The sequence below is a fragment of the Streptomyces radicis genome (assembly GCF_003626575.1).
Classification (GTDB): Bacteria; Actinomycetota; Actinomycetes; order Streptomycetales; family Streptomycetaceae; genus Streptomyces; species Streptomyces radicis.
Genome location: NZ_RBDY01000040.1, coordinates 1 through 56,860, shown reverse-complemented (window position 1 = coordinate 56,860; position 56,860 = coordinate 1). Strand labels below are relative to the sequence as shown.

At 73.7% G+C, this 56,860-nt stretch carries 52 protein-coding genes, 2 rRNA genes and 1 pseudogene (1 of these 55 cut by a window edge); 14 read left to right on the top strand and 41 right to left on the bottom strand.

Annotation, left to right across the window (positions count from 1 at the left end):
- Positions 1-175: the beginning of a phytanoyl-CoA dioxygenase family protein gene (locus tag D7318_RS29775; RefSeq protein WP_120700353.1), read on the bottom strand. It extends 632 nt beyond the left edge of the window; only the first 175 of its 807 coding nucleotides appear in the window; the start codon lies at positions 173-175; its stop codon lies off the left edge, out of view.
- A gap of 67 nt (positions 176-242) precedes the next feature.
- Here D7318_RS29775 and D7318_RS29770 point away from each other — a divergent pair, with 67 nt between their 5' ends.
- Complete coding sequence (locus D7318_RS29770; RefSeq protein WP_120700352.1) at positions 243-1,139, top strand: helix-turn-helix domain-containing protein; 897 nt, start codon at positions 243-245, stop codon at positions 1,137-1,139.
- A 19-nt stretch (positions 1,140-1,158) separates the two neighbouring features.
- Here D7318_RS29770 and D7318_RS29765 read toward each other — a convergent pair whose 3' ends face one another.
- From D7318_RS29765 to D7318_RS29740, 6 genes are read right to left on the bottom strand one after another with little or no spacing between them, the layout of a single operon-like run.
- Positions 1,159-1,878: an urease accessory protein UreD gene (locus D7318_RS29765; protein ID WP_329604655.1), complete on the bottom strand. Its 720-nt coding sequence runs from the start codon at positions 1,876-1,878 to the stop codon at positions 1,159-1,161.
- Positions 1,879-1,927: 49 nt separating this feature from the next.
- Positions 1,928-2,608 (bottom strand): urease accessory protein UreG, encoded by a 681-nt coding sequence (gene ureG / locus D7318_RS29760; RefSeq protein WP_120700350.1) that lies wholly within the window; start codon positions 2,606-2,608, stop codon positions 1,928-1,930.
- A gap of 12 nt (positions 2,609-2,620) precedes the next feature.
- A complete protein-coding gene (locus tag D7318_RS29755) occupies positions 2,621-3,298 on the bottom strand; it encodes an urease accessory protein UreF (RefSeq protein ID WP_120700349.1) in 678 nt (225 codons plus the stop codon).
- A 25-nt stretch (positions 3,299-3,323) separates the two neighbouring features.
- A complete protein-coding gene (locus D7318_RS29750) occupies positions 3,324-5,096 on the bottom strand; it encodes an urease subunit alpha (protein WP_120700348.1) in 1,773 nt (590 codons plus the stop codon).
- Complete coding sequence (locus tag D7318_RS29745; RefSeq protein ID WP_120700347.1) at positions 5,089-5,400, bottom strand: urease subunit beta; 312 nt, start codon at positions 5,398-5,400, stop codon at positions 5,089-5,091. Before D7318_RS29745 ends, D7318_RS29750 begins: the two co-directional genes overlap by 8 nt.
- A gap of 13 nt (positions 5,401-5,413) precedes the next feature.
- Positions 5,414-5,716 (bottom strand): urease subunit gamma, encoded by a 303-nt coding sequence (locus D7318_RS29740; protein ID WP_181727661.1) that lies wholly within the window; start codon positions 5,714-5,716, stop codon positions 5,414-5,416.
- Between the two features lie 205 nt (positions 5,717-5,921).
- Here D7318_RS29740 and D7318_RS29735 point away from each other — a divergent pair, with 205 nt between their 5' ends.
- Entirely contained in the window at positions 5,922-6,944 is a 1,023-nt protein-coding gene (locus D7318_RS29735) for an aspartate-semialdehyde dehydrogenase (RefSeq protein ID WP_120700345.1), read from the top strand.
- Positions 6,945-7,088: 144 nt separating this feature from the next.
- On the opposite strand, the gene D7318_RS29730 is transcribed toward D7318_RS29735, so the two are convergent.
- Positions 7,089-8,159, bottom strand: coding sequence for a S1 family peptidase (locus D7318_RS29730; protein ID WP_120700344.1), 1,071 nt, complete (start codon positions 8,157-8,159; stop codon positions 7,089-7,091).
- Between the two features lie 414 nt (positions 8,160-8,573).
- Positions 8,574-9,491, bottom strand: coding sequence for a S1 family peptidase (locus D7318_RS29725; protein WP_408055558.1), 918 nt, complete (start codon positions 9,489-9,491; stop codon positions 8,574-8,576).
- A 370-nt stretch (positions 9,492-9,861) separates the two neighbouring features.
- Here D7318_RS29725 and D7318_RS29720 point away from each other — a divergent pair, with 370 nt between their 5' ends.
- Entirely contained in the window at positions 9,862-10,302 is a 441-nt protein-coding gene (locus tag D7318_RS29720) for a cell division protein SepF (RefSeq protein WP_120700342.1), read from the top strand.
- A 25-nt stretch (positions 10,303-10,327) separates the two neighbouring features.
- Here D7318_RS29720 and D7318_RS29715 read toward each other — a convergent pair whose 3' ends face one another.
- The 3 genes from D7318_RS29715 to D7318_RS29705 form a co-directional block, all read right to left on the bottom strand.
- Positions 10,328-11,515: a hypothetical protein gene (locus D7318_RS29715; RefSeq protein ID WP_408055557.1), complete on the bottom strand. Its 1,188-nt coding sequence runs from the start codon at positions 11,513-11,515 to the stop codon at positions 10,328-10,330.
- 66 nt (positions 11,516-11,581) lie between these two features.
- A complete protein-coding gene (locus D7318_RS29710; protein WP_120700341.1) occupies positions 11,582-12,790 on the bottom strand; it encodes an acyl-CoA dehydrogenase family protein in 1,209 nt (402 codons plus the stop codon).
- A gap of 9 nt (positions 12,791-12,799) precedes the next feature.
- Positions 12,800-14,380: an MFS transporter gene (locus D7318_RS29705; protein WP_120700340.1), complete on the bottom strand. Its 1,581-nt coding sequence runs from the start codon at positions 14,378-14,380 to the stop codon at positions 12,800-12,802.
- Between the two features lie 461 nt (positions 14,381-14,841).
- Here D7318_RS29705 and D7318_RS29700 point away from each other — a divergent pair, with 461 nt between their 5' ends.
- Positions 14,842-15,717 carry a phosphatase PAP2 family protein gene (locus tag D7318_RS29700; protein ID WP_408055556.1) on the top strand — a complete coding sequence of 292 codons (876 nt, stop codon included), beginning with the start codon at positions 14,842-14,844 and terminating at the stop codon, positions 15,715-15,717.
- Positions 15,718-15,735: 18 nt separating this feature from the next.
- On the opposite strand, the gene D7318_RS29695 is transcribed toward D7318_RS29700, so the two are convergent.
- Positions 15,736-15,951, bottom strand: coding sequence for a proteinase inhibitor I78 (locus D7318_RS29695; RefSeq protein WP_120700338.1), 216 nt, complete (start codon positions 15,949-15,951; stop codon positions 15,736-15,738).
- A gap of 436 nt (positions 15,952-16,387) precedes the next feature.
- Between D7318_RS29695 and D7318_RS29690 the strand changes: the two genes are divergently transcribed.
- A complete protein-coding gene (locus D7318_RS29690; protein ID WP_183091662.1) occupies positions 16,388-17,215 on the top strand; it encodes a hypothetical protein in 828 nt (275 codons plus the stop codon).
- A gap of 80 nt (positions 17,216-17,295) precedes the next feature.
- The gene (locus D7318_RS33140; RefSeq protein ID WP_183091665.1) at positions 17,296-17,646 is read left to right on the top strand and encodes a hypothetical protein; all 351 of its coding nucleotides are present in this window, start codon (positions 17,296-17,298) and stop codon (positions 17,644-17,646) included.
- A 38-nt stretch (positions 17,647-17,684) separates the two neighbouring features.
- Here D7318_RS33140 and der read toward each other — a convergent pair whose 3' ends face one another.
- The 13 genes from der to D7318_RS29620 form a co-directional block, all read right to left on the bottom strand.
- A complete protein-coding gene (gene der / locus D7318_RS29680; protein ID WP_120700337.1) occupies positions 17,685-19,151 on the bottom strand; it encodes a ribosome biogenesis GTPase Der in 1,467 nt (488 codons plus the stop codon).
- Positions 19,152-19,215: 64 nt separating this feature from the next.
- Positions 19,216-19,842, bottom strand: a complete 627-nt coding sequence (locus D7318_RS29675) for a lysophospholipid acyltransferase family protein (protein ID WP_408055559.1) — start codon at positions 19,840-19,842, stop codon at positions 19,216-19,218.
- Positions 19,843-19,864: 22 nt separating this feature from the next.
- Complete coding sequence (gene cmk / locus D7318_RS29670; RefSeq protein WP_120700335.1) at positions 19,865-20,566, bottom strand: (d)CMP kinase; 702 nt, start codon at positions 20,564-20,566, stop codon at positions 19,865-19,867.
- A gap of 117 nt (positions 20,567-20,683) precedes the next feature.
- A complete protein-coding gene (locus D7318_RS29665) occupies positions 20,684-21,769 on the bottom strand; it encodes a prephenate dehydrogenase (RefSeq protein ID WP_120700334.1) in 1,086 nt (361 codons plus the stop codon).
- Positions 21,770-21,840: 71 nt separating this feature from the next.
- On the bottom strand, positions 21,841-22,800 hold the full coding sequence (locus D7318_RS29660; protein WP_120700333.1) for a pseudouridine synthase: 960 nt from the start codon (positions 22,798-22,800) through the stop codon (positions 21,841-21,843).
- Positions 22,800-23,405: an SMC-Scp complex subunit ScpB gene (gene scpB, locus D7318_RS29655; RefSeq protein WP_230424234.1), complete on the bottom strand. Its 606-nt coding sequence runs from the start codon at positions 23,403-23,405 to the stop codon at positions 22,800-22,802. Before scpB ends, D7318_RS29660 begins: the two co-directional genes overlap by 1 nt.
- A 65-nt stretch (positions 23,406-23,470) precedes the next feature.
- A complete protein-coding gene (locus D7318_RS29650) occupies positions 23,471-24,481 on the bottom strand; it encodes a segregation and condensation protein A (RefSeq protein WP_120700331.1) in 1,011 nt (336 codons plus the stop codon).
- A gap of 7 nt (positions 24,482-24,488) precedes the next feature.
- On the bottom strand, positions 24,489-25,046 hold the full coding sequence (locus D7318_RS29645) for a hypothetical protein (RefSeq protein WP_120700330.1): 558 nt from the start codon (positions 25,044-25,046) through the stop codon (positions 24,489-24,491).
- Positions 25,031-26,065 carry a ParA family protein gene (locus tag D7318_RS29640; protein ID WP_120700329.1) on the bottom strand — a complete coding sequence of 345 codons (1,035 nt, stop codon included), beginning with the start codon at positions 26,063-26,065 and terminating at the stop codon, positions 25,031-25,033. The genes D7318_RS29645 and D7318_RS29640 overlap by 16 nt, the downstream gene beginning before the upstream one ends.
- 481 nt (positions 26,066-26,546) lie before the next feature.
- On the bottom strand, positions 26,547-27,662 hold the full coding sequence (gene ald, locus D7318_RS29635; RefSeq protein WP_120700328.1) for an alanine dehydrogenase: 1,116 nt from the start codon (positions 27,660-27,662) through the stop codon (positions 26,547-26,549).
- A gap of 82 nt (positions 27,663-27,744) precedes the next feature.
- A complete protein-coding gene (locus D7318_RS29630; RefSeq protein WP_120700327.1) occupies positions 27,745-29,928 on the bottom strand; it encodes a tetratricopeptide repeat protein in 2,184 nt (727 codons plus the stop codon).
- A gap of 54 nt (positions 29,929-29,982) precedes the next feature.
- Entirely contained in the window at positions 29,983-30,630 is a 648-nt protein-coding gene (locus D7318_RS29625) for an NUDIX domain-containing protein (protein ID WP_120700326.1), read from the bottom strand.
- Between the two features lie 20 nt (positions 30,631-30,650).
- Positions 30,651-32,306 carry a CTP synthase gene (locus D7318_RS29620; protein WP_120700325.1) on the bottom strand — a complete coding sequence of 552 codons (1,656 nt, stop codon included), beginning with the start codon at positions 32,304-32,306 and terminating at the stop codon, positions 30,651-30,653.
- Positions 32,307-32,645: 339 nt separating this feature from the next.
- Here D7318_RS29620 and D7318_RS29615 point away from each other — a divergent pair, with 339 nt between their 5' ends.
- Positions 32,646-34,451 (top strand): glycoside hydrolase family 15 protein, encoded by a 1,806-nt coding sequence (locus tag D7318_RS29615; protein WP_120700324.1) that lies wholly within the window; start codon positions 32,646-32,648, stop codon positions 34,449-34,451.
- Positions 34,452-34,513: 62 nt separating this feature from the next.
- On the opposite strand, the gene D7318_RS29610 is transcribed toward D7318_RS29615, so the two are convergent.
- Together D7318_RS29610 and D7318_RS29605 are read right to left on the bottom strand one after the other, a co-directional pair.
- Positions 34,514-35,701 carry a beta-1,3-glucanase family protein gene (locus D7318_RS29610; protein WP_120700355.1) on the bottom strand — a complete coding sequence of 396 codons (1,188 nt, stop codon included), beginning with the start codon at positions 35,699-35,701 and terminating at the stop codon, positions 34,514-34,516.
- 5 nt (positions 35,702-35,706) lie between these two features.
- On the bottom strand, positions 35,707-36,660 hold the full coding sequence (locus D7318_RS29605; RefSeq protein WP_230424226.1) for a glycoside hydrolase family 16 protein: 954 nt from the start codon (positions 36,658-36,660) through the stop codon (positions 35,707-35,709).
- A gap of 143 nt (positions 36,661-36,803) precedes the next feature.
- Between D7318_RS29605 and D7318_RS29600 the strand changes: the two genes are divergently transcribed.
- On the top strand, positions 36,804-37,829 hold the full coding sequence (locus tag D7318_RS29600) for a LacI family DNA-binding transcriptional regulator (protein ID WP_120700322.1): 1,026 nt from the start codon (positions 36,804-36,806) through the stop codon (positions 37,827-37,829).
- A gap of 875 nt (positions 37,830-38,704) precedes the next feature.
- Here D7318_RS29600 and D7318_RS29595 read toward each other — a convergent pair.
- From D7318_RS29595 to D7318_RS29560, 8 genes are all read right to left on the bottom strand, one after another.
- Positions 38,705-39,820, bottom strand: a complete 1,116-nt coding sequence (locus D7318_RS29595) for a glycosyltransferase family 4 protein (protein WP_230424225.1) — start codon at positions 39,818-39,820, stop codon at positions 38,705-38,707.
- Between the two features lie 146 nt (positions 39,821-39,966).
- Positions 39,967-41,760, bottom strand: coding sequence for a DNA repair protein RecN (gene recN, locus D7318_RS29590; RefSeq protein WP_120700320.1), 1,794 nt, complete (start codon positions 41,758-41,760; stop codon positions 39,967-39,969).
- A gap of 85 nt (positions 41,761-41,845) precedes the next feature.
- Positions 41,846-42,799, bottom strand: coding sequence for an NAD kinase (locus tag D7318_RS29585; protein ID WP_120700319.1), 954 nt, complete (start codon positions 42,797-42,799; stop codon positions 41,846-41,848).
- Positions 42,796-43,620, bottom strand: a complete 825-nt coding sequence (locus D7318_RS29580) for a TlyA family RNA methyltransferase (protein WP_120700318.1) — start codon at positions 43,618-43,620, stop codon at positions 42,796-42,798. The genes D7318_RS29585 and D7318_RS29580 overlap by 4 nt, the downstream gene beginning before the upstream one ends.
- Positions 43,621-43,627: 7 nt before the next feature.
- The gene (locus tag D7318_RS33545; protein WP_220729871.1) at positions 43,628-44,002 is read right to left on the bottom strand and encodes a hypothetical protein; all 375 of its coding nucleotides are present in this window, start codon (positions 44,000-44,002) and stop codon (positions 43,628-43,630) included.
- 10 nt (positions 44,003-44,012) lie between these two features.
- On the bottom strand, positions 44,013-44,912 hold the full coding sequence (locus D7318_RS29570) for an ABC transporter ATP-binding protein (RefSeq protein WP_120700317.1): 900 nt from the start codon (positions 44,910-44,912) through the stop codon (positions 44,013-44,015).
- The gene (locus D7318_RS29565; protein ID WP_183091663.1) at positions 44,909-45,988 is read right to left on the bottom strand and encodes a FecCD family ABC transporter permease; all 1,080 of its coding nucleotides are present in this window, start codon (positions 45,986-45,988) and stop codon (positions 44,909-44,911) included. The genes D7318_RS29570 and D7318_RS29565 overlap by 4 nt, the downstream gene beginning before the upstream one ends.
- Positions 45,985-47,040: a FecCD family ABC transporter permease gene (locus D7318_RS29560; protein ID WP_120700316.1), complete on the bottom strand. Its 1,056-nt coding sequence runs from the start codon at positions 47,038-47,040 to the stop codon at positions 45,985-45,987. The genes D7318_RS29565 and D7318_RS29560 overlap by 4 nt, the downstream gene beginning before the upstream one ends.
- A 90-nt stretch (positions 47,041-47,130) precedes the next feature.
- On the opposite strand from D7318_RS29560, the gene D7318_RS29555 reads away from it, so the two are divergent.
- The 3 genes from D7318_RS29555 to D7318_RS29545 all read left to right on the top strand — a co-directional run bounded on the left by D7318_RS29555 (position 47,131) and on the right by D7318_RS29545 (position 50,176).
- On the top strand, positions 47,131-48,186 hold the full coding sequence (locus tag D7318_RS29555) for an ABC transporter substrate-binding protein (protein ID WP_120700315.1): 1,056 nt from the start codon (positions 47,131-47,133) through the stop codon (positions 48,184-48,186).
- Positions 48,186-49,229 (top strand): ABC transporter substrate-binding protein, encoded by a 1,044-nt coding sequence (locus tag D7318_RS29550; protein ID WP_120700314.1) that lies wholly within the window; start codon positions 48,186-48,188, stop codon positions 49,227-49,229. The genes D7318_RS29555 and D7318_RS29550 overlap by 1 nt, the downstream gene beginning before the upstream one ends.
- A 122-nt stretch (positions 49,230-49,351) precedes the next feature.
- Positions 49,352-50,176 (top strand): siderophore-interacting protein, encoded by an 825-nt coding sequence (locus D7318_RS29545; protein WP_120700313.1) that lies wholly within the window; start codon positions 49,352-49,354, stop codon positions 50,174-50,176.
- A gap of 46 nt (positions 50,177-50,222) precedes the next feature.
- On the opposite strand, the gene D7318_RS29540 is transcribed toward D7318_RS29545, so the two are convergent.
- Positions 50,223-51,242 (bottom strand): HAD hydrolase-like protein, encoded by a 1,020-nt coding sequence (locus tag D7318_RS29540; RefSeq protein ID WP_120700312.1) that lies wholly within the window; start codon positions 51,240-51,242, stop codon positions 50,223-50,225.
- A 57-nt stretch (positions 51,243-51,299) separates the two neighbouring features.
- On the opposite strand from D7318_RS29540, the gene D7318_RS29535 reads away from it, so the two are divergent.
- The 3 genes and pseudogenes from D7318_RS29535 (at position 51,300) to D7318_RS29530 (ending at position 54,965) form a co-directional block, all read left to right on the top strand.
- Positions 51,300-52,562: a DUF1015 family protein gene (locus D7318_RS29535; RefSeq protein ID WP_120700311.1), complete on the top strand. Its 1,263-nt coding sequence runs from the start codon at positions 51,300-51,302 to the stop codon at positions 52,560-52,562.
- Positions 52,563-52,619: 57 nt separating this feature from the next.
- A pseudogene (locus D7318_RS34360) lies at positions 52,620-53,105 on the top strand (GNAT family N-acetyltransferase); the annotation flags it as partial.
- Positions 53,106-53,141: 36 nt separating this feature from the next.
- Positions 53,142-54,965, top strand: coding sequence for an IucA/IucC family protein (locus D7318_RS29530; protein ID WP_230424228.1), 1,824 nt, complete (start codon positions 53,142-53,144; stop codon positions 54,963-54,965).
- 9 nt (positions 54,966-54,974) lie between these two features.
- On the opposite strand, the gene D7318_RS29525 is transcribed toward D7318_RS29530, so the two are convergent.
- The 4 genes from D7318_RS29525 to D7318_RS29515 all read right to left on the bottom strand — a co-directional run.
- Positions 54,975-55,685 carry a hypothetical protein gene (locus D7318_RS29525; protein ID WP_220729873.1) on the bottom strand — a complete coding sequence of 237 codons (711 nt, stop codon included), beginning with the start codon at positions 55,683-55,685 and terminating at the stop codon, positions 54,975-54,977.
- Positions 55,622-56,395 carry a hypothetical protein gene (locus tag D7318_RS33135; protein WP_183091666.1) on the bottom strand — a complete coding sequence of 258 codons (774 nt, stop codon included), beginning with the start codon at positions 56,393-56,395 and terminating at the stop codon, positions 55,622-55,624. Before D7318_RS33135 ends, D7318_RS29525 begins: the two co-directional genes overlap by 64 nt.
- Before the next feature lie 161 nt (positions 56,396-56,556).
- Positions 56,557-56,673, bottom strand: a 5S ribosomal RNA gene (rrf, locus tag D7318_RS29520).
- 84 nt (positions 56,674-56,757) lie between these two features.
- Positions 56,758-56,860: ribosomal RNA gene (locus D7318_RS29515) — 23S ribosomal RNA — on the bottom strand; the annotation flags it as partial.

The following is a 56,860-nucleotide window of genomic DNA, read 5'->3' as shown; positions in this document are numbered from 1 at the left end:
CGCTCTCCCGGCCGCGCGGCTCGAAGTGGCCGGGGATCGGCCCCGCCGCGTGCATCGCCATGAACTCCCCGCGCAGCTCCTCGATCTCCGCCGGGGAGAACAGGCCGCGCGCCACCAGGAAGCCCTCGTCCTGGAATTGCCTCACACTGTCGTCGATGGCCGTGTCGGTCGTCATCGAGAACGCCCCTTCCTGCGCCGTCTCCCGCCGACGCTAGGCCCGCCGCATCTCACGTGGGATATCCATGAACGCTGATGACCTCTCCGAGGCTGCTGCCCCGCCCCCCGGCCTTGTCACCGTGGCGTACTTCGACGAACGCCCCGGCTACGCCGTGCGCCGCCCGCGCGGCGCGGACAGCTGGCTGTTCACCTGGACCGCGGCGGGCAGCGGCCTGCTGCGCCAGGGCGACGCCGAGGTCGTCGCGGGGCCAGGCGACCTGGTGGCGCTCGGGCCTGGCGTGCCGCACCGGTACGGGGTGGCCGACGGCGCGGAGCGCTGGGCGTTCTGGTGGGCGCACTGCCAGGCCAGGACCGCGTGGGGCGCGTGGCTGCGGCCGCACCTGGACGGCGGGCGCCTGTACGCCGTGACCCCCGTGCCCGATGCGGTGCGCGCGCGCATCGCCGCGGCGTTCGCCCGCGTGCACGCCGACGCGCGGTGGTCGGGGGACGGCGCGCCACCCGCGCCGGACCCTTCGCCCGAGCCAGGCCGGGTCGCGGTGGCGCACACGGCCGCGGCCAGGGAGCTCGCGCTCGGCGGCCTCGAGGAGGCGGTGCTGCTCGCCGTGTCCACCACGGCGGGCGGCAGGGGCGCGAGCGCGGGCGCGGACCCGCGCGTGCGCCGGGCCGAGGCGCTGATCGCGGCCGACCCGGGCGCCCCGCACACTGTGGAGTCGCTGGCCGCGCAGGTGTCGCTCTCGGCGTCGCGGCTGGCGCACCTGTTCTCCGAACAGCTCGGCCACACCCCGATGCGGGCGCTGCGCGACGCCAGGCTGCGGCACGCCGCCCGGCTGCTGGAGGCCACGGACCTGCCGGTCGCGCGGGTCGCCGCGGCCTCGGGGTTCGCCAGCGCGTTCCACTTCAGCCGCGTCTTCAGGGAGCGCTACGGCGTGCCGCCCGGCGCCTACCGCCGCCGGGTCGGATGACGCGTCACATGAACGCGCGTCAGACGACGCCGAGCGCCGCGGCGCCCCGGTCGAGCAGGCCACGCAGCGCCAACGCGTCGGGCGCCACCGCGGTGACCAGCGCGGCCGGTCCCACCAGCGGCGTGAGCACCGCCGTCGCGCCCAACGCCAGCGGCTCGGCGGGCTTCTCGGCCAGCGCCGGGTCCACCACGAGCAGCTGACCCACCGCCCGGTGGCCGCCGATGACCGCGCCGCCGTCCCAGCCGGGGGCGCCAGGACCACAGGCCAGCTCCTGGTCGAGCAACGCGCGCCCCCCGTGCGCGACCACCAGGCGCGTGGTCAGGGAGCCAGGCTCCTCCCCGGCGCGGCCGAGCACCTGCTGCTCGCGCAGCACCAGCCGGGCGGTGGCGGCCAGGGTGACCCGGGTGGTCATGCGCAGGGCGCTGCCGCGCACGGAGATCACGGGCTCGGGCAGCCAGCGCAGCTCGCCACCCTCGCCGACGGTCAGCTCCGTGTCATAGGTGGCGGGCTCCCGCGCGCCCTGCCCGGGGAGGGCGAGCGTGGCGGCGGCCGAGGTGACGGACAGCGCGGCGCCCGGCTCCACCACGGCGGTCAGCCGCAGGGAGTCCCCGGTCAGCGGAACGCTCATGGCGCCGACGACGGTCACCTGCGCGCGCCCCGGCTCGCCCCGCGTGCGGCGCAACGCCAGCGCGCCCTCCCCGCGCAGCACCGGCAACGCGCCCCCGGGGGCCGCCGTCACGCGGGCGTGCGCACTGACCCGCGCGCCCCCGTTCACGCGAAGCCCCCGTTCACGCGACGGCGCGCCAGGCGGCGAGGCGTTCGCCCACCCAGTCGGCCACGGGGCGCACGCCGTCCGGCGCGCGGAGCGAGGTGAACGCCACGGGCAGGTCGCCGCGTTGGGCCTTGGCGTCGCGGGCCATGGCCTCCAGGTCGGAGCCGACGTGCGGGGCGAGGTCGGTCTTGTTGACCACCAGCAGGTCGGCGGCGGTGATGCCGGGGCCGCCCTTGCGGGGGATGTCGTCGCCCGCGGCCACGTCGATGACGAAGATCTGCGCGTCGACCAGGCCAGAGGAGAAGGTGGCCGTGAGGTTGTCGCCGCCCGACTCGACCAGGATCAGGTCGAGCGGCCCCGTGGTGCGTTCGAGCTCCTCGACCGCCTCCAGGTTGGCGGAGATGTCGTCCCTGATCGCGGTGTGCGGGCAGGCCCCGGTCTCCACCGCGGTGATGCGCTCGGCGGGCAGCACGGCGTTGCGCAGCAGGAACTCCGCGTCCTCGCGCGTGTAGATGTCGTTGGTGACCACGGCGATCGACAGCCGGTCGCGCAGGGTGGCGCACAGCGCGGCGACCGTCGCGGTCTTGCCCGAGCCGACGGGCCCGCCGAGGCCGACGCGCAGGGCGCGGCGCGTGCCGTCGTCGCGCAGTCGGCTCGTGTGGCGCGGGGGGTAGGTCTCGCGGTGGTCCAGGTGCATGGCGGGGTCCCTTCAGGAGGCGAACAGGCGCACGGGCCTGGCCGCGTGCGCCTCGGCTGCGATGTCGAGGAGGGGCGCCGAGGCGGCGGGCAGGGCGTCGGTGCCGCGCGCGGCGGCGTCATCGGCCGCCGCCGTGGCCAGGTCGGCGACGCGGTCGAGGTCACCGGCGAGCCGCGCGGTGACGGCGGTGGCGTCGAACGGGTCGAGCCCGAGCAGCCGAACGGTCGCGGTGGTGGGGCCGCCGACCGACTCGTAGGCGGCGGCCAGCGCGGCGTCGCGCGGCGCGAGCCCGGCGGCGCGCGCGGCGAGCCCGAGCACGACGGGCTGGTGCAGGCCCCCTGGGTGGTCACGCGCCACGGCGTCGAGCTCGGGGGCGGGCCACGTGGCGCGGGCGGCGCGCAGCAGCTGCCTGCCGAGCCGGCGCGCGGTGGCGCGCAGGGCGGGCGAGGGCGTGCGGGCATCGGCGGCGGCGTCCAGCGCGCCGGGGGGCACCGCCCCGGCGCACGCCGCCGCGGCGAGCGCGGCCGCGGTGAGCCCGGCGGTGTGCAGCCGCCCCCGGCAGAACGCCGCGAGCGTCTCGGGGCCCGTGATGCGCCCGGCGCGCACCGCCTCCTCCGCGCCCCCGGAGTGGGCGTGCGCGCCCGCGGGGAACCGGCCGTCCGCGAGGAGCAGCAGCGCCGCGGCAGTCATCGAAGACCCATGGAGCACACGCCCCTCAGAAGAGGAAGTAGCGCTGGGCCAGGGGAAGTTCGGCGGCGGGCTCGGGCACGATCGGCTCGCCGTCGACGGTCACGGTGAAGCTGTCGGGGTCCACGGTGACCCGGGGGCACGCGTCGTTGAGCCGCATGTCCGCCTTGGTCACGCCGCGCGTGGACGCGATCGCCGCGAACCGTTTCCCCAAACCCAGCCGCTCCGGCAGCCCGTCGTCGAGGGCGAGCGGCGCGACGAAGTTGACAGAGTTCGCGGCCGGGGCCCGCCCGATCGCCCCGAACATCGGCCGCGGCATCACCGGCTGCGGCGTCGGGATGGAGGCGTTGGCGTCGCCCATCTGCGCGTAGGCGATGTGCCCGCCCTTGAGTACGAGCAGCGGCTTCACCCCGAAGAACGCGGGCTGCCACAGCACCAGGTCGGCCAGCTTCCCCGGCTCGACCGAGCCGATCTCGCCCGCCATGCCCTGGGCGAGCGCGGGGTTGATCGTGTATTTGGCGACATAACGACGGGCCCTGACGTTGTCCGCCGCCCCGTCGCCTGGCAGCGCGCCCCTGCGCCGCTTCATCACGTGCGCCGTCTGCCAGGTGCGGATGATGACCTCGCCCACGCGGCCCATGGCCTGCGAGTCGGACGAGATGATCGAGATGGCGCCCAGGTCGTGCAGCACGTCCTCGGCGGCGATCGTCGACGGCCTGATGCGGGACTCGGCGAACGCCAGGTCCTCGGGAACGGCCGGGTTGAGGTGGTGGCACACCATCAGCATGTCGAGGTGCTCCTCGACGGTGTTGACGGTGTGCGGCCTGGTGGGATTGGTCGAGCTCGGCAGGATGTGCGGCTCGGAGACCACGGTGATGATGTCGGGCGCGTGCCCGCCGCCCGCGCCCTCGGTGTGGTATGCGTGGATCGTCCGGCCCCCGATGGCGGCCAGGGTGTCGGCGACGAAGCCCGCCTCGTTGAGCGTGTCCGTGTGGATCGCCACCTGCGCGCCGGTCTCGTCGCACACCGTCAGGCACGCGTCGATCGCGGCCGGGGTCGAGCCCCAGTCCTCGTGGAGCTTCAGGCCCACGGCGCCGCCGCGCAGCTGGCTGAGCAGCGCCTCGCGGGAGACGGTGTTGCCCTTGCCGAGCAGGCCGATGTTGACCGGGCTGCCGTCGAGCGCCTCGAGCATCCGCGCCAGGTGCCAGGGCCCCGGCGAGACCGTGGTGGCCTTGGTGCCCTCGGCCGGGCCCGTTCCGCCGCCGACGAGCGTGGTGATCCCGCTGGCCAGCGCCTCGTCGACGATGCCTGGGGTGATGAAGTGCACATGGGCGTCGACGCCGCCCGCGGTGAGGATCCGGCCGTTCCCCGCGATGATCTCGGTCTCGGGCCCGATCACCAGGTCGGGGTGGACGCCGTCCATCGTGTCGGGGTTCCCCGCCTTGCCCAACGCCGTGATCCGCCCGTCGCGGATGCCGACGTCGGCCTTGACCACCCCGGTGTGGTCGAGCACGACGGCCCCGGTGATGACGGTGTCGGGCGCGCCGTCGGCGCGCGTGGCGACGGACTGGCCCATCGACTCGCGGATCACCTTGCCGCCGCCGAACACCGCCTCGTTCCCGGCGAGCCCGGGGCCGCCCGCGAGGTCCCGCTCGATCTCGATCAGCAGGTCCGTGTCGCCGAGCCGCACCCGGTCGCCCGTGGTGGGCCCGTAGAGGTCGGCGTAACGCGCCCGGCTGAGCCGCGCGCCGCCCCCTTCCGCCACGCCGCGCCCGCTCTCGTGTCCCGTCCGCTCAGTCATCGAGCGCTCCCCCCGTCTCCCCGCGCAGCCCTGGGACGACCCGGCGCCCAGCCAAGGGCACGAGGCCGACCTCGACCGGCACCCCGGGCTCGAAGCGCACGGCCGTGCCCGCCGGGACGGCGAGCCGCCTGCCGTGCGCCGCCGCGCGGTCGAAGTCGAGGCCCGGATTGGCCTCGGCGAAGTGGTAGTGCGAGCCGACCTGCACGGGGCGGTCGGCGGTGTTGACCACGGTCAGCCTCACCACGGGCGCGCCCTCGTTGAGCGGCACGGGGTCGGCGGCGAACAGGATCTCTCCGGGAATCACGGGCGCTGCCCCCTCAGGCGATCGGCTCGTGGACGGTGACCAGCTTGGTGCCGTCGGGAAAGGTCGCCTCGACCTGGACGTCAGGGATCATCTCGGGGACCCCCTCCATCACGTCGGCGCGGGCCAGGACGCGGCGGCCCGAGTCCATCAGCTCGGCGACGGTGCGCCCGTCGCGGGCGCCCTCGAGGACATGGGCGGTGATGACGGCCACCGCCTCGGGGTGGTTGAGCCTCAGCCCGCGGGCGCGCCGTCGGGTGGCCACGTCGGCCGCCACATGGATCAGCAGTCGCTCCTGCTCGCGCGGGGTCAGTTGCACGCGTTCCCACCTCACCGTCTCCGTTGCGAAGCCGCCGGTGCTGACGCTAGTTCGCACGCGTTACGGCGGCGTTACTTTCATTCAGAAGTATCAACGCCCGACGGCTCACCGAGTGTGACCGGCGTCAAAGAATTGGCCGTCGTTGGGCCGGACGGTGCAGGGTAGGAGCAGCGACGTCAGGGACGCAGCGGACGTGAGGAGCCTCATGAAGATCGGGATCGTCGGGGCCACCGGGCAGGTCGGTGGCGTGATGCGGCAGGTGCTGGCCGAGCGGAAGTTCCCGGTCGACCAGCTGCGTCTGTTCGCCTCGGCCAGGTCGGCGGGCAGCACGCTGCCGTGGCAGGACGGCGTCGTCACGGTCGAGGACGCGGCCACGGCCGACTACGCGGGCCTTGACGTCGTGCTGTTCTCGGCGGGCAAGGGCACCTCACGCGCGCTGGCCGAGAAGGTGGCCGCGGCCGGGGCCGTCGTGATCGACAACTCATCGGCGTGGCGCATGGACCCCGAGGTCCCGCTCGTGGTCTCCGAGGTCAACCCCCATGCCGTGGCCCAGCGCCCCAAGGGCATCATCGCCAACCCCAACTGCACCACCATGGCCGCCATGCCCGTGCTCCGCCCGCTGCACGCCGAGGCCGGTCTCGAGGCCCTGGTGGTCGCGACGTACCAGGCGGTCTCGGGCAGCGGCCTGGCCGGCGTCGCCGAGCTCGACCGGCAGGCCAGGGCGGCGGTGCGGCAGGACGTCGCGCGGCTGGCGTTCGACGGCACGGCCGTGGACCTCCCGGCGCCCGAGGTCTACGCCGGACCCATCGCGTTCAACGTCCTCCCGCTCGCGGGATCGCTCCAGGACGACGGCTCGGACGAGACCGACGAGGAGCAGAAGCTGCGGAACGAGAGCCGCAAGATCCTGGAGATCCCCGGGCTCGCCGTCTCCGGCACCTGCGTCAGGGTCCCCGTCTTCACCGGGCACTCACTCCAGATCAACGCCCGCTTCGAGCGCGAGCTGACCCCCGAGCGGGCCAGGGAGCTGCTCGCGGACGCCGAGGGCGTGCGGCTCTCCGACATCCCCACCCCGCTCGAGGCCGCGGGCCGTGACGACAGCTATGTCGGCCGCGTCCGCCGCGACGAGACGGCGGAGCACGGTCTGGCCCTGTTCGTCTCCAACGACAACCTCCGCAAGGGCGCGGCCCTCAACACCGTGCAGATCGCCGAGCTGATCGCCGCCGAGTGACGGCGCGCGCCGAGTGACAGGGCGCGACGGGGGCGACGCGACGGGGGCGGGACGGCGATCGCCGTCCCGCCCCCGCTTCACGCGTGGTGCGGTGCTTCCCCGAGCGCTTCAGGCGCTACCCGGGCCGCCGCCCTGACGTCATCGTCAGGGGAGCGACGCGCCCGTGGCCGCCAGGGCGTCCACGACCGGGTAGAAGAACGTCACGCCGCCGAAGGAGCAGTTGCCGCTGCCGCCCGAGGTGATGCCGAGGGCGGTGCTGCCCGCGAAGAGCGAGCCGCCGCTGTCGCCGGGCTCGGCGCACACGGTCGTCTCGATCGTGCCGTGCACGGTGCCCTGCGGGTAGCTGACGCTGACGTCGGTGCCGGTGACCTCGCCGCCGTGCAGCCCGGTGGTGCTGCCGCTGCGCTCGACCTGCTGGCCGACCGTCGCCTCGCCCGCGCCGGAGATGGCCGTGGTCGTGCCGTCGTAACGGTTGACCACGCTGGGGTTGTCGACGCTGGCGGTGTACTCCACCAGCGCGTAGTCGCCGCCCGGGAACTCGCCCGCGGTCAACGTGCCGATCGCGCCGCCGCCGGACGAGTCCGACCACGTGCTGCCGACCGAGCCACAGTGACCCGCGGTCAGGAACGCCGGGGCGCCCCCGACCGAGACGTTGAAGCCGAGCGAGCAGCGGGCGCCCGACGAGTAGATCGCGTCGCCGCCGGCGATGTACGGCTCGTACGCGCCGGCGCGCTGCTCGAAGGTCGCCGCGCTGCCCAGCGCCTCGACCGCGTCACGGACCTCGGCGAGCTCGCCGCCGGTGACCGTGCTGTCGACCGTCACCTTGACGGTGTTGGTCAGTGGGTCGGCCGTCCACGAGGTGCCGGGGACGGCGAACTCCTCGACCTGCGCCTTGACTTCGTTCAGCTCGGCCAGGCTCCGCTCCACGAGCCTCGCCTCGGCGCCCGCCTCCTGGACGACGGAGACCGCGGACTCGTCCACGACGTTGACCACGAGGGTGCCCGTGGCGTCGTCGAAGTACGTGCCCGCGCCCTCGGCGCCCAGCGTGTCGGTCAGGGTGGTCGCCAGCTCCCCGGCCTGGACCGAGGTGAGGACATCGGGTGTGGGGGTGGGGGCGGCGTTCGCCTGCGAGACGGCGAACGTGCCTGCGAGCAGGGCGGCGACTCCGGTGGCTGCGGCCGCGAGGCGCCGATATGAGGTACGTCGGTGTGTCACGCTCGTTTCCTCCTGTGGGGGTTGGAGCCCTGTGGCTCCGGAGAGAGCATGGAGATGAGCCAGTTGGGGACCGGCCGCGTCCATGCCAAGCGGTGCAGGCGAGTATTCCCAGCCCACCCGGGTTCGCGCAAGACCGAGTTCTTGCCCCAGACATACGAACACACAAGTTGGGGTTATGCGCGTAAACCATCCAGAAGACTTCGGGTTTTCCTGCCGGGAGTCCACAGGGCGGCGATCCCCGCGCCGGGCGAGTTCACGTCTTGAGGCGTCCGGGCCCGGAGGCGCTCAGGTCCGTACCTGACCGAAAACGCCCTTCGCCCGGGGACCGCCCAGGCAAAAGCCCCCACCCGCGGTGACGGGTGGGGGCGGATGGAACTGATGGGGCGCCAGGGATGGAGGCACCCCGGGGGCGCGTCAGAGCACGCGCACGCCGTAGGCGTTCGCCGCCTCGACGATGGGCTGGTAGAACGTCGTGCCACCGAACGAGCAGTTGCCGCTGCCGCCGGAGGTCAGGCCGAGGCCGACGCTGCCCGAGAAGAACGGGCCACCGCTGTCGCCGGGCTCGGCGCAGGCGTTGGTCCTGGTCAGGCCGGAGACGATGTCGCCGCCGCCGTAGTTGACCGTCTGGTTGAGGGCCTGCACGGTGCCGCTGCGCAGACCGGTCGTGCTGCCGCTGCGCTGCACGGACTGGCCGACGGTCGCGTTGGCGAAGCTGGTGATGTCACGCGTGGAGCCGTTGTAGAGGTTCACCACGCCAGGGCGGGAGACCGAGCTGTCGTAACGCACGATCCCGTAGTCGTTCCCGGGGAAGCTGGAGCCGGTCGTCGGGCCGATGTACGTGCTCAGCGACGAGTTGGTGTACCAGTCGGGGAAGCCATCGGTGCAGTGGCCCGCGGTGATGAAGAAGTCGCTGCTGCCGTTCGTCACATTGAACCCGGCGGAACAGCGCCAGCCCGCGTCGGCGTAGATGGCGTCGCCGCCCGCGAGGAACCGCTGCAACGTGCCGTCGAGCCGCTCGATCGTCAGCGCGTCGGCCAGGCCGGCGGCGCTCGCCTCGATCTGCGCGATCTCGGCCTCCGTCACGGTCTCGTCGACCGACACGACGACGCTGTTGGTCGCCTTGTCGATACCCCACGCGGTACCGCCGATGTCCGCCGTGAGCACCGCGTCGCTCACGGTCGACAGCTGGGCCGTGCTGAACGTCTGGACGGGCTCCGCCTGGGCGGAGGTCGGCAGGACGAACGCCGCGATGGCCACAAGACCTGAGGCGGCGGCGGTCAGCCCGAGGCGTCGGGAGAAGCGTCTGTGGGGGTTGGTGCGCTTCATACTCACTCTTCTTTCCTCCATAAGGAACGGGGTCCGTTGGGTAGCGGACCCGTGAGGCGTGGCCCGAGGCACCCGTTGTCGGCATGCCCCTGACAAGCGCTGCCCGGAATCCTGTCCTCCGTCAGGCCCGTTGCCAAGAACACCTTTCGGCCACTGCGCGCCACGGGGCGTGTCACCCGGATGGCGGGGCGTGCGCAACTTACTCTCCGTCAGCGCCCGGATACCACAACGCCCCTGATGGAAGGGCACATCGTATGCACCAGAACCGTTACGAAACCCGGTAAGAGCGGCTATCCACTTGGCGCATTGTCGGCGTCATGGTCGACCATAGAGGCGCGAACGGGGTATGGACCGCGTGAGCAGAGAGGAGGCGTCCATGGGATCGGTACGGAGGGCGAGTGCCTGGCTGGGCCTCGTCGACGACCGCGACATGCGTGACTACGACGATGAGTACGCCGAGGGTCCCGAGCCCGGTGAAGGCGCCGCGGCGTGGACCACCGACCCCCGGCTGCGGCTGGCCACCGAGTCCGCCGACGAGCAGGGCGGACGGATCGCCACGGTCACCCCGGGAAGCTTCAAGGACGCCCGCCGGATCGGCGAGCTGTTCCGTGACGGCATCCCGGTCGTCATCAACCTCACGGCGCTCGAGGGCGCCGACGCCAAGCGCGTGGTGGACTTCGCCGCGGGCCTCATCTTCGGGCTGCGCGGCGACATCGAGCGCGTGGCCACCCGGGTCTTCCTGCTGACCCCCGCCGACTACCAGGTGGTGACCGGCGACCGCCATTCCTCAGAGGGCGGCTTCTACAACCAGAGCTGACCGGGCCCGGGGCCCGCCCTTCCCGTCAGGGAGGCCCCGAGCCGGTCAGCCACAGGGCGCCGTACACCGAGGCGCCGACCGCCGCCACGCCCACCGTGACCGCGGCGGCGGGCCGACGCGCCCCGGCCAACGCCACCGCGGCGGGCAGCAACAGGGGGAACGCCGGAAGCAGCAGCCGGGGCTTCGACCCGAAGTACCCGGCGGCACAGACCGCGAGCAGCACCAGCACGGCCGTGTAGACGAGCAGGGGCAGCGGCGGGCGCAGCCGCACGAGCAGCAGGCAGACCCAGGCGAGCAACGCCACCCCCGCGCACAGCCCGACCCCCGCCAGGGGTGCACCGTCCGTGAACTTCTCGGCGATGAACCGGGCGAACCCAAGACCCCCGTCGAAGCCGTTCCCCCAGCCCCCCTGCACGTCGAGATAGCCGAGCGGCTGGCCGGATCTCGCCCCCACCCACAGCACATAAGCGGCCCAGCCGGACGGCGCGAGCACCACCGCCCACAGCGGCCCCAACGGTATCCGGCGCCGCTCCGGGTCGCCGAGCCGGTCCACCACCGCCGCCGCCGCGATGGCCGCCGCCACCGCGAGCCCGGCCGGGCGGCTGAGACCCGAGGCCGCCGACAGCACGCCCGCCGCCACCCACCGGCCCGTCAGCAGCGCGTACAGCGCCCAGGCGGCGAGCGCCGTGAACAGCGACTCGGTGTACGCCATCGACTGCACGATCCCGACCGGCACCGCCGCCCACAGCAGCGCGAGCAGTGTCCCGGCCCTGCGGCCGTGCAGCAGCTCCCCGAGGGCGAACAGGCCCGCCGCCGCGGCCAACGAGGCGACCGCGCTGACCACCAGGCCCGCCTCGCCCGCCGAGAGCGGCGAGACCGCGGAGACCGCCCGCTCCAGCCAGGGCAGCAGCGGGAAGAACGCCAGGTCCGAGTGGACCCCGCCGTCCTCGGCCACCACCGTGCGGCCATAGCCGTGCTCGGCGATGCTGGCGTACCACACGGAATCCCAGCGCCCGGAGAGCAGATGGAGCGCGTCCTTCCGCTCGTCACCGTCCCACAGCGCGAGGACGACGACCCCGAGCAGCCGGATCGCCGCGAACCCGAGCAGCGCGGGCCCGGCTCTCCGGGTGAACGCCACCAGCACCGGGAGCCCGAGCCGGCCCCCCGGTCCCTGGGCTCGGGAGGGCACGTCCGGTCCGGCGAGGTCGGTCACGCCCCTGATTATTCGCGATGCCCGAAGGCCGCGCGGACCAGGGGCGGCCGACGCCGTCTCCGGTCATCAGCCGCGGAACGCGTCGAGGCCGGTGAGCGCCTTCCCCAGCACCAGCTGATGCATCTCGCTCGTGCCCTCGTAGGTGAGCACCGACTCCAGGTTCGCCATGTGCCGCATCACCGGGTACGCGAACGAGATCCCGTTCGCCCCGAGGATCGTGCGGGCCGTGCGGCAGATCTCCAGCGCCTCCCTCACGTTGTTCAGCTTGCCGAGGCTGACCTGCTCGGGCCGCAGCCGCCCGGCGTCGAGCCGCCGCCCCAGGTGCCAGGCGAGCAGCAGCCCCTTGTGCAGCTCGACCGCCATGTCGGCGAGCTTCGCCTGGGTCAGCTGGAAGCCCGCGATCGGCCTGCCGAACTGCTCGCGGGTCCCGGCGTACTCCAGAGCGGCGTCGAAGCAGCTGCGGGCCGCGCCCATCGCGCCCCACACGATGCCGTAACGCGCATAGCTCAGGCAGGCCAGCGGCGCGCGCAGCCCGGTGCCGCCCGGCAGCGCGGCGTCGGCGGGCAGCCGCACCCCGTCGAGCACCAACTCGCTCGTGACCGAGGCGCGCAGCGACCCCTTGTGCGCGACCGGGATCGCCGTGAACCCCGGGCTGTCCGCGGGGACGAGGAAGCCCTGGATGCCGTCGTCGGTGCGGGCCCATATCACCGCCACGTCGGCCACCGAGCCGTTGGTGATCCACATCTTCCGCCCGGTCAACACCCAGTCGCCGCCGTCCCGTACCGCGCCCGTGCGCATCCCCGCCGGGTCGGAGCCGTGGTCGGGCTCGGTCAGCCCGAAGCAGCCGATGGCCTCGCCCGCGGCCATCACCGGCAGCCAGCGCCGCTTCTGCTCCTCGGAGCCGAAGCGGTGGATCGCGTACATCGCCAGGGAGCCCTGCACCGAGACCAGGGAGCGGATCCCGGAGTCCACCGCCTCGAGCTCCAGGCACACCAGCCCGTACTGCACGGCCGACGCGCCCGCGCAGCCATGGCCGTCGAGCGTCATGCCGAGCGCGCCCAGGGAGCCCAACTCCCTGGCCAGCTCGCGCACCTCGGGCACCTCGCCGCGCTCGAACCACTCCGCGACGTGCGGGGCCACCCGCTTCGCGGCCCACTCACGCACGGTGCGCCGTATGTCCAGGTCCGCCTCGTCGAGCAGCTCGTCGAGGCCGAGCGGGTCGGCGGGGTCGAAGGGCGGCCTTGACGGCCGGCGCGGGGGCGTGTCGGATGCCATGACGCAATGTTACCGATGGGTAACCGGGCTGGGCAAGAGCGTTCGCCCCTCCTCCGCGGGGCGCGCGGTGCACCGGACCAGCGCGCGCGGCAGCCGAAGCGCCGCCACCGCGCCGACCACCAGCATCAACGCGCTGACCAGCAGCGTCACATGCATCCCCCGGACGAACGCCTCACGCGCCGCCTCCTGGAGCGCCTCCCCCCGCTCCCCGCCGAGCCGGGCCGCGACCGTGTGCGCGCCCCCGAGCGAGCGCCCCGCCTCCTCGGCGTCGGCCCGCTCGACCCCGGCGACGTCGCGCATGCCCGAGGCGTACACCGCGTTCATCACGCTCCCCAGCAGCGCGATCCCGATGCCCCCGCCGAACTGGTACGCCGTCTCCCCGATCGCCGCCGCTCCCCCGGCCTCCGCCACCGGGACGTCGCCCAGCATCGACTCGTACGACGCGAACAGCGTGGTCTCGAGACCGAAGCCGAGCAGCACGAAGCCGAGCGCCATCAGCACGGGCCGGTCCGTCGCGCCCAGGGGCGTCAGCAGCAGCACCGCCACGGCCGTCAGCCCGAAGCCCGTGGCGACCATCACGCGAGGGCCGAGCCGGTGCAGCAGCCAACTCCCCGCGAGGCCCGCCGCTATCGCGGCCACGCTCAGCGGAAGCAGCCGCAGCCCGGTCTCCAACGGGGAGAGCCCGAGCACCAGTTGCAGATACTGCGCCGCGACGAGCGCCAGGCCCACCAGCGCGAGCACCGTCAGCACGATGCACCCCACCGACGTCCCGAACGCGGGCCTGGCGAACGCCGACAGGTCGATCAGCGAATCGGGCCGCGTCCGCTGCCTGCGCACGAACAGCGCGAGCAGCGCCACCCCGAGACCGGCCGCGAACGCCGTCCCCGGCGTGAACATGTCGCCGCCACCCGACCGTTTCACCGCCAGGATCGCCGAGAAGAGGCCCACGGCGGCCAGCAGGGCGCCCGCCACGTCCCAGGGGCCCGAGCGGTCCCCCGTGGACTCGGGCAGCAGCGCGGCGCCGACCGGCAGGCAGACCGCCATCAGCGGGATGTTGACGAGGAAGACCGAGCCCCACCAGAAGTGTTCGAGCAGCACCCCGCCCACCAGCGGGCCCATCGCCGCGCCGACGGCGGCGACCGCGCTCCAGATGCCGATGGCCAGGGCCCGTTCGCGCCGGTCGGGGAAGACATGCCGCAGGATCGAGAGCGTGGCCGGCATGATCATGGCCCCGCCCACGCCCTGCAACGCCCGTGCCAGGACGAGGATCTCGGGCCCCGGGGCATACGCGGCGAGCGCGGAGGCCACGCCGAAGCAGGCGTAGCCGAGCAGCAGGACCCTGCGGCGCCCGACGCGGTCGCCGAGCGTGCCGAAGAGGATCAACAGGGCGGCGCACACCAGGGGGTAGCTGTCGACGATCCAGAGGAGCTCGACGCCCGAGGGCCGCAACTCCTCGCTCACGGCGGGCACGGCCACGTGCAGAACGGTGGCGTCGACGGCGACCAGCAGCAGGCTCGCGCAGAGCACGGCGAGCACCGTCCAGCGGCTTCGGTCGGCGGTGGGGGTTCCGGGGTGGGGCGGCCCGGACATCAACGCACCTCCTGTGTCGCGCCGTTCCTCGTCGTCGCCACCACGGGGGAATCCCGGCGGTGGCGGTCACCGGGCGTGGTGTCGGGGCAGATGGGCACACAGACTACGGCAGCCCACGTGCCGCCCCGCCCGGCCCGGTGACCCCCGAGGCCCGTCGGCGCCCCACACGAGCGCCGCACGTCGTTCACCTACGGATTTGCCACGGCGACGCGGACGGTGGGACCGTGACGTGACCGCCCGGCCGACATATGAGGAGTCCGGGGAATTCCTAAAGCCGGGAAATATGATGGCGGAAAATATTTGCCCAACATCACATCGCCATTACGAAGGCGGGCCACGGCAGGAAGCTCGCTATCACGGGCTGTAATCTTGCGAGTGTGCGAACCGACCGCTTCCTAGCCCGCCTCGAACAGGAGCAGCAGCCGCCGAACGTGCCGCCTCCTGTAATGAGCCGCACCCGCATGGCTCTCCTGTGGGCCACCCTCGGGTTCTATGCGGCCATCGTGGCGGCGGTGCTGAGCACGTCGTGGCTCGTCCGTCTCGACTGGCAGCTGATGCTGTTCCGCCCGTATAAGCAGTGGCCCGAGTTGCACGCGTTTCTGGACTATTTCGTCGTCCTCGGCCAGCGCGGCCCGACGGCGGTGCTGATCGCCGCGTGGCTCAGCTGGCGCTGCTGGCGCCAGCGGACCCTGCGCCCCCTGCTCGTGATGGCGAGCGCCCTCCTCCTGCTCAACGTGACGGTGGGCGCCGCCAAGCTGGGCATGGGCCGCGAGGGCCCGCACTACGCCAACGTCATCGGGTCGAACGAGATGTTCCTGACCGGCGATATATTCCCTTCGGGCCACACCGCCAACGCCGTTGTGACCTGGGGGATCCTGGCCTATCTGGCCACCACACCGCGGGCGAGACGCACCCTGTCGGTCATCGCCGCGGTCTTCGCGCTCGGCGTCGGCACCACCACCGTCTACCTCGGCACCCACTGGGTGAGCGACGTGCTGCTCGGCTGGGCCGCCGGTCTCCTCGTCCTGCTGGCGCTGCCCTGGTGCGAGCCGGTGATCGCCGCGGTGGAGCGGCAGGTGTTCCTGCTGAGGGACCGGCTGCTCGGCGTGCCCGCGCCGCACGAGTCGGCGCCCGCGCTCGCCGGCGGCCCGCACCCGGTGCCCGCGCTGCGCCAGGGCGAGGAGCCCTACCCCCACGGCGAGCCCGCCGTCGCCACCGCGCGGCCAGGGACGGCGGCGCACGCGATGGCGGCGAACGTCCGCGTGCGACAGCCGGGCGGGCGGGCGCACACCGGCGGCCGCCCCGACCGGCCGATCCGGCCCGTCAGCAGCCGCTGAGGGCCGCCGGGGGCGGGCTCAACCCTGCCAGCAGCGGACGACCACGCCGTCGCTCACGGCGAGATTGAGCCGTCCCGGCATGTGCTCCATGGTGATGATCGCATCGGGCGGGAGGCGGCGGACGGGGCGCCAACCCCGGCCGGCGGCCCGCTGCTCCGCGGCGTCGGCGTCCATGCCGACATAGGCGTCGGGGCTGTCGTCGGGCGTCTGCGCGGGGCGCGGGAGGGGAGCCATGCCGCCACCGTACGACCCGCCGCACGCCCCCCGTCAACCACCCCGAGGTACCGCGAAGATCAGGGGACTGTCACGCTTGTGTCACAGCATCCCCCGCGCTTCCCCGTTCGGGCGAACGCGTCGCCGACGCAATTACCGGGCGCCCTGAATTCACAGGAGACCCCTCAGCAACGGGAATGCAAGGGCATTATGAGCGCCCCTCCGGCATGTTTCTGAATCACCGAGAATTCACTTTTCAGGTGAACACGGTGAACTTTTGGTTGATAACCGCCACCCCCGTACAACCATCGCTCACGCGTACGGTCACGCCCCCCTCTCCCCGGCGTCGCGGGGGCGATTCCCGGGGCGCGGGGCGTGACCCAGGCGCGGCTCGCCCGTTGTGCACGGGGCACCCGCCGCGGAGGGCGGGCCGTGACCCACCAACCGAGGAGCGACCGTGTCCCCCTTGCTCGACGTCAGCGACGCCGTACGCGCCGAGATCGGCGACGAAGAAGCCGATCGGCTGCTCACCGGCCAGAACGCCCCCGGCAGCTACGACTGCACCTCGTGCCGCACCCCCGGCTACCCCGAGCAGGAGCGCACGAGCACCGTCCTCTTCGTGGGTGGCGACACGGCGGTGCTCGCGTTCGCCCACGCCTCCTGCATCCCCTCACAGGTCGTCTCCGTCTCCGAGGAGCAACTCCAGGGCGCCGTGCGGTCCATCACCGGCGAGACCGTCCCCGCCGCGCCCGCGGCCCCCGCCCCCGCGGCCCCGGTCCCGGCCGCCCCTTCCCCCGGGGGGCCCGCGCCCGAGCAGGCCGTCCTCGGCGTGACCTGTGGGCAGATCCTCATCGGCGAGGAGCTGCACCCGGCGATCGTGGTCGAGCCCACGGGCCCCGTCGTGCGCCCCGGCTCGACAGGCCCAGGCGACGACTTCCTGCCGCTGCTGATCGAGGCGGGCTTCATGCCGGTGACCGACGTGGGAAACGTTCCTGCGCGGCTGCCCGGCTGGTCCGTGCTCGTCGCCATGGGCCAGCTGCACGCCGTGCTCCAGGGCGCGTCGGGCGGCGGCCGCCCCAGCGCCTGGTGGCAGGCGCACCAGCCGCTGCCGCTCACCGACGGGTGGCGGGCCAGCGCCAACCAGCGCCACCAGGTGCTCGTCTACGCCGCCCCCGCGGGCTCGATCGGCCAGCAGCCGCGCGAGGACCTCATGCGGGACGCGCTGGAGAAGGCCGCGGCGGGCGGGGTCCTGGTGGCCGCCGCGATGCCGCTGACCGGCACATGAGGGACCGCTGGGGCCTCCAACGTTCAGGTACGGCGGCGGGCCAGGGCGCATCCGAAGCCGCGCCGGATCGTTGGACGGGCGTGCACGCTTATGAACCACCCAGGACCCAGCACCGCGCAGGGCACACCACCGGCATCCCCGGCATGCGGACGCCGTACGAGCGGGTCACCTGCTCGCCCACGCCGATCTACGACTCCCTGTGCGCCGAGTACCGCAGGCTGTTCCGGGCGCTGCCGGGGGACCGCTCGGGCGAGGAGGACCTGCGTTTCGTGGGCTTCTCCACGAGCTACGGCGTCGGCGCGGGCAGCTGGCGTGAGTGGCACGAGTCGGCGTACGCGGGCTACGGGGCCGTGGGCGGCGGACACGTGAGGCTGAACGCCGCCGCCCTGCCCCCCGCCCGCCACTCCGCCGACCCCGCCGACGGGCGCTGACGCCGCCGGGCCCAGGGGGAAGGGCCCGGCGGCGTCGGTCACTTCTTGCGGCCGCGCTTCTCGCGCACCCGCACGGACAGCTGGATCGGGGTCCCCTCGAAGCCGAACTCCTCGCGCAGCCGCCGCTCGATGAAGCGCCGGTAGCCCGCCTCGAGGAAGCCCGAGGCGAAGAGCACGAAGCGCGGCGGGCTCGTGCCCGCCTGGGTGCCGAAGAGGATGCGGGGCTGCTTGCCGCCGCGCACCGGGTGCGGATGCGAGGCGACCAGCTGGCCGAGGAAGCCGTTGAGCCTGCCGGTCGGCACCCGGCTCTCCCAGCTGGCCAGCGCGGTCTCGATCGCGGGCACCAGCTTCTCCATGTGCCGCCCGGTGCGCGCCGAGACGTTGACCCGGGGCGCCCACTGGACCTGCACGAGCTCCTGCTCGATCTCCCGCTCCAGGTAGAAGCGGCGCTCCTCGTCCATGACGTCCCACTTGTTGTAGGCGATGACAAGGGCGCGACCGGCGTCCACGGCCATGGTGATGATGCGGGTGTCCTGGACGCTGATGGGCTCCGAGACGTCGATGAGGACCACCGCGGCCTCGGCCTTCTCGAGCGCCGCCGCGGTGCGCAGCGACGCGTAGTAGTCGGCGCCTTCCTGGAGGTGGACGCGGCGCCTGATGCCCGCGGTGTCGACAAAGCGCCAGGTCTTCCCGCCCAGGTCGATCAACTCGTCCACCGGATCCCTCGTGGTGCCCGCCATCGGGTCGACGACGACGCGGTCCTCACCGGCGACCTTGTTGAGCAGGGACGACTTGCCGACATTGGGGCGGCCGATGAGCGCGATGCGGCGCGGGCCGCCGACCGCCGTCCCGAACGTCTCGGCCGGGGCGTCGGGCAGCACCTCGAGCACGGCGTCCAGCATGTCGCCCGTGCCGCGGCCGTGCAGCGCGGAGACCGGGTGGGGCTCGCCGAGGCCGAGCGACCACAGATAGGCGGCCTCGGCCTCCATCGAGAAGCCGTCCACCTTGTTGGCGCACAGGACGACCGGCTTGCCCGCCCGGCGCAGCAGCTTGACCACGGCCTCGTCGGTGTCGGTGGCGCCGACCGTGGCGTCCACCACCAGGACCACGGCGTCGGCCGCCTCGATGGCGAACTCCGCCTGCGCGGCCACGGACGCCTGGATCCCGAGCACGTCCTGCTCCCAGCCGCCGGTGTCCACCACCTTGAAGCGGCGCCCTGCCCACTCGGCCTCGTACGTCACGCGGTCCCTGGTCACCCCTGGACGGTCCTCGACGACGGCCTCGCGGCGGCCGAGGATCCTGTTCACCAGGGTCGACTTGCCGACATTGGGGCGGCCGACGACGGCGAGCACGGGCAACGGGCCACCGGCCGCCGCGGCGAGGTCGCCGTCGACCTCCTCGGGGTCGAAGCCCTGCTCGGCGGCGAGCTCCATGAACTCCGCGTACTCGGCGTCCCCCAGCGCGCCGTGCGCCTCGGCGGTGCCCGAATGGTTCTGGTCGTTCATGGGGTCTCGTACCTCGTCCGTCGTCGTCGTGAGTGCTGTGCCGCTGACTCTCCAGTGTCGCGCGTCAGCGGCCGGTGCGGCGCCTGGCGTCCTTCAGGTGGTCCGTCAGGCGCTCCTGTATGCCCCTGGTCGCCGCGTCGAGCGCCGCGCGGGTGCGCCGCCCCGAGCCGTCACCGGCGTGGAACGGCGCGCCGAAGACCACGTCGATCCGGGCGCGCACCGGCGGCAGCGCCCGCACCACAGGGCCCCGGCGTTCGGCGCTGCCCAGCACCGCCACGGGCACGATCGGGGCGCCCGAGCGGACCGCGAAGTACGCGAGCCCGGCCCTGAGCGCGGCGAAGTCGCCCACGGTGCGCGTTCCCTCGGGGAATATCCCGAGCACCCCGCCGCCTTCAAGCACGGCGAGCGCCGAGGTGATCGCCGCGCGGTCCGGGCCCGAACGGTCCACGCGCAGCTGCCCGATGACGTTCAGGAACGGGCCGAGCGGGCCCACGAACGCCTCCCGCTTGACCAGGAAGCGCACCGGCCGCGGCGCGGTGCCGAACAGCACGGGGCCGTCGACGTTGTGCGTGTGGTTGACGGCCAGGATCGCGGGGCCCGTGCCGGGGACGCGCCAGGCGCCCAGGACCCGGGGGCGCCACACGGTGTGGATCACGCCGGTCGCGAGCCGGTGCCCCGCCCGCGTGGCCAGGGCGCGCGAGGGCGTCACGACGTCACCGCTCGGAACGCTTGCGCGCCTCGATGAGCGTCACCACGCACTCGATGACCTGCGGCAGTGTCAGCTCGCTCGTGTCGACCTCGACGGCGTCGTCGGCCTTGGCCAGCGGTGACGCCTTGCGGCCCGAGTCGGCGGCGTCGCGCCGGGCGAGCGCGGCCTGGGTGGCGGCGACCCCCGCGGCCTCCTGGCCGGTCAGCTCGGCGCTGCGGCGGGCCGCCCTGACCGCGGGCGAGGCGGTGAGGAAGATCTTGACGTCCGCGCCGGGGAGCACGGTGGTGCCGATGTCCCGGCCCTCGACGACGATGCCCGCCTCCGCGTGGGCGGCGATCGACCGCTGGAGCTCGGTGATCAGGGCCCTGACCTCGGGAACGGCGCTGACCGCGCTGACCGCCTCCGTCACCGCCCGGCCCCTGATGGGCAGCGAGACATCGGTGCCGTCGACGGTGATCGTGGGCGCCATGGGGTCGGTGCCCGAGACGATGACGGGCTTGTCCGCGACCGCCGCCACGGCGGCGGGGTCGGCGATGTCCACGCCGTTGCCCAGCATCCACCAGGTCATCGCCCGGTACTGGGCGCCGGTGTCGAGGTAGCCGAAGCCCGTCCGCTCGGCCACGGCCTTGGAGGTGCTGGACTTGCCCGTGCCGGAGGGGCCATCGATGGCGACGATGACGGGGGTTTCAGCCACGGCGGTGCGCACCTTTCTCAGACGTGTCCGCGCGCCGGACGGCGCACCGGGGGAAACGGGAGCCCACGCCCCCGGGGGAAGGGACCACGCCCTTCCGGGGAAGAAGCGTACCGGCAGCCGGGAGCGGCCCTACTGGCGGATGGACCAGCCGCGTTCGCGCAGCGACGCGGTCAGCACCGGCGCGGACGCGGGCTGCACCATCAGCTGCACGAGGCCCGCCTGCCGGCCCGTCGCGTGCTCGATGCGGACGTCCTCGACGTTGACCCCGGCCCGCCCCGCGTCGGCGAAGATGCGGGCGAGCTCGCCCGGCCGGTCGCTGATGAGCACCGCCACGGTCTCATAGGCGGCGGGGGCCGCCCCGTGCTTGCCGGGAACGCGCTCGCGCCCGGCGTTCCCCCTGCGCAGAACGCCCTCCACGCCCGCCGCGCCCTCGGCCCGCTTGACCTCGTCGGCGGACTCGAGCGCGCGCAGGGCGCGAACGGTCTCGTCCAGGTCGACGGCGAATTCGGACAGGATGTCGGCGACGGGCCCGGGGTTGGCGGAGAGGATGTCGATCCACATCCCGGCGTCGGACGCGGCGATCCGCGTGACGTCCCTGATGCCCTGGCCGCTGAGCCGCACGGCCGTCTCCTCGGCCGAGGCGAGCCGCGCGGCCAGCAGGCTCGAGACCAGCTGCGGGGTGTGCGAGACCAGGCCGACGGCCCGGTCGTGGGCGTCGGCGTCCATCACCACGGGCACCGCGCGGCACAGCGAGACCAGCTCGAGCACCTGGTTGAGCACCTCGGTGTCGGTCTCGGGGGTCGGGGTGAGCACCCAGGGCCTGCCCTCGAACAGGTCGGCCGTGGCGGCAAGCGGCCCCGAGCGCTCCCGGCCCGCCATGGGATGCGTGCCGAGGTAGGCGCGGAGGTCGCCGCCCGCCGCGGTCAGCTCGCGGCGCGGGCCGCCCTTGACGCTGGCGACGTCCATGTACCCGCGGGCGGCGCCGCGCGCCTGGAGCCCGCCGAGCGCCGCGGCCACATGGGCCGGGGGCACCGCGGCCACGGCGAGGTCGACGGGGCCCTCGGGCGGCTCCTCGGTGCCCGCGCCCAGGGCCGCGGCCGTGCGGCGCTGGTCGGGATCGCGGTCGGCGAGGTGCACCCGCACGCCCCGGCCCGAGAGCGCCAGGGCGATGGAGGTGCCGATCAGTCCGGTGCCGAGGACGAGGGCGCTGCGCATCGTTCCAGCGTAATGCCGTCCCGAGGCCCCTCAGGCCGCCCCCGTCCCCCGCCGCGGCCCGCCCCGGCCCGCTACAGGCCGACCTCGCGCATCAGCTGGCCGACCTCGGTGTGGGTCATGCGGCGCAGCCAGCCGGACTTCTGGTCGCCGAGCACGATCGGGCCGAACCGCGTGCGCACCAGCTTGTCCACGGGGAACCCCGACTCGGAGAGCATGCGGCGCACGATGTGCTTGCGGCCCTCGTGCAGCGAGACCTCGACCAGGTAGTTCTTGCCGGTGTTCTGCACGACGCGGAAGTGGTCGGCGCGGGCCCAGCCGTCCTCGAGGCGGACGCCGTCCTTGAGCCGCTTGCCGAGGTCGCGCGGGATCGGACCCTGGATCGCGGCGAGGTAGCTCTTGGTGACGCCGTACTTGGGGTGGGTGAGCCGGTGGGCCAGCTCGCCGTGGTTGGTCAGCAGGATCAGGCCCTCGGTCTCGGTGTCGAGGCGCCCGACGTGGAACAGCCGCGTCTCGCGGTTCTGCACGTAGTCGCCCAGGCACTGGCGGCCGTCGGGGTCCTCCATCGAGGAGACGACGCCGGCCGGCTTGTTGAGGGCGAAGAACAGGTACGACTGGGCCGCGATCGTCAGCCCGTCCACCTTGATCTCGTCCTTCTCGGGGTCCACGCGGCGCCCCTGGGAGGTGACGATCCGCCCGTTGACCTCGACCCTGGCCTGGTCGATCAGCTCCTCGCAGGCCCTGCGGGAGCCGAGCCCCGCGCGGGCCAGCACCTTCTGGAGGCGTTCGCCCTCGCCGTCGCCCTCGCCCGCGGGGGCGGGCCTGTCGTGGCGCTCTCGATTCCGCTCCTCGATCTGCGCGTCGTACTCGCGGGAACGGGCCGGCTTGGTCCGCTTCGGGCGCGCGGGACCCCCGCCCTTGCCGCCGTACGCGCGCTCCTCAGGGCGGGGCCGGCCGGCGCGCTGCTGCCTCTCATCGCGTTGGTTGCCCGCGCCCCGGTGGTTCCGGTTGCTGTTCCTGCCACTGCTTCGCATCAATGATCCGTTGGGGAGTCGCCGCTGTCGTCAGCGTCGAGGTCGGCTACGTCGAACGACGGCACCGCCTCCTGGCTCTCGCCCTCGACCTGGTCGGCCTCGGGCAGGAAGGGCGCGAGCTCGGGAAGCTCGTCCAGGCCGCGCAGGCCCATCCGCTCCAGGAAGTAGTGCGTCGTCACATACAGGATCGCACCTGTTTCGGGTTCGGTGCCCGCCTCTCCCACCAGCCCCCGCTGGAGCAGGGTCCGCATGACGCCGTCGCAGTTGACCCCGCGGATCGCGGAGACCCTGGAACGGCTCACCGGCTGCCGGTAGGCGACCACGGCGAGTGTCTCGAGTGCGGCCTGGGTGAGCCTGGCGTGCTGGCCGTCGAGCACGAACCCCTCGACGGCCGTGGCGAATTCGGGCCTGGTGTAGTAACGCCAGCCCCCGGCGACCAGCCGCAGCTCGAAGCCGCGGCCCTCCCTGGTGTACTCGTCGGCCAGCTCGCGCAGCGCGTTCGCGACGGCGCGGCGTGGGTGGCCCAGGACCTTGGCGAGGTGCTCCTCGGTGGCGGGCTCGTCGACCACCATGAGAACGGCCTCGAGGGCGGGCTTGAGCGCCAGGGGCGCCTCGTCCGTCGCCTCCGTCGCCTCCGTCGCCTCCGTCGTGTCGGTCGTGTCCGTCGTGCTCACGGGCGCGCTCCTTCCCTGGCGCCCTTGGCGCTCTCGTCCGGCTTCGCCTCGGTGTCGAACTCGTCGGTGACCCGCACCGTTCCGTCGTCGCCGCCGCTCCAGCGGATGACCAAAGGGCCGAGCGCCTCGTCCTGGTCAAGGGCCACCGCCCGCTCCCGGTACAGCTCAAGCAGCGCCAGGAAGCGGGCGACCACCGTGAGGGTGTCGGGGGCGTCATGGGTCAGCTCGGCGAACGTGGCGAGGCCGCGCTCCCGCAGCCTCGCGATGACGATGTCGGCCTGCTCGCGCACGCTGACCAGGGGCGCGTGGATGTGGTCGACATAGACCTGTGGCCTGGGCTTGGGCTGCATCGCCTTGACCGCGAGCCTGGCGAACCCCTCGGGCCCGATGCTGATCACCACGTCGGGCAGCAGCTCGGCGTGGTGCGGCTCAAGGCCGACGGTGCGGGGGTGGCGCAGGGACTCGGCGGCGAGGCGGTCGTTGAAGATGTCCGCGACCCGCTTGTACGCGCGGTACTGGAGGAGGCGCGCGAAGAGCAGGTCGCGCGCCTCGAGGAGCGCGAGGTCGGCCTCGTCCTCGACCTCGGCGGTGGGCAGCAGCCGGGCGGCCTTGAGGTCGAGGAGGGTGGCGGCGACCACGAGGAACTCGGTGGTCTGGTCGAGGTCCCAGTCGGGGCCCATGGCCCTGATGTGCGCCATGAAGTCGTCGGTGACGCGGGAGAGCGCGACCTCGGTGACGTCGAGCTTGTGGCGGGAGATGAGCTGGAGGAGCAGGTCGAAGGGGCCCTCGAAGTTCGCGAGGACGACCTTGAAACGCCCGTCGTCCACGGCCTCTTCGGGCTCGGCCTCGGGCTCCGGCTCGACCTCCGGCTCGGGCGGCGTGACGTCGTCCTCGGCGACGGCCTCGGCCTCCGCGTTCTCCTCGGCCACCTCCACCCCGCCGGGGGCGGGGTCGCCGGGGCCCCTGCCCAGCTGCCTGCGGCGGCGGGGAGGCGGGGTGGTGCTCATCCCCGGGTCAGCGGCCGCGCAGGCGGCGGACGAGGATGCTCGCCTCGCCGCGGGACTCGAGGTCGGCCAGGACGACGGCGACGGCCTCCCTGACGATCCGGCCGCGGTCCACGGCGAGGCCGTGTTCGCCGCGCAGGACGAGCCTGGCGTGCTCGAGGTCCATCAGCTCCTCGGCGGAGACATAGACCGTGATCTTCTCGTCGTGGCGCTCCCGCCCGCTGGGGCGGCGGCCCTGACGCCCGGAGCGGCGCTGCGCCTTGGCGCCGGCGGCCCCGCTCCCTGCGCCGGAGCGGCCGGCGGGCTGTGTCGCCCGACCGGCCGTCTCGCGCTTCTGCTGGGGGGGCGTGGTGCCCGCCCGTGGTGCGGCCACCCGGTCCTCGGACTCGTCCCCCGGGGGCGTCTGCTCGCCCGCGGGGGCGGGCACCCTGGGCGTCGCGCCCTGGGAGCCCGCCGCGCCGTCCCCGGCACCGCTTGCGCTCTCCTGAGGGGTCGAGGGCTGGACCGCGGCCCCCCCGGTACTACGGAACAGTTCGTCGGCCGCCGGAAGGCTCACTCGGCGTGGCACCGGGCGAGCACCTCCCTGGCGAGCTGGCGATAGGCCGCTGCCCCCACCGAGTTGGAGGCGTAGGTGGTGATCGGCTCGCCCGCGACCGTGGTCTCGGGGAACCGGACCGTGCGGCCGATCACCGTGTGGTAGACGTTGTCGTCGAACGCCTCGACCACGCGGGCCAGGACCTCCCGGCTGTGCACGGTGCGGGAGTCGTACATCGTCGCCAGGATGCCGTCGAGGCGCAGGTCGGGGTTGAGCCGCTCCTGGACCTTCTCGATCGTCTCGGTCAGCAGCGCGACGCCGCGCAGCGCGAAGAACTCGCACTCGAGCGGCACGATCACCTTGTGGGCGGCCGTGAGCGCGTTGACCGTGAGCAGGCCGAGCGACGGCTGGCAGTCGATGATGACGAAGTCGTAGTCGGCGGTGAGCGGCTGGAGCGCGCGCTGGAGGGTGGACTCACGGGCCACCTCGCTGACGAGCTGCACCTCGGCGGCCGACAAGTCGATGTTGCTCGGGAGCAGGTCCATGCCCGCGACCGCGGTCTTCAGCAGCACCTCGTCGGGCGCCATCCCCCGCTCCATGAGCAGGTTGTAGATGGTGAGGTCGAGCTCCATGGGGTTGACGCCGAGGCCGACCGACAACGCGCCCTGCGGGTCGAAGTCGACCAGCAGCACGCGGCGTCCGTACTCCGCGAGCGCGGCGCCCAGGTTGATGGCGGAGGTCGTCTTGCCGACGCCGCCCTTCTGGTTGCACATCGCGATGATCTTGGCGGGGCCGCGCTCGGTGAGCGGTCCTGGGATGGGGAAGTACGGCAGCGGTCGGCCCGTGGGGCCGATGCGCTCACGGCGCTGGCGCGCCGCGTCCGGCGCGATGGTGGCCGCGTACTCCGGGTCGGGCTCGTACTCCGCGTCCGGGTCGTAGAACTGCCCGTCCGGGAGGTCCTCGTAGTCGGGGAAACGGTCGGCGTCGCCGCCCGTTCGCTTACCTGCCATGGCGTTGGTGTCATGGCTGTCCGTGCTCTGATGCGCTGTCATGCTCGGTTGGCTCTGGTGGGTTGCGAAGGTCTGGACAGCGACGGAGCCCACGCCCGTCAGATCCGCGGCGTCCTCGCGCCGCTCGGGGACCCCTGGTCGTCCTCCCCCGGGAGTAATTGTCGACTCATTCACAAGTCGTCTTACCTCCTTGGGGACCAGGTAACTTCTAGACAGGGTCAGCGTGGCACCATGCCGACGTTTGGCGACTCTATGGCGTGTCGGTGGTCCGCAGCAACACAATCTGCCGGACCGGCACGGATGTGTCGGCCGTCGAACATTCACTTGTCAAGGCCATAAGCCGCACCAGTGGGGCGATTCCGCCGCGCACGAATCGGTTAAAGCGCTACGTTCGCGACGAGTTGACCGCCGCGGGGAGACGCGTCGGGGTGCGCTTCCGCGGGGACGGGAGCGTCACGCGCGTGGCGTGGTGTGACATTCCCGATGTTGACGCGGGGAGTTGACCCCGCGAGGGGTGGCGCGATCAGGCGAGCACCGCGCGCAGCTCGGTGCGCGGCAGCCCGTGGGCCTCCGCGACCGGGCCGTAGACGACCTGCCCCTCATGGATGTTGAGCCCGAGGGCCAGGGCGGGATCGCGGCGGAACGCCTCACGCCAGCCGTGCTCGGCGAGCTCCACGATATACGGCAGCGTGGCGTTGGTGAGCGCGTGCGTGGACGTACTCGGCACGACGCCCGGCATGTTGGCGACGCAGTAGAAGACCGAGTCGTGGACGCGGAACGTGGGGGCCGCGTGCGTCGTCGGCAGCGATCCCTCGAAGCAGCCGCCCTGGTCGATCGCGATGTCGACAAGGACACTGCCGGGCTTCATGCGGGACACCAGCTCGTCGCTGATCAGCTTGGGCGCCCTGGCCCCTGGGACCAGGACAGCGCCGATGACCAGGTCCGCGTCGAGCACGGCCCGTTCGAGCGCGAAGGCGTTGGAGACGACGGTGGTCACGCGGGTGCCGAAGATCTTGTCGGCCTCGCGGAGCTTGTTGATGTCCTTGTCGAGGACGGTGACATGGAAGCCCATGCCGACCGCGATCTGGGTGGCGTTCCACCCCGAGACCCCGGCCCCGATGACGACGGCCCTGGCGGCGGGGGTGCCGGGCACGCCGCCCGGCAGCACGCCGCGGCCGCCCGCGGAGCGCATCAGGTGGTACGCGCCCACCTGGGGCGCGATGCGGCCCGCGACCTCGGACATGGGCGCGAGCAGCGGCAGCACGCGCCTCGGCGTCTCGACGGTCTCGTACGCGACGGCCGTGGTGCCCGAGTGCAGCAGCGCGTCGGTGCACTCGGCCGAGGCGGCCAGGTGGAGATAGGTGAAGAGGACGAGCCCCTTGCGCAGCCGGTGGAACTCCTCGGCCACCGGCTCCTTGACCTTCAGCAGCAGGTCGGCCTCGGCCCACACCGCGTCGGCGTCGTCCAGGATCCTGGCGCCCGCCCTGGTGTACTCCTCGTCGGGGATGGCGGAGCCGAGTCCGGCGCCGCGCTCGATGTGGACCTGGTGTCCGCCGGTGACGAGCTCATGCGCTCCGGCCGGGGTGATGGCCACGCGGAACTCGTTGTTCTTGACCTCGCGGGGGATGCCGACCTTCACGTTCGATCACGGTCCTTGCGTTACGTAGGGTTACCTTCACCATTTTAATGAAGGGTGGACCGTTGTCCATCCTTGCTTTCGGTCAATCTTGAGGGGGTTCCATCTGTGTTTCGTAAGTGTGTCCCTCTGTAGTTCCAGAGGATTCGCCCTTGGGCGCGGCGGGCGGCCTGAGGTGGGCGAGCAGGCGGTCGGCGGCCGCGCGGTGGGTGTCGGAGAGCGGGGCGAGGCCGAGGCGGTCGGCACAGTCGGCGAGCCTCATGCGCAACGCGGCCTGGAGGCGGCGGTCCCCGGTCCGCTCGGCGAGCCGCAGCGCCTCCTCCCCCGTGCGCAGCGACTCGGCGGGCCGCCCCGCGTACTCCTGGACGCGCGCGGCCTCGGCGACGGAACGGGCGTGGGCGCGGCGGTCGCCCGTCCTGCGGTGGGCGGCCGCGGCGGCCCGCCAGGCGCGCAGCGCCTCGTCCCACTGGCCCGTGTACGTGAGGGCGGCGCCGATGCGGCCGTGCAGGCGGGCCTGGGACGGCACGTCGGCGCGGGACTGGGCGAGGCCGACGGCCCTGCCGTACCAGTCGGCGGCGCGGCGCCAGTCGCCCAGCTCGGCATAGGTCCCGGCGATGGACTCGAGCGCGCGCCCGACGGCCAGGGGGTCGGCCTGGTCACGTTCGCTCCTCGCGGCCTCGAGGGCGGCGCGGTAACGCTCGAGGGCCTCGGGCAGGCGGCCCGTGCGCGCGTCGATGTCGCCGAGGTTGAGGTGGGCGGCGGCGCGTTCCCTGGCGAGGCCCTGGCGCTCGGCGACGCCGAGGACCAGCTCGTGCAGCCGGTAGAGCTCGGGGGCCGCGCCCTCGGCGCCGCGGTGAGCGATCAGGGCGCGGCTGAGCGCGGCGACGAGCCGGCGGGCGAGGGTGTCGAGCTGGCCGTCGGACACGGCGAGGTGGGCGGCGGCGAGCAGCGGGGCGCGCCGGGCGGCGAGCCAGGCGCCCGCGGCGGGGCGGCTCTCGAAGCGGAGCGACCCCGGCAGCCCGGCCAGCCACTCGCGGGCGGGGGTGCCGTGCGGCTCGGTGACGGCGTGGCAGGCGCGCAGCAGGCGAACGGTCCGCTCGAGCATGCGGGCGCGCGCGAGCAGGATCTCGGACGGCCGCTCCCTGCGGTGCAACAGCGCCCACAGCAGCGGGTCGAGGCAGCCGGGGACGGCGTACCGCGCGTCGGCGCCCCCGGGGCCGGGGACGGGGCGCAGCAGCCCCGCGGCGGCGAACACGGCGAGCGCGGAGCGCGCGGTGGTGACGGGGCAGCCCGCGAGCGCGGCGGCGGTGTGGGCGTCGACGATGCCGCCGGGCGCGAGGGCCAGCAGCCGGTACATGCGCGCGGCAGGGGCGGGGAGGTCGCGGTGGGCCATGCGGAACGCGCGCCGCAGCGGCTCGTCGGCGGTGTCGGGCCGCGCGGGGGCCCGTTCGGCGTCCTCGGTGTCCTCGGCGTCCGGGGCGGTGCGATCGGCGGCATCGGCCTCCCCCGCGTGCTCGCCGGGGTCCTGATCGGGGTCCTCGTCGGCCGCGGCCATGCGGTGGACCGCCTCGAGGACCGTGGCCTCGGGGTGGGCGGCCAGCCAGCCGGCGGCCAGCACCAGGGCGGCGGGCAGGTAGCCGCAGGACTCGGCCAGGGTGTCAGCGGCGCCGGGGTCGACGGTGACGCGGACGTCGCCCGCGCCGGTCTCGATGAGGCGCACGGCGGAGAGCCGGTCGAGGCCGCCGAGCGCGCAGGGCCGCACGTCGGGCACGCCGGTCAACGGGCCCCTCGCGACGGCGAGAACGAGGCAGTGGCGGCTGTCGGGGATCAGCTCGGCGAGCTGTTCGGCGCTCGCCACGTCGTCGAGGAGCAGCACCGCGCGCCGCTCGTCGAGGGTGTCGCGCAGGATCTCCGTCAGCTCGTCCTGGTCGGCCCCCGCCGGGGCGGCGACGCCAAGACCGTCGAGCAGGTCGCGCGCGGCGCGCTCGACGGGGACCGGCACGCCGCCCGGGTCGGTCAGCCGGGCGCGCAGGACGCCGTCGGGGTAGTCGCCGACGTCGAGCAGCTCGGTGGTGAACTCCTCGGCGAGCGCGGTCCTTCCCGTGCCGGGTCTGCCCGCGATCAGCAGGACCCGCCCGCGGGCGGCGGGGCGGCCCGCCAGGGTGTCGAGCCCGGCCCGTTCGACGTCGGAGCGCAGCTCGGCCCGCTCGCGGAGGCGGCCGAGGAAGCGAGGTGACCCCGGGCCGCCGGTGACTGTCTGTTCGGTCACATCCGTCACGGGCCGAGCGTATGCCACGGCCCGTGCGGGGGCCGGTCAGACACGTCAGGCCGGGAACGGGCGGGCGGGCCAGGGCGCGGAGGCCGGGCGCAGCGCGTCGATCCCCTCGCCCGCGCGGGCCGCCTGGAGGGCGAGCACGCCGACGGTGAGGCACGTGTTGTGCAGGCGGCCCGCGAGCACCGCGCGGACCAGGTCGTCGACCGGGACGCGGGCGAGCCGCATGTCGAGCTCCTCGCCGTCGGCGGCGTACCGTTCGCCGTCGGCCTCGGACAGCTCGCGGGCCAGGAAGACGCGCACGGCCTCGTCGCTGCCGCCGGGGGTGGTGTAGATGTCGGTCAGCACCCGCCAGTCCTCGGCCTTGATGTGCGCCTCCTCGTACAGCTCGCGCTGGGCGGCGTGCAGGGGGTTCTCGCCGGGGATGTCGAGCAGCCCGGCGGGGATCTCCCACAGCTTGTGGCGGACCGGGTGGCGGTACTGCTCGATGACGACGGCGCGGTCCCGCTCGTCGAGGGCGACCACGGCCACCGAGCCGGGGTGCACCTGGTAGTCGCGGCGTGCGGTGCTGCCGTCGGGCATCACGACGTCGTCGGCCCTGACGCTGGTCTTGTTCCCGGTGAACGGGGTGGCCGTGGCGGTGACGGACCACTGCTCCGGGGTGTCGGCGAGGAAGTCGCGCGGCTGCTGCTCGGTCATGGCCCCAGTCTGCACCGCGGTCAGTCCGCGGCGCCGTCGCGGCGGCGCACGGCTGCGGCGACGAGACCGGCGAACAGCGGGTGCGGGCGGGTGGGGCGGGAGCGCAGCTCGGGGTGGGCCTGGGTGGCGACCAGATAGGGGTGGATCTCGCGGGGGTACTCGACGTACTCCACCAGCTTGTTGTCGGGGGAGGTGCCGGAGAAGACGAGCCCGGCCTTCTTCTCCAGCTCGCCGCGGTAGGCGTTGTTCACCTCGTAGCGGTGCCGGTGCCGCTCCTCGACATACGGCTCGCCGCCGTAGACCTCGCGCACGATGGAGCCCTCGGCGAGCTTGGCGGGGTAGAGGCCGAGCCGCATGGTGCCGCCCATGTCGCCGTCGCCCGCGACGATGTCGAGCTGCTCCTCCATCGTGGAGATCACCGGGTGGGCGGCGCCTTGGTCGAACTCGGTGGAGTCGGCGCCCTCGATGCCCGCGAGGCTCCTCGCCGCCTCGATCACGATGCACTGGAGGCCGAGACACAGGCCGAGCAGCGGGATGCGCCGCTCCCTCGCGTAGGTGATGGCCGCGATCTTGCCGGGGACGCCGCGGTCGCCGAAGCCGCCGGGGATGCACACCGCGTCGCAGTCGGCGAGCTGCTCGGCGGCGCCACCTGGCGGGCGGCAGTCGTCGGAGGTGACCCACTTGATGCGCACGCGCGCGTTGTTGGCGAAGCCGCCCGCGCGCAGCGCCTCGGTGACCGAGAGATACGCGTCGGGCAGGTCGATGTACTTGCCGACCAACGCCACCGTCACCTCGTGCTCGGGGTGGTGGACGCGGCGCAGCAGGTCGTTCCACTGGGTCCAGTTGACGTCGCGGAACGGCAGGTCGAGGCGGCGCACGACATACGCGTCAAGTCCCTCGCCGTGCAGGACCTTGGGGATGTCGTAGATCGAGGGGGCGTCGATGGCGGCCACGACCGCGGCCTCCTCGACGTCGCACATCAGCGAGATCTTCCGCTTGATCGCGGTGGGCACCTCGCGGTCGGCGCGCAGCACGATCGCGTCGGGCTGGATGCCGATGCTGCGCAGCGCCGAGACCGAGTGCTGGGTGGGCTTGGTCTTGAGCTCGCCCGAGGGGCCGATGTAGGGCAGCAGGGAGATGTGGATCACGAACACGTTGTCCCTGCCGACCTCGTGGCGCACCTGGCGCACGGCCTCGAGGAACGGCAGCGACTCGATGTCCCCGACCGTGCCGCCGACCTCGGTGATCACGACGTCCACGTCGTCGGTGGCCATGCGGCGGATGCGGTGCTTGATCTCGTTGGTGATGTGCGGGATGACCTGGACGGTGTCGCCGAGGTACTCGCCGCGCCGCTCCTTGGCGATCACCGTGGAGTAGATCTGCCCGGTGGTGACATTGGCGCTGCCGTCGAGGTCGACGTCGAGGAACCGCTCGTAGTGCCCGATGTCCAGGTCGGTCTCGGCGCCGTCGTTGGTGACGAACACCTCGCCGTGCTGGAAGGGGTTCATCGTGCCGGGGTCGACGTTCAGGTAGGGGTCGAGCTTCTGCATGGTCACGCGCAGGCCGCGCGCCTTGAGCAGGGCGCCGAGGCTCGACGCGGTGAGCCCCTTGCCGAGCGAGGAGGCGACCCCGCCTGTGACGAAGATGTGCTTGGTCGTCGTACTGCTGGGCGGCATGGCCAACTCGGGGCTCCCGTGGTCGCGAGGTCGGATGCGCGACGCACCCGCGTCGGAGGGCGGGATCGACGTCGCTGGGGGTGCGGGGGGAACGCTGCCCTCCGGTCCACGGGCTACCAGGGTATCAGTGGAGCGAACCTAAGGTGTCGCCTAAGCGTTTCCCCTCGATCTCCTCGACATTTCAGATCCAAAGTGAACAAGGTCACCCCCTGATTCCCCGGGACCTCCAAGGACAGGCCGCGTTCCGCCGCCCCGCGTCGTAAGCTGCTCGGACGCTCGAATGGGCGACGCAAAGGAGCACGTCCCGCGGGGGGCGAAGCACGTTTACGGGAGTGGCAAGTGGCCGGGCGCATCGAGGATTACGCACTCGTCGGGGACATGCAGACCGCCGCGCTCGTCGGGCGGGACGGCTCGGTCGACTGGCTCTGCCTGCCCCGCTTCGATTCGCACGCCGTGTTCGCCTCGCTGCTCGGCACCGAGGAGCACGGCTTCTGGCGGCTCGGCCCGGCCCACGGCAAGGACGCGCCCCCGCCGCCCGCGAGCCGCAGGCGGTACCAGGGCGACTCGCTGGTCCTCGAGTCCGAGTGGGACACCTCGCGCGGCACGGTCCGGGTGATCGACTTCATGCCGCCGCGCGGCTCGGACGCGCCGCAGCTGGTGCGGATCGTGGAGGGCGTCAGCGGCCGGGTGCCGATGCGTTCGGCGCTGCGGATGCGCTTCTCCTACGGCTGGGTCGTGCCGTGGGTGCGCAAGGTCGATGACCGCACGGTGGCCGTCGCCGGACCCGACTCGGTCTGGCTCGACACCTCCGTCGACACCTATGGCAAGGACCTGACCACCTACGCCGACTTCACCGTCGCGCCCGGTGACCGGGTCGCGTTCACCATCAGCTGGCAGCCGTCCCACAAGGAGCCGCCGCCCGTGCCCGTGCCCGAGGCGGAGCTGCGCGCGACCGAGGGCTTCTGGCGCGACTGGGTCGCCCAGTGCACCTACCACGGCCCGTACCGCGAGGCGGTGGTCCGTTCGCTGATCACGCTCAAGGCGCTGACGTACGCGCCGACCGGCGGGATCGTCGCGGCGCCGACCACGTCGCTGCCCGAGGAGATCGGCGGCTCGCGGAACTGGGACTACCGCTTCACCTGGCTGCGCGACGCGGCCATCACGCTCTCCTCGCTGCTGCGCACCGGCTACCGCGACGAGGCGAAGGCGTGGCGCGAGTGGCTGCTGCGCGCGGTGGCGGGCGATCCGCAGAACCTCCAGATCATGTACGGCATCGCGGGCGAGCGCGAGCTCGCGGAGGCGGAGCTGAGCTGGCTGCCCGGCTACGAGAACTCCCAGCCGGTCCGGGTCGGCAACGGCGCCGCGGGCCAGCTCCAGCTCGACGTCTACGGCGAGGTGACCGAGGCGCTGCACCTGGCGCACATGACGGGCCTGGCGCGCAACGACCACGCCAACCTCCTCCAGCTCAAGCTGATCCGCTACCTGGAGGAGCACTGGGACGAGCCCGACGAGGGCATCTGGGAGGTGCGCGGGCCCCGGCGGCACTTCGTGCACTCCAAGGTGATGGCCTGGGTCGCCGTCGACCGCACGGTCAAGCTGATCGAGAGCGGCGAGGTCGACGGGCCGCTGGAGCGCTGGCGCGAGCTGCGCGACGAGATCCACCGGTCGGTGTGCGAGCACGGCTATGACAAGGAGCGCAACACCTTCACCCAGTCCTACGGCTCACGCGAGCTGGACGCCTCGCTGCTGCTCATCCCGCAGATGGGCTTCCTGCCGCCCGACGACAAGCGCGTGATCGGCACGATCGAGGCGATCCAGCGGGAGCTGTCGACGCTCGACGGCTTCATCCTGCGCTACCCGACCGCGGGCGACCAGGCGGGCGTGGACGGCCTGGAGGGCGACGAAGGCGCGTTCCTGGCCTGCTCGTTCTGGCTGGCCGACGACCTGGCGATGATCGGGCGGGTGGACGAGGCGCGCAAGCTGTTCGAGAAGCTGCTCGCGCTCCGCAACGACCTGGGGCTGCTCGCCGAGGAGTGGGACCCGCGCCGCATGCGCCAGGTGGGCAACTTCCCCCAGGCGTTCAGCCATGTGCCGCTGATCGACACGGCGCTGCGCCTGACCGCTTCGGGGGCGTACGGCGGCTGACCCGGGGCTCGGGACAGCCGCCGCACGCCGGTCCGTTGAACTGGGCAGTTCAACGGGTGGTGTCAGAACGGCGTGAGCGTCAGCGTGATCGCCGACGGGGCCCCGTCCTCGATGTACGAGGCGAAGCCCGCCACGTCGTCGAACGCGAACCCGTACGCCCGGCCGTCGACGCTCTCCTCGTGCAGGATCCGCGCGTAGTGGTGCGCGGGCTCCTCCTGGTAGAACGTCGCCGGGTCGGTGGTGGGCTGGTCGGGGTGGCTGAGCGCCGTGGTGCGGTTGAGCGCCGCGGCCAGGACGGCGGCGACGGGGCCGAGCATCCCGTCGTTGGGCGCCGCGAGCGTGCCGTCGCAGAACAGCACGTCGCGCGTGGGCGGCCGGTCGAACGACACCGTGCCTGGACCGGTGAACGAGAGCTGTTCACCGCTGACCCGGCCCGTGAACGCGCCCGCGTTGGTGGTCACGACCATGTCGTTCGAGGCCAAGTGGCTCCAGACCCGGTCGACATACGGCGCGAAGTAGTCGTCGGGGAACAGGCCCGCGTCAAGGCCGTGCCCGGGGGCGATGATCCGCGTCTCGTCGACCACGAGCGGCGCGAACGTGTCGTTCCCGGCGAGCCCCGAGAAGATCCGGCCCCTGGCGCCGTCGCGCAGCAGGCCCGCGGTCTGGTCGCCGTTGCCGGTGAGGTGGATCGACATCGGCACGCTGAACATGTCCACCATGGTGGTGTTGCAGAACATGCCCGAGGCGTTGTAGGTGAACTCGGCGCAGTCGTGCAGGACCGGGTAGTTGGGGTCGGACGACACCCAGCCCGCGGGGTAGGCGAGGGCGGGGTTGCCGTTGCCGTCCTGGAGGGCGCGGAAGCTGAGCTTGCCGCCGAGCGCGGCGTAGATCCGGCCCGACATGTGCGGCAGCGTGAGGGTGGTGTCGCCGCTCGCCGACAGGGGGATGGCGTAGTCGGTGTAGCCGTCGGGGCCGTTGTCGTCGATCGAGACCGGCAGCAGCTCGCCCTCGGGGGTGACCCTGACCTGGCGCTGGCCGTCGTTGCCGACGATGTAGAGGTTGATCGACGCGTTGTCGAACTGGCCGGTGCTGTTGACGACGGTCAGCGGCAGGCCCTGGGCCGCGGTGGGGGCGGCCTTCTGGGCGACGGCCGACCGGCCGGTGAGCAGCGGGATGGCCGCGGCGGCTCCCGCGGTCGCGGCGGCGCCGCGCAGCAGCGTCCTGCGGTTGAACGTCCTACGGTTGAACATGGTGATCACTCAGCTCCCTGCTCGACGGAGACGGACACGTAGTCGACGGTGAGCGAACCGCCCGGCACGGTGGCCGGGGTGGGGGTGGTCTGCCCTGCGACGCCGTTGGGGAAGGCGCCGCCCATCGCGAGGTTGAGCAGGATGAAATGGCCGTGGTCGGTGGCGTTCGCCCAGGTCGCCGCGTCCATGTCGGCCGAGCTGACCGTGTGGAACAGCTGGCCGTCCAGGTACCAGCGCAGATACTCCGTCTCGCCGGTGCGGTCCAACTCCAGGGCGTACTCGTGGAACTGGCTGTCGCACGTGTCGCACGGGGTGCTCGCGCCGCGGCCGTTGGTCTCGTCGCACGGGCCGCCGGGGCTGACGCCGCAGTGGAGGACGCCCCAGACCTGCTCGACGCCGTTGACGTTCTCCATGATGTCGAACTCGCCGATGCCGGGCCAGTTCCAGTAGTTGCCGCGGTAGTCGGCGCCCAGGGTCCAGAACGCGGGCCAGTAGCCGAGCCCGGCCTCGCCGTCGAGGTCCGGCAGCCGGAGCGACGCCTCGATGCGCAGCTTGCCGCCGTCGGGGGCGGCGAAGTCGCTGCGCTGGGTCTCGATGCGCGACGAGGTCCAGGTGTCGCCCTCGCGCAGCGCGGTGATCGTGAGGTGGCCCTCGCCGTCGAGCGACACGTTGGCCGGGTCGTCGGTGTAGGTCTGGATCTCGCCGGTGCCCCAGTTGGGCGGGCCACCCGGGTAGCCGGTCCCGGTGTCGATGATCCAGTCCTCGCTCGACGGCAGGGTCCCCGCGGCGCCGTCGAAGTCCGCGCGCCAGACCTCCGCCATGGTGCCGGGTCCCTCGTCGGCGGTCGTGTCGTCGGCGGTCGTGTCGGCGGCTCCCGCGGTGGGGAGCGAGACGGCCATCAGGGCGGCCATGCTCGCCACGCCCGAGGCGATGGCGATGGCCCACTTACTTTTTTTCATGCTCATGACACTGCACTCTTCCGGTGTGGGGGAATGAGCACCTCCCCGCGTGGGGAGGGTGAGAGCGCTCTCATGTCGTGCCCCTGCACACTGCCGCCGGTTGCCGGTAGCGTCAAGAGCCCGCGAACGAAGAGGACGGAAAAGTGCACGGACCCCACCCCACTCTCGAGGCTGTCGCCGCCCACGCGGGCGTGTCCCGCGCCACGGTGTCCCGTGTCGTCAACGGCACGCCAGGCGTGCGGCCCGAGCTGCGGGAAAGGGTCAAGCTCTCGGTGGCCGCGCTGGGTTACGTGCCCAACAGCGCGGCCCGCAGCCTCGTCACCCGCCGCACCGGGGCCGTCGCCGTGGTCATCGCCGAGCCGGAGACACGGGTCTTCGCCGACCCGTTCTTCGCGCAGCAGCTGCGCGGCATCGGCCGCGAACTGGCCGGACACGACGCGCAGTTGCTGCTGATGCTGCTTGAGCAACGCGCCGACTACGACCGCATCGGCCGGTACTTGAGCGGCGGTCACGTGGACGGGACGCTGATGTTCTCGCTGCACATCGACGACCCGCTGCCCGCGATCGCGGCGGCCTCGGGGCTGCCGACGGTCTTCGGCGGCAGACCCGGCTGGGCGGGCGCCGAGGACGACTCGGACCTGCTGTATGTCGACACGGACAATCGCGACGGCGCGCGCCAGGCCGTTCACCACCTCGTGGAGCGCGGGCGCGAGCGGATCGCGGTGATCAGCGGGCCGCTGGACCAGACGTCGGCGGTGGACCGCCTTGACGGCTATCTGGACGCGCTGGGCCTGACCGAGCCCGACCCGGTGCTGCTCGCGCGGGGCGACTTCACGGTGGAGGGCGGGGCGCGCGCGATGGAGGCCCTGCTCGACGGCCCGTCGCCCGCGCCCGACGCGGTGTTCGCGGGGAACGACCTGATGGCCACGGGCGTGCTGCGCACGCTGCGCGCGCGGGGGTTGCGGGTGCCCGATGACGTGGCGGTGGTCGGCTACGACGACCTGGAGCCCGCCGCGTGGTCGGACCCCGCGCTGACGACGGTGCGCCAGGATGTCGCGGGCATGGGCGAGATGATGGCCCGCCTGCTGCTGCGGCGCCTCGACCGGCCTGAGGAGCGGCTGGAGTCGGTGATCACTCCTGCGGAGCTTGTGGTGCGGGGCTCGACGTGAGCCTCGCCTGCGGCGGCGGCGCTGCGCGGCTGAGCCGCGGCGCCTCAACGCTGCGCGGCTGACCCGCGGCGCTGCGCGCCGGGTTGTTGGGTGCGGGTCGTCGCACCACGGCGCGGCGTGGTCGCCTGCGGCGGGCAGCGGCGCTGCGCGCCGGGTTCGTGGGCCGGAGAACGTGGTTGGGTGCAGGTCGTCGAACCGCGGCGCGGCGGCGCTGCGCGGCTGAACCGCGGCGCTGCGCGCCGGGTTCTTGGGCGGAGCTGTGCTGCCGAGTGCGGGTCGCCGCACCACGGCGCTGCGCGCCGGGTTCTTCGCCCACCCACCCGCCCTTTTCCCGCCGGTGAGGGCTGAGGGTATGTGGTCGCCTGCGGCGGGCATTCGCGCTGCGCGCGGCCGACCGTGGCAACGGCGCGAGCCGCCGAACCGCAGCGCGTTGGCGCTGCGCGGCTGAGCCGCGGCGCTGCGCGCCGCGTTGTTGGGCGGAGCTGTGTTGCCGGGTGCGGGCCAACGAACCACGGCGCTAGCCACGGAGTCGCCTGCGGCGGGCAGGGTGGTCCCGTCACGGTGCCCGCGCCCGAACAACGCGGCGCGTCAGTACGGCGGTTCGACACCCCGCACCGCCCTGGCGTCAGCGACCCGGCGCGCAGCGCCGCAGGCTCACCCCCGCACCCGACCGGCAGACCCGGGACGCCCGCCCGCGCGCACAACACCGGTGCGTACGCACCCCCGCCCCCACCGGCGGAAAAGGGGCGGGTGGGCGGGGAAAAGAACCCGGCGCGCAGCGCCGTGTTCGACGACCCGCACCCGACAACGCTGCCCCGCCCAAGAACCCGGCGCGCAGCGCCGCGGCTCAGCCGCGCAGCGTCAACCGCGCAGCGTCAACCGCGCAGCGCCAACTCGTCGTAGACCGCCAGGACCTGGGCCACCGTCGTGTCCTCCGTCGGCCAGCTGCCCGCCCTGCCGCGGCCCGCGTCGGACAGGCGTGCGCGGCGCGGGGCGTCGGCGAGGAGGCCGCTGACCGCCGTGCCAAGGGCCCCGGGGTCGCCGTAGGGCACGAGCACCGCCGCGTCGCCCACCACCTCGGGCACGCCGCCGACCGCCGTGGCCACCAGCGGGACGCCGCGGCGCAGCGCCTCCTCGGCGAGCGGCGCCCGGCCCGCCCAGCGGGCCACGAGCAGCGCCACGTCCGCGTCCCGCAGCAGCGTCGCCGCGTCCGTGCCGCGGCCGAGCAGCCTGACCGGCAGCGCCTCGCGGTCGATCCGCCGCTGGAGCGCGGCGCGTTCGGGCCCGTCCCCCGCGACCGCGAGCACCGGCTGGGGCGTCAGGCGCCGCCAGGCGCGGGCCGCGGTCAGCAGCACGTCGAGGCTGCCCGAGCGGACCAGCCTGGCCTCGGTGACGAGCAACGGCCGGTCGACGGCGCCGAGCTCGGCCCGGATCTTGTCCGGCTCGGCCTCCTCCCGCCGCCGGGCCGCGGGCAGCGCGACCGGCGCGAGGCGGGCGTCGCGCGCGCCATGGGCGCGCGCCCGGTCCACCAGGTCGGACGTCGTGCCGAGCACCACGGTCGCGGACCGGGCGACGCAGTGCTCGGTCAGGGCGCGCAGCCGCGAGCGCAGCCCAGGCGCGGTGGAACGCGTGTGCCACGTCACCACGAGCGGCACGGCGCGGCGGCGCAGGGTCAACGCGGCGAGCAGCCCGGCGCGCATGCCGTGCGCGTGGACCAGGTCGGCGTCCGCACACATCGCGCCGATGACCCCGACCGCCGGGGGCGTCGTCTTGACGGGCACGGGAACGAAGCGCGCGCCGGCGGCCGTGAATCCGTACCGGCGCTCGGCGCTCGGGGCGGCGCCCACGGTGACCCGCACGCCCCTGGCGACCAACCCCGCGGACAGCGAGCGCACATGCGCCCCCGTGCCCGCGCTGCCGCCGCCGAGCAGCTGCACGACATGCAGCGGCGCGGCGCTGTGCGAGGGTGCGGACGTGCTGCGGGGCGCCATTCTCTCCGGTCTCTCCTGGCTGGGGTGGCGGATCATCCATGCGCCAGCGTACGTCGCGCTCGGCGATCCCCCGTTCGCTGGGAGTGGAACGGCGTCCAGAATGCCAGGGTGCTCCGTCCAGCGGTAGCGTCCACCACCCGCTCGGCCTAGGAACGCTCCCGTGCCGCGCGCCCCAATGTGGCTGCGGTGGCGAGCAGTTCCTCGGCGTGGGCGCGCGCCAGGTCGGAGTCCTCCTGCCCGGCGAGCATGCGCGACAGCTCCCGCACCCGGCCCTCGCCGTGCACGGAGCGGACGCCGCTCGATGTCACCGATCCATCGCTCGTCTTCTCCACCACCAGGTGCCGGTCGGCGAACGCCGCGACCTGCGGGAGGTGGGTGACAACCACCACCTGTGCGGAGTCGGCGAGCTTGGCGAGGCGCCTGCCGACCTCGACGGCCGCCTTGCCGCCGACGCCCGCGTCGACCTCGTCGAACAGATAGGTCGGAACGGGCGCCGCGTCCGCGAAGACCACCTCGACGGCCAGCATGACGCGGGACAGCTCGCCGCCTGACGCGCCCTTGGCGATGGGCCGGGCCGGGGCGCCCGGGTGCGGGGCGAGCAGCAGCTCCACCTCGTCGGCGCCGTGCGGCCCGTAGGTGACCCTCCTGCCGTCGAGGTCGATGGCGTCCTCGTCGTCGGCGGCGGCTGCGTTCTGCCGCACCTCGACCTGGACCCTGGCGTGCACCATGGCGAGTTGGGTGAGCTCGTCGGTGACGGCGTCGGCGAACCGCTTGGCCGCCTCGCGCCGCGCCTCGCCCAGCGTGGCGGCGAGCTCGGTGAGGCGGGCGCGCAACGCGTCGCGCTCCTCGGTGAGAACGCCGATCCGGTCGTCGTCCCCGTCCAGCTCGGCAAGGCGGGCCGCGCCGCGTTCGGCCCAGGCGAGCAGGGCGGTGGAGCCGTCGGTGTCGTCGTCGCGCTCGCCGTACTTGCGGATGAGGTGGGTCAGGGTGGCGCGGCGCTCCTCGACGGCGGCGAGCCGCAGCGGGTCGGCGTCGAGCCCCGAGGAGTACCCGGCGAGGTCCCCTGCCACGTCGGTCAGCAGGATGCCGACCTCGCCCAGGCGGTCGGCGAGGTCGGCGAGCGCCGGGTCGTGGCCTCGCACGCCCTGGAGCACGCGGTGCGCGGCGCCGACCAGGGTGACGGCGTCGATGCCCTCGGGGTCGGCGGGGTCGCCCGCGAGCGCGCCGTGCGCGGTGGCCGCGGCGGCGGCGAGCGCCTCGGCGTGGCCCAGGCGGCTCGCCTCGGCGGCCAGCTCGGCCTCCTCGCCGGGGCGTGGCTCGACGGCGGCGACCTCGTCGAGGCCGAAGCGCAGCAGGTCGGCCTCCTGCGCGCGCTCGCGGGCGCGCGTGGTGAGCTCGGCCAGCTGGGCGGCGACCGCGCGCAGCCGCGCGTAGGTCTCCTGGTAGGCGGCCAGCGGGCCCGCGACGGCCTCGCCCGCGTAACGGTCGAGCGCGCCGCGTTGCCTGGCCGGGCGCAGCAGCCCCTGCTGGTCGGTCTGGCCGTGCACGGCGACCAGGTCCTCGCCCAGCTCGCCGAGCAGCCCCGCGGGCACCGTGCGCCCGCCGACGTGGGCGCGCGAACGGCCCTCGGCGGAGATGGTGCGGCTGACGAGCAGCGCCCCGTCGTCCAGCTCGGCCCCGGCCTCGGCCGCGCGCAGGGCGGCCGCGGAGTCGGGTGCCACGGTGATGCGGCCCTCGACGACGGCGGCGGAGGCCCCGGCGCGCACGTATCCGGCGTCCGCGCGGCCGCCGAGCAGCAGCCCGAGGCTGGTGACGACCATGGTCTTGCCCGCGCCCGTCTCACCCGTCACCGCGGTGAAGCCGGACGACAACTCGACGATGGCGTCGTCGATCACGCCCAGGTCCTTGATCCGCATCTCCTCCAACACGGATACGACCATACGAGGTTATCCGGGCGGCTGGCGACGACGGTCACCGTGCGGGAGCCGTGAAACGTTCCGCCGAGGGGCCGCGCGGGCGCCCTCCTCAGTGGGCCGCGCCGCGCCAACCGGCCACCGGCAGCGCGAACTTGGCGACAAGACGGTCGGTGAACGGCGCGTGGTGCAGCCGCGCGAGGCGCACCGGTACGGTGCCCCTGCGCACCTCGACCCTGGCGCCGGGCGGCAGCGCGGCGGTGCGCCGCCCGTCGCACCACAGGACGCCAGGCTGCGCGTGGTGCCTGATCTCGACGGCGAGCACCGAGTCGGGCGCGGTGACCAGGGGCTTGGCGAACAGGGCGTGCGCGCTGATCGGCACCATCAGCAACGCCTCGACATCGGGCCAGACGATGGGCCCACCGGCGGAGAACGCGTACGCGGTGGAGCCGGTCGGGGTCGCGCAGACGACGCCGTCGCCGCCGAACCCCGAGACGGGACGGCCGTCCACCTCGATGACCACTTCGAGCAGACGTTCCCTGGCGGCCTTCTCGACGGACGCCTCGTTGAGTGCCCAGTCGGTGTGGACGACGCGGCCGTCGTCGCGGACGACGATGTCGAGGGTCATGCGCTCCTCGACCTCGTAGGCGCGGCCGACGACGCGGTCCACGACCTTCTCCAGGTCGTCGCGTTCGGCCTCGGCGAGGAAGCCGATGCGGCCGAGGTTGACGCCGAGCATGGGCACGCCGGAGGCGCGGGAGAACTCGGCGCCGCGCAGCAGGGTGCCGTCGCCGCCGAGGACCACGAGCAGCTCGCAGCCGTCCATGGGGCCGCCATCGGGGGCGTCCTTCTCGACGCGTTCGACCTCGGGGGGCAGCGGGAGGTCGTCGGCCTCCTTGGCGAGCACGCGGACGCCGAGGCCGTGGGCGAGCAGGCCCTGCACGACGAGCTCGGCGCTGCGGATGGCGGCGGGGCGGCCGGTGTGCGCGAGGAGGAAGACGGTGCGCGGCTCCTCGCCCGGAGTGGGCCCCGTGCTTGTGGTCGTCCCCGTGCTTGTGGTCGTCACTGTGGCCCCTCCGTCACGGCGCGTTCGACATCGGCCGGGTCGACCGCGGGTGCCCCGGCGCGCAACCACAGGAAGTATTCAACATTCCCCGACGGTCCGGGGAGTGGGCTCGCGGTCACCCCCGCGACGCCGAGCCCGTGCCCTGCCGCGGCGGTGGCGACGCCGGTGACGGCCTCGGCGCGCAGCGCGGGGCTGCGGACGACGCCGCCGCTGCCGAGGCGTTCGCGGCCGACCTCGAACTGCGGCTTGACCATGAGGACGAGGTCGGCGTCGTCGGCCGCGCAGCGGACGAGGGCGGGGATGACCAGGCCGAGGGGGATGAACGACAGGTCGCCGACGACCAGGTCGACCGTGCGCCCTTCGAGGGTCTCGGGGGTGAGCTCGCGGACGTTGGTGCGGTCCTTGACGGTGACGCGTTCGTCGGCGCGCAGCGACCAGGCGAGCTGGCCGTAGCCGACGTCGACGGCGATGACGGAGGCGGCCCCCGCGCGCAGCAGCACGTCGGTGAAGCCGCCCGCCGAGGCCCCGGCGTCGAGCGCGTGGCGCCCCGCGACGCGCAGCCCGAGGGGCGTGAACGCGGCCAGCGCGCCGGCGAGCTTGTGGCCGCCGCGCGAGACGTAGTCGGGCCCTTCGCCGTCCTCGGTGACCACGAGGGCGGCGCTCGTGGCGACCTGGGTGGCGGGCTTGGCGGCGGTGGCGCCGTTGACGGTCACCCGGCCCGCCTCGATGAGGGCCCTGGCGTGGTCGCGGGAGCGGGCCATCCTGCGGCGGACGAGCTCGGCGTCGAGGCGGGCAAGGCGCCGCTGTGTCGCTGCTGCCACGGGCGGCTCAACTCCCGTTCGCCGGGCCGGGGACGGGCACGGACCCGGCGCCCGGGGCGGGGCCAGGGGCTGGGCCTGGGGCGGGCCTGTCGAGGGCGTCAAGGGTGTCGCGCAGGCCGCGGTGCACGTCCTCGTAGACCTCGGGGTGGCCCTCGACCGGGAGCCGGTCGGCGTCGGCGAGGCGCCGCAGCCGGTGGTCGACGCCGGGGTGGCCCGTGGGGCTCGTGCCGATGCCGAGGGGGCGCGGGGCTTCCTCGTGCGCGCCGCCCCCGGCGCCAGGCTCCTCGGCCGCGGCGGGGCGTCGGGGCGCGGCGTCCTCGCCGTGCGGACCGTGCGGATCGTGAGGACCGTGCGGGTCGTGGCCGTCGTGGGGCTCGTGCATGGCCCCGACGCTACCCGGTGGCCACCCCGGCCGTGCGCCGCGCCGCAGGAACGACGAGGGGGGTGCCGGTCTCGGGGTCGTCGATGACGCGGCAGGGCAGCCCGAAGACCTCCTCGACGAGCTCGGCGGTGACCACGTCGTCGGGCGCCCCCTCGGCCACCACGCACCCGTCGCGCAGGGCGATGAGGTGGGTGGCGTAGCGGGCGGCGTGGTTGAGGTCGTGGAGAACGGCGACGAGCGTGCGGCCCTGCTCCTCGTGGAGGTGGGCGCACAGGTCGAGGACCTCGATCTGGTGGGCGATGTCGAGGAACGTCGTGGGCTCGTCGAGCAGCAGCAGCGGCGTCTGCTGGGCCAGGGCCATGGCGATCCAGACGCGTTGCCGCTGGCCGCCCGAGAGTTCGTCGACATAGCGATCCGCCAGCTCGGTGACGCCGGTGGCGGCCAGCGACTCGGCGACGACGCGCTCGTCCTCGCGTGACCACTGCCGCAGCAGGCCCTGGTGGGGGTAGCGGCCGCGGGCGACGAGGTCGGCGACGGTGATGCCGTCGGGGGCGATGGGCGACTGCGGGAGCAGGCCGAGGGTGCGGGCGAGCGTGCGGGCGGGGATGGCGGCGATGGCCTGCCCGTCGAGCAGCACGGATCCCGCGGCGGGCCTGAGCATGCGCGAGAGGGCGCGCAGCAGCGTGGACTTGCCGCAGGCGTTGGGCCCGACGATGACCGTGAAGGACCGGTCGGGGATGGCGACCGAGAGGTTCTCGGCGATGACCCGCTGGTCGTAGGCGAGGGTGACATCGTCGGTCAGCAGCCGGGCGCCGCCCGCGCCATCGAAGTCGTGCACCGCGTCTCCTCCGTGCTGGGTGGTGTGCGTCGCGCGCGGCGTTCTCCCGCGCGTCGTCCTGGCGTGGGTCATATCCGTCCCGCCTTGCGCTCGACGAAGAGCAGCCACAGCAGGTAGCAGCCGCCCAGGACGCCGGTGACGGCGCCGACGGGCAACTGGCGGTCGCCGAACGCCCACTGGGCCAGGAAGTCGGAGACCACCATGAGCAGGGCGCCCATCCCCGCGGCGGGCAGCAGGTTGGGCCCGGCGGCGCGGGTGAGGCGGCGGGCCAGCTGCGGCGCGGTGAGCGCGACGAACGCGATGGGCCCGGCCGCGGCGGTCGCCGAGGCCGTCAACAGGGTCGCGCAGAGCACCAGGACGAGCCGGGTGCGCTCCACCCTGACGCCCAGGGCGCCCGCCGCCTCGTCGCCCATCTCCAGCATCCGCAGCGGCCTGGCGTGCGCGACGGTCAGCGGGAGCAGCGCGGCGCACGCGACGAGCAGCGGCCAGAACTCGTCCCAGCCGCGGCCGTTGAGCGAGCCGGTGAGCCACAGCACGGCGCGGGCGGCGTCCACGATGTCGGCGCGGGTGAGCAGGTAGCCGTTGACCGCGCTGAGCACGGCCGCGGCGCCGATGCCGACCAGGACGAGGCGGTAGCCGTGGATGCCGCCGCGCCACGCGAGCAGGTAGACGCCGACGCCGGTGAGCAGGCCGCCGACCACCGCGCCCCCCGCCACGGCGAAGCTGCTGCCCTGGAAGAGGACGATGACGGTGAGCGCGCCCGCCGCCGAGCCCTGGCCGAAGCCGATGATGTCGGGGCTGCCCAGCGGGTTGCGCGAGATGGCCTGGAAGACGGCCCCCGCGAGGCCGAGCGCGACGCCGACGAGCAGGGCGACGAGCACGCGGGGCAGCCGCAGGTCGCGCACGATGAACTCCTGGGCGACGCTGCCGTTCCCGGCCAGGGTGGAAAGCACCTCGGCGGGCGTCATGGGGAAGTCCCCCGTGCCGACGAGGACGACGCCCGTGGCGAGCGCCAGCAGGACCAGCGCGAGGACGACGGCGGCCGCGCGCAGGTCGGCGCGCACGGACAGGCCACCGCGCGTGCGCAGCACGAGGTCGCGGGCGCGGGTGGTGCGGGCCTTCCCCGCGAGAGGGCGTGGGGTCGTCACAGCTGGGCCATCTTCCGCCGGCGGACGAGGTAGATGAAGACGGGGCCGCCGATGAGGCTGGTGACGATGCCGACCTGGAGCTCGGAGGGCCGGGTGACCAGCCTGCCGATCACGTCGGCGCCCAGCAGCAGCACCGGGGAGAGCACGGTCGCGTACGGGAGGATCCACCGCGCGTCGGGCCCGGTGATGGCCCTGACGATGTGCGGCACCATCAGCCCGACGAAGACGATGGGCCCGCAGGCCGCGGTGGCCGCGCCGCAGAGCAGGGTGACCGCGAGCATGGCGAGCACCCTGGTGTGGTTGACGCGGGTGCCGAGCGCCCGCGCGGTGTCCTCGCCGAGCGCGATGGCGTTGAGCGGCCTGGCCAGGGCGAGGGCGAGCAGCACGCCGGTGGCGATGAACGGCAGCACCTGCCGGATGACCTCGGGGTTCGCCGAGGCGAGTGAGCCGACCGACCAGAACCGCATCCGGTCGAGCGCCGCGGTGTCCAGGAGCTGGACGGCGTTGATGTAGCCGAAGAGCGCGGCGGAGACCGCGGTCCCGGCGAGGGCGAGCCGCACGGGCGTGGCCGAACGCGTGCCGCCCAGCGCGTACACCAGCACCGAGACCAGGGCCGCGCCGAGGAACGCGTACCAGACGTAGCCGCTCAGCGAGCTGACGTGGAAGAAGCTGATGGCGGAGACCACGGCGGCGGACGCCCCGGCGTTGACCCCGAGGAGCCCGGGGTCGGCCAGGGGGTTGCGCGTGAGCGCCTGCATCACGGCCCCGGCGAGCCCCAACGCGCCCCCGCACAGCAGCCCGAGGACCGTCCGCGGCAGCCGCACGTCGCGGACCACCACGTCGTTGTCCGTGCCGGAGTACTGGAAGAGGCCCTGCCACACGTCGCCCAGCGGGACGGACTTGGCGCCCAGCGCGATGCTGGCCGCGGTGACGCACGCCAGCAGGCCCACGGCGGCGAGCAGGCCGAGGGCCCGCCGGGTGGTGCGCCGGGGCGCGGGCGCGGCCTCGGGCGCCGGCGCGTACGACGCGGCGCCGGGCTTGAGCGGGGTCACACGAAGCTCCCCGCGCTGGTGAACTGGAGCGGCATAGGGTTAGGTTAGCCTAACCTCGCTTACGGCCATCGAGAGACCAAGGCGACCGTGATGACTCGTTCCCATACCCGCTTCCTGTCCCGCCGCACCCTGCTGACCACCGGGGGAGCGCTCGGCGCCGGCACGCTGCTCGCCGCCTGCGGTGGCTCGGACGACTCCGACGAGCCCTCGGGCGAGGGTGGTTCGGCCCCGGCGGGAGGCGCGTTCAGCTTCACCGACGACCGCGGCGAGACGATCGAGCTCGACAGCGTGCCCGAGCGGCTCGTGGCGTTCGTCGGCGTCGCCGCCGCCCTGCACGACTACGGCGTGGAGACCGAAGCCGTCTTCGGCCCGACGACGCTGCCCGACGGCGGGCCCGACAGCCAGGCGGGCAGCCTCGACGTGGAGGGGCTGACCGTTCTCGGCAACGCGTGGGGGGAGTTCAACGTCGAGGAGTACGCCGGGCTCGAGCCGCAGCTGCTCGTCAGCACGAGCTACGACGGCAGCACGCTGTGGTACGTGCCGGAGGAGAGCGCCGAGGAGATCCTCGCCTTCGCCCCGAGCGCCGCCCTGCTCAACTCCCCCACCCAGGACCGCCCCGACCTGACGCTGCCCGACGTCATCGCCCGGCACACCGAGCTGGCCGAGGCGCTGGGCGCCGACCTCGGGTCCGCCCAGGTCACCGAGGCCACCACGCGCTTCGAGGCCGCCACGGAGGACCTGCGCCGCGCCGCCGCCGACAACCCCGGGATACGGGTGCTCGCGTGCTCCGCCGCGGCCGACCTCTTCTATGTCTCCACCCCGTCCTCCTACCCCGACCTCCAGTGGTTCCAGCAGCTCGGCGTCGAGCTCGTCGAGCCCGACGCGGTCGACGAGGGCGGCTTCTTCGAGCCGCTCAGCTGGGAGAACGCCGACAAGTACGCCGCCGATGTGCTGCTGCTCGACGCCCGCACGGTCGCGCTCCAGCCCGACGCGCTCACCGACAAGCCCACCTTCACCCGCCTGCCCGCCGTCACCGCCGAGCAGATCACCGGCTGGAACAGCGAGCCGATCTTCTCCCACGCCGCGTGCGCCCCGCTGATCGAGACGCTCGCCGAGGCGATCCGCACCGCGCGGCAGGTCTCCTGATGCGCGCCGCCGCCCTGACCCGCCGCCGCCTGGTGGCCGCGGGGGGCGCGCTCGGCGCCGCCACCACGCTGGCCGCCTGCGGCGGCGAGGGCGGCGGCGACACCGGCGACGGATCGGGCAACGGCCGTGGCGGGGACGGCGGTTCGGGCGCCTGGACGTTCACCGACGACCGCGACGAGACCGTCACCCTGGACGCCAGGCCCGAGACGCTCGTCGCCTACGTCGGCTCCGCCTCGGCCCTCGCCGACTACGGCATCACGTGCGCCGGGGTCTTCGGCCCCACCCTCCTGGCCGACGGCGAGCCCGACGTCCAGGCCGCCAACCTGGACGTCGACGCCCTGACCGTCGTCGGCAACGCGTGGGGCGAGTTCAACATCGAGACCTACGCCCGCCTCGAGCCCGACCTGCTGATCAGCGACATCCGCCAGCATCCCGACCTGTGGTACGTCCCCGAGGACAGCGCCGACGACATCCTCGGCCTGGCGCCCGGCGTCGGGATCCTCGGCGCCGACACCACGCTGCGCACCATGCTCGAGCGCTATGCCGAGCTGGCCGCCGCCCTGGGCGCCGACCTCAGGTCCGCCCCGGTCACCGAGGCCAGGGAGCGCTTCGACGCCGCCGCCGAGTCCCTGCGCCGCGCCGCGTCGGACAACCCCGGCATCCGGGTGCTGGCGCTGAGCGCGACCGAGGACAAGGTGTGGTTCGCCGTCCCGGCCGACCTCCCCGACCTGGCGTACTTCGCCGAGCTGGGCGTGGCGTTCGTCACCCCGGAAAGCCCCGACCCCGGGGGCGTCTGGCAGTCCGTCAGCTGGGAGAACGCCGACCTCCTCCCCGCCGATCTGATCCTGGTCGACAGCCGCACCGGGAACCTCCAACCCGACCAGCTCGCCGACACCAAGCCCACATGGAACGGCCTCCCCGCCGTCCGCGCCGGGCAGGTCGTCAGCTGGGCCCCCGAACCGGCGAGCAGCTACGCCCACTGCGCCCCGATCGTCGAAGGCCTCGCCCGGGCCGTCCGCGACGCCGCCCCCACCGGCGCCTGACCCCGCACCTCGGAAGCACCCCAGAAGCACGTGAGAAGCACCTCAGAAGCACATCGACAGCATCGAAGACCGACCGCCGAGCCGCAGCCGACGGCCGAGCCGGAGTGACCGAGAGGACGACCATGACCACCGCCCCCTTCGCATTCTTCGACCTGCGCGTGCTGCGCGCCGCCCCTATCAGCCCGGGCTTCATCCGGGTGACCCTGGGCGGCGAACGGCTCTCCCACTTCGCGTGCGGCGGCCGGGACCAGCGCGTCAAGCTGTTCCTGCCGCACCCGGGCCAGCGCGAGGTGCTGGTCCCGCGCGACGAGGGCCTGAACTGGTGGCCCGCCTGGCAGCGGCTCGACCCCGGCGAGCGCGCCACGATGCGCACCTACACCGTGCGCGAGCAGCGCCGCGAGCCGGACGAGCTGGACATCGACTTCGCCCTGCACGGCGACACGGGCGTGGCCTGCCGCTGGGCGCGCCGCGCGGTCCCCGGCGACCCGGTGACCGTCCTCGGGCCCGTGGAGGAGGACAACGGCGGCGTCGACTTCCGCCCGCCCGCCGACGCGGACTGGGTGCTGATCACCGGCGACGCGACCGCGCTGCCCGCCGTCGCTGGCATCCTGGCCTGGCTCCCGCCCGGCACCAGGACCCGCGTGTGGCTCGAGGTCGACCACGCCGAGGACGTCCAGGAGCTGCCCACCAAGGCCGACGCCGAGATCACCTGGCTGCTCCCGGGGCACCGCACCACGGCCCCCGACGCGATCCGCGCGGCCGACCTCCCGGCGGGCTCGCCCTACGCGTGGCTCGGCGGCGAGGCCGCCACGGTCCGCGCCCTGCGCCGCCACCTGGTCAACGACCGCGGCTTCGACCGCAAGCGCGTCACGTTCACCGGCTACTGGCGCCGCGGCGTCTCCGAGGAGGACCTGATCAACGAGGCCATCGCCGCCGAGGCCGCCTGACCCGACCCCACGGCCCGCCGGGGGCGGCGGGCGCGAACGGGCGCGGTCACCAGCCCAGCCGCGCCAGCGCCCGTTCCGCCCCCGCCGGGATCCCCGCGTCCGCCGCCGCCCACGCCGCGGCGCACAGCGCCCGCAGCCCGTCGAGCGGCTCCCCGCGCCCCTCGATCACGAGGCCGCCCCCCGACACCGAAGCGCGCCAGCCCCCGCACCCGAAGACGCCGTCCCCCTCACGCGAAGGGCCGGGATGCCCCACGAGCAACCCCCGCAGATCCTCCGCCACATACGTCGGCCGGTGCTCGGCCCGCGCCGCGACGAGCGCCGCCGCGTCGGTCACCCCGCTCAGCACGAGCAACGAGTCCACGCTGCCCACGTGGGCGCCCTCGATGTCCGTGTCGAGCCGGTCCCCGATCACCAGGGGCCGCCGCGCCCCGGTCCGCAGGATGCTCTCCCGGTGCATGGGCGGCCTTGGCTTCCCCGCCACCTCGGGCTCCCTGGTGTGCCGCGTGGCGATCCGCACGACCTCGACGGCGGCGCCGTTGCCCGGCGTGATGCCGCGCCCGCCGGGGATCGTGGCGTCGAGGTTCGCGGCGAACCACGGCACGCCCCGGTTCACCGCGAGCGCCGCCTCGCTCAGCATCCCCCAGGACAGGTCGGGGCCGCCGTAGCCCTGCACCACGGCCGCCGGACCCTCGTCCGCGGACGCGACGGGGCGCAGGCCGCGCTCCCGCAGCGCCACCCGCAGCCCCTCGCCGCCCGCGCACAGCACCGCGGAGCCCGGCGGCACCGACTCGGCGACGAGCCGCGCGACGGCCTGCGCGGAGGTGACGACCTCGTCGGGCGCCGCGGGAACGCCGAGCGCCGTCAGATGGTCGGCGACCGTCTCAGGAGTGCGGGCCGCGTTGTTGGTCACATAGGCGAGGCGCATCCCGGCGTCCCGCGCCGTCCGCAGCGACGCGACCGCGTGCGGCAGCGCCTCCCCGCCCGCGTAGACGACCCCGTCGAGGTCGAGCAGCGCCGTGTCGTACACCTCGTGCAGCGCCCGTGCGCTTCCTGTCAGTTCAGCCATGTCCGCACGATCATCCCTCATCGCCACGGGCGCCGTCGCGGCGCATACGATGCGGGGATGCATGCCGCCGGGCTGGATCTCGCGCCGTTCCGCGCGCTCCGCTACGCGCCCGAGCGCGTCGGCAGCCTGGCGGCCGTCACCTCTCCCCCGTACGACGTGGTGGTGCGCCCCGACGGGCAGCACGCGCTCGAGACCGCCGACCCCTTCAACATCGTCCGCCTCATCCTCCCCCGGGCCACCGACCAGGGCACCGCGCACCGCGGCGCGGCCGAGACGCTGCGCCGCTGGCGCGCCGACGGCGTGCTCACCGAGGAGCCACGCCCCGCCCTGTACGTCTACGAGCAACGCGCCGGGGCGACGCTCCAGCGCGGCGTGCTCGGCGCCCTGCGGCTGACCAGGCCCGGCGAGGGCGTCGTCCTGCCGCACGAGGACGTGCTGCCCGAGGTCGTCGCCGAGCGCGCCGACCTGATGCGCGCCACCGCGGCCAACCTCGAGCCCCTGCTGCTCTCCTACCGCGGCGGCCCCTCGGGCCTCACCGCTTCCCTGACCGAACGGGCCGCCGCGCGCCCGCCGTTGCTCGCCACCACGACGGCCGACGGCGTCCACCACCGCGTCTGGTCCCTCACAGACCCCGCCGAGCTCGCCGCCGTCAGGGACGACCTGGCCGGGCACCGGGCGCTGATCGCGGACGGGCACCACCGCTGGGCGACCTGTCTGCGGCTCGCCGCCGAGCACGGCGGGCGGCCGCCGTGGGACCGCGGCCTGGTCCTGCTGGTGGACACCGACCGCCATCCGCTGCGCGTGGGGGCCATCCACCGGGTGCTGCCGGGCGTCGCGCCCGCCACCGCGCTGGCCGCGCTCGGCGCGATCTGCCGCGTCACGCCGCTGCCGGGCGCGCTGCCCGATGCCCTGGCCGCCCTGGAACGCGCCGAGGGCAACGCGTTCCTCCTCGCGGGCGCCGACGCGTTCCACCTCCTGGACCGCCCCGACCCGGCCCTGCTGACGCGCGCGGTGCGCGGCGACCGCCCGGCCGCCTGGCGCGCCCTGGACGCCACCGTGCTGCACGAGGCGCTGCTGCCCGCCCTTGGCCCGAACGCGCCCGCGCCCGCCGCCGTCCGCCACCTCCACGACGCCGCCACCGCCGTCGCCCTGGCCGAGCGCGGCGGCGGCACCGCGATCCTGCTGCGCGCCGTGCCCGAGGCCACGGTCAGGGCCCTGGCCGAACAGGGCGTCACCATGCCGCAGAAGTCGACATCGTTCGGCCCGAAACCGGCCACGGGCCTGCTCCTTCGCGACCTCACCCTTGGCGATCGAATTTAGGTTAGGCTAACCTAACTCCCCGTCCCGCCCCGCCGTGACTTGGAGCGACCGCGCCCTATGAGCACCACTGTCTTCTCCCGACGGGACGACCGGCTCGGGGAGTTCACCCTCCGCCCGGTCGACCCCACCGCCGACGCCGAGCTGCTGCACGGCTGGCTCACCCACGAGAAGTCGGCCTTCTGGCTGATGGCCGAGGCCACCATCGACGATGTCGCGGCCGAGTTCCGCGCCCTCGACGCGGGCGACTCGCATGAGGCGCTGCTCGGCCTGCACGAGGGGCGGCCCGCGTTCCTCGTCGAACGCTACGACCCCGCCGCCGAGCCGGTCGGCGCCGCGTACGACGTCCAGCCCGGCGACATCGGCATGCACGTCCTCGTCGCCCCCACCGCATCGCCCGTCCACGGCTTCACGCGCGCCGTGCTCACCACGGTCATGGAGCTGCTGTTCGCCGACCCCGCGACCCAGCGCGTGGTGGTCGAGCCCGACATCCGCAACACCCGCGTCCACGCCCTCAACGCGGCCGTCGGCTTCCGCGTCGAACGCACCGTCACGCTCCCCGGCAAGGACGCCCTCCTCAGCATGTGCACCCGCGAGCAGTACGCCGCGACGAAGGCGCCCACCGCGCCCCACGAGGCCGTCGCCCACCTCACCCCCGACCGCTGGGAACGCGCCAACCGGCTGCTGATCCGCAAGGCCCTCGCCGAGTTCTCCCACGAGCGCCTGCTCACCCCCGAGCGCTCGTCCGAAGGCCGCTGGTCGGTGCCAAGCGACGACGGCGACGTCGTCTACCGCTTCTCCGCCGACGTGCTGGCCCTCGACCACTGGGCGGTGGACGCCGAGAGCGTGGTCCGCGAGCACGCCAGGACGGGCACCCGACTCCCGCTCGACGCCCTGGACTTCGTCGTCGAGCTGCGCGCGTCCCTCGGCCTCGGCGACGACATCCTGCCCGTCTACCTCGAGGAGATCAGCTCCACGCTCGCGGGCACCGCCTACAAGCTCGCGGCCCCCCACCGCACGGCGGCCGAGCTGGCCCGCGCGGACTTCCAGGCGATCGAGGCGGGCATGACCGAGGGCCACCCATGCTTCGTCGCGAACAACGGCCGCCTCGGCTTCGACGCCGCCGAGTACCACGCCTACGCACCCGAGACGGGCAGCCCGGTGCGGCTCGTCTGGCTGGCCGCCCGCCGCGACCTGACCACGTTCACCTCGGGCGCGGGCCTCGACTACGCCACCCTGATCGCGGGCGAGCTGGCCCCCGAGACCCTGGCCCGCTTCGCCGACCGCCTGAGGGACCTGGGCCTCGACCCCGACGCCTACCACCTGTTCCCCGTCCACCCGTGGCAGTGGTACAGCAAGCTGGCCGTGACGTTCGCCGCCGAGGTCGCCCGCCGCCACCTGGTCCCGCTCGGCCGAAGCGACGACCACTACCGCGCCCAGCAGTCGATCAGGACGTTCTTCAACGCCGCCGCCCCGCACAAGCACTATGTGAAAACGGCGCTCTCGGTCCTCAACATGGGCTTTGTCCGCGGCCTCTCCGCCGCCTACATGAAGCCGACCCCGGCCATCAACGACTGGCTCGCCGATCTCGTCCACGGCGACGAGCTGCTGGCCTCGCACGGCTTCAGGATCCTGCGCGAGCGCGCCGCCATCGGCTACCACCACAAGCAGTACGAGGCCGTCGCCGCCAAGGGCTCGCCCTACCTCAAGATGCTGGCCGCCCTGTGGCGCGAGAGCCCGGTGCCCCTCCTCGCCCCGGGCGAACGCCTCGCCACGATGGCGTCGCTGCTGCACGTCGACCGCGACGGGGGATCGGTGGCCGCCGCCCTGATCGCCGAGTCGGGCCTGCCGCCCGCGACCTGGCTGCGCCAGTACCTGGACGCCTATCTGACCCCGCTGCTGCACTGCCTGTACGCGCACGACGTGGCGTTCATGCCGCATGGCGAGAACGTCATCATGGTGCTGCGGAACGGCGTTCCCCGGCGCGTCTTCATGAAGGACATCGCCGAGGAGATCGCCGTCATGAACCCGGAGACCCCGCTGCCGCCCGAGGTCGAGCGGATCCGCATCGACATCTCGGACGACCTGTGGACGCTGACCCTGTTCACGGACGTGTTCGACTGCTTCTTCCGCTTCCTCAACGCGATCCTCGCGTCGGACGGCCTGCTGACCGAGGACGCCTTCTGGTCGACGGTGGCGGCGTGCGTCACCGACTACCAGAAGGCCACCCCGCACCTGGCCGAGCGGCACAAGCGGTTCGACCTGTTCCAGCCGCGCTTCGACCGGTCCTGCCTGAACCGCCTTCAGCTGCGCAACAACCAGCAGATGGTGGACCTGCTCGGCGACCCCGACGCCAACCTCGCGGTGGTCGGCACCCTGGACAACCCGCTGGCCGCGTTCGCCTGACCCTCCTGATCAGCCGTCGGCGCCCTCGTCGTCCAGGTCGGGGTCAAGGGCGTCGGTGAACGCGACGCCGTCGAGCTCGGCGAGGCGGTCGGCCGCGTCGGTCGTCCCGCCGCTGTCGGCCTCGACGGCCTTGGCGAACCACTCGCGCGCCTCGCCGTCCCGCCCGACGGCGAGCAGCGCGTCGGCGTAGGCGTAGCGCAGCCGCGCGGTCCACGGGTGCACGGCGGTCGAGGCCAGCTCGGGACTCTGGAGGGTGACCACGGCCGCGTCGGGCTGGCCCAGATCCCGCCTGGCGCCCGCGGCGACGAGCCGCATCTCCACCTGCCCTGCCCTGTCGAGCCGCCGCACCTCGGGCTCCCCCGCCATGGCCAGCGCACGCTCGGGGCGCCCGATCCCGCGCTCGCAGTCGGCCATGATGGGCCAGAGGTGGTCCGACCCGGACATGCGCCGCGCCGCCCTGAACTCCGTCAGGGCCTCCGCGTACTTCTCGACGGCGTAGGCGGCGAAGCCCGCGGCCTCGCGAACGGCCCCCACGCGCGAGGCGAGCCGCAGCGCGACACGCGAGTACGCGTAGGCCCGCTCGGGGTCCTCGTCCAGGAGCTTGGCGACCATGACGAGGTTGCGCGCCACGTCGATGGCCAGCGTCTTGGGCAGGCTCAGCAGCTCCTGCCGCACGGGGCGGTCGATCTCCTCGCCCGTGACCTCGTCGGGGATGGGCAGCCGCCGCGCCGACTCGCGGTCCCGGCCGCCCCGCGCACCCTGATCGGGAACGCGCCCACGCCCGTCCCTGCGATACCCGGCCCGCGGCCCGCCACGATCGTCACGCCGCCCCCGGAAGTCCCGCCCCCGAGGCCCGTCCCGCCGATCATCACGCCGGTCGTCCCTACGGTCATCACGCCGGAACTCCCGCCGCTCCCCCGCCCGTTCCTCACGCCGGAACGGCGGCCTGCCACCCGAGCGCTCATCACGCCGATCGTCCCGCCGGAACGACGGCCTGCCACCCGACCTCTCATCACGCCGCTCATCACGCCGAAACGACGGCCTGCCACCCGACCGTTCATCACGGCGATCGTCACGCCGATCGTCCCGCCGAAACGACGGCCTGCCACCCGACCTCTCATCACGCCGATCGTCACGCCGCTCATCACGACGATCGTCACGGCGGAACGGCGGCCTCCCGCCGGACCGTTCATCGCGACGGTCGTCCCTGCGGACGTCACGACGCTCGCCACGGTCATCGCGCCCACCGCCATACGGCCGACGATCTCGGTTCCGGTCGCGGTCGCGGCTGTCACGATCGTCACGCCGGTCATCACGACGCCATTCCCCGCGACGATCGTCGCGCTTCTCGTCGCGCTTCTCATCGCGCTTCTCATCACGCCGGTATCCGGCCGGGCGGCCCGTGCCGTCCCGACGTCCGCGGAATTCACGGCGCGGCTCCTGTCGCGGCCTCTGGGGCCGTCCGTCCTCCGCATTCGACATCGACGCGGTCCTGCCTTTCCCACACAATTCACAAACACAGCCGGAAAACAAAAAAGAACCTCTGGTTCCTCAGCATGTACGCTGAGGAACCAGAGGTCCCATAAAAATTGTCCGGCGGTGTCCTACTCTCCCACACGGTCCCCCATGCAGTACCATCGGCGCAGGGAGGCTTAGCTTCCGGGTTCGGAAAGTAACCGGGCGTTTCCCTCCCGCCATGACCACCGGAACACTTTGGAAGTGCTCCAAGCGAACAAGCACACTCTTCACTTGGAATAGGTCGATCAAAAATTCACAGTGGACGCGAGCATCTGCGGACAAGCCCTCGGCCTATTAGTACCGGTCAACTCCACCCGTCACCAGGCTTCCATCTCCGGCCTATCAACCCCGTCGTCTACAGGGAGCCTTACCCCATC

Excerpts from the sequence above, each read along its gene's own strand:
- recN (WP_120700320.1), bottom strand. The coding sequence starts at position 41,760 with ATGGTCGTATCCGTGTTGGAGGAGATGCGGATCAAGGACCTGGGCGTG.
- D7318_RS29555 (WP_120700315.1), top strand. The coding sequence starts at position 47,131 with ATGACTCGTTCCCATACCCGCTTCCTGTCCCGCCGCACCCTGCTGACC.
- D7318_RS29540 (WP_120700312.1), bottom strand. The coding sequence starts at position 51,242 with ATGGCTGAACTGACAGGAAGCGCACGGGCGCTGCACGAGGTGTACGAC.
- D7318_RS29710 (WP_120700341.1), bottom strand. The coding sequence starts at position 12,790 with ATGGCATCCGACACGCCCCCGCGCCGGCCGTCAAGGCCGCCCTTCGAC.
- D7318_RS29750 (WP_120700348.1), bottom strand. The coding sequence starts at position 5,096 with ATGACTGAGCGGACGGGACACGAGAGCGGGCGCGGCGTGGCGGAAGGG.
- D7318_RS33545 (WP_220729871.1), bottom strand. The coding sequence starts at position 44,002 with ATGCACGAGCCCCACGACGGCCACGACCCGCACGGTCCTCACGATCCG.
- D7318_RS29755 (WP_120700349.1), bottom strand. The coding sequence starts at position 3,298 with ATGACTGCCGCGGCGCTGCTGCTCCTCGCGGACGGCCGGTTCCCCGCG.
- D7318_RS29665 (WP_120700334.1), bottom strand. The coding sequence starts at position 21,769 with ATGCGCAGCGCCCTCGTCCTCGGCACCGGACTGATCGGCACCTCCATC.
- D7318_RS29535 (WP_120700311.1), top strand. The coding sequence starts at position 51,300 with ATGCATGCCGCCGGGCTGGATCTCGCGCCGTTCCGCGCGCTCCGCTAC.
- D7318_RS29620 (WP_120700325.1), bottom strand. The coding sequence starts at position 32,306 with ATGCCGCCCAGCAGTACGACGACCAAGCACATCTTCGTCACAGGCGGG.
- D7318_RS29570 (WP_120700317.1), bottom strand. The coding sequence starts at position 44,912 with ATGACCCACGCCAGGACGACGCGCGGGAGAACGCCGCGCGCGACGCAC.
- D7318_RS29595 (WP_230424225.1), bottom strand. The coding sequence starts at position 39,820 with ATGGCGCCCCGCAGCACGTCCGCACCCTCGCACAGCGCCGCGCCGCTG.
- D7318_RS29695 (WP_120700338.1), bottom strand. The coding sequence starts at position 15,951 with ATGGCTCCCCTCCCGCGCCCCGCGCAGACGCCCGACGACAGCCCCGAC.
- D7318_RS29700 (WP_408055556.1), top strand. The coding sequence starts at position 14,842 with ATGGCTCTCCTGTGGGCCACCCTCGGGTTCTATGCGGCCATCGTGGCG.
- D7318_RS29610 (WP_120700355.1), bottom strand. The coding sequence starts at position 35,701 with ATGTTCAACCGTAGGACGTTCAACCGCAGGACGCTGCTGCGCGGCGCC.
- D7318_RS29605 (WP_230424226.1), bottom strand. The coding sequence starts at position 36,660 with ATGAAAAAAAGTAAGTGGGCCATCGCCATCGCCTCGGGCGTGGCGAGC.
- D7318_RS29545 (WP_120700313.1), top strand. The coding sequence starts at position 49,352 with ATGACCACCGCCCCCTTCGCATTCTTCGACCTGCGCGTGCTGCGCGCC.
- D7318_RS29550 (WP_120700314.1), top strand. The coding sequence starts at position 48,186 with ATGCGCGCCGCCGCCCTGACCCGCCGCCGCCTGGTGGCCGCGGGGGGC.
- D7318_RS29650 (WP_120700331.1), bottom strand. The coding sequence starts at position 24,481 with ATGAGCACCACCCCGCCTCCCCGCCGCCGCAGGCAGCTGGGCAGGGGC.
- D7318_RS29660 (WP_120700333.1), bottom strand. The coding sequence starts at position 22,800 with ATGCGAAGCAGTGGCAGGAACAGCAACCGGAACCACCGGGGCGCGGGC.
- der (WP_120700337.1), bottom strand. The coding sequence starts at position 19,151 with ATGAACGACCAGAACCATTCGGGCACCGCCGAGGCGCACGGCGCGCTG.
- D7318_RS29625 (WP_120700326.1), bottom strand. The coding sequence starts at position 30,630 with ATGACCGAGCAGCAGCCGCGCGACTTCCTCGCCGACACCCCGGAGCAG.
- D7318_RS29770 (WP_120700352.1), top strand. The coding sequence starts at position 243 with ATGAACGCTGATGACCTCTCCGAGGCTGCTGCCCCGCCCCCCGGCCTT.
- D7318_RS29705 (WP_120700340.1), bottom strand. The coding sequence starts at position 14,380 with ATGTCCGGGCCGCCCCACCCCGGAACCCCCACCGCCGACCGAAGCCGC.
- D7318_RS29735 (WP_120700345.1), top strand. The coding sequence starts at position 5,922 with ATGAAGATCGGGATCGTCGGGGCCACCGGGCAGGTCGGTGGCGTGATG.
- ureG (WP_120700350.1), bottom strand. The coding sequence starts at position 2,608 with ATGCACCTGGACCACCGCGAGACCTACCCCCCGCGCCACACGAGCCGA.
- D7318_RS29720 (WP_120700342.1), top strand. The coding sequence starts at position 9,862 with ATGGGATCGGTACGGAGGGCGAGTGCCTGGCTGGGCCTCGTCGACGAC.
- D7318_RS29640 (WP_120700329.1), bottom strand. The coding sequence starts at position 26,065 with ATGACAGCGCATCAGAGCACGGACAGCCATGACACCAACGCCATGGCA.
- D7318_RS29530 (WP_230424228.1), top strand. The coding sequence starts at position 53,142 with ATGTGCACCCGCGAGCAGTACGCCGCGACGAAGGCGCCCACCGCGCCC.